Source organism: Sporosarcina sp. ACRSM, from assembly GCF_022346545.1.
Lineage (GTDB): Bacteria > Bacillota > Bacilli > Bacillales_A > Planococcaceae > Sporosarcina.
The window spans coordinates 1-57671 of the sequence record NZ_JAKRNU010000017.1 but is presented as its reverse complement, the minus strand read 5'-3'; the positions used below and the strand labels follow the sequence as shown (position 1 = coordinate 57671).

The 57671-nt window shown below is 45.1% G+C and carries 59 protein-coding genes, 1 tRNA gene and 1 rRNA gene (1 of these 61 running past the window's edge); 51 read left to right on the top strand and 10 right to left on the bottom strand.

From position 1 onward, the window contains the following. From MHZ95_RS19755 to rsmI, 10 genes are all read left to right on the top strand, one after another. Positions 1-867 carry the 3' portion of an aminotransferase class I/II-fold pyridoxal phosphate-dependent enzyme gene (locus MHZ95_RS19755; protein WP_239392523.1) on the top strand. 570 nt of this gene lie to the left of the window's left edge, so 867 of the gene's 1437 nt are visible here — the last part of the coding sequence; its start codon lies off the left edge, out of view; the stop codon is at positions 865-867. A gap of 1 nt (position 868) precedes the next feature. Beyond that, positions 869-1501, top strand: coding sequence for a dTMP kinase (gene tmk, locus MHZ95_RS19750; RefSeq protein WP_239392522.1), 633 nt, complete (start codon positions 869-871; stop codon positions 1499-1501). A gap of 53 nt (positions 1502-1554) precedes the next feature. Continuing rightward, positions 1555-1884: a cyclic-di-AMP receptor gene (locus MHZ95_RS19745; RefSeq protein ID WP_239392521.1), complete on the top strand. Its 330-nt coding sequence runs from the start codon at positions 1555-1557 to the stop codon at positions 1882-1884. Positions 1885-1903: 19 nt separating this feature from the next. Further along, positions 1904-2344, top strand: a complete 441-nt coding sequence (locus tag MHZ95_RS19740) for a YaaR family protein (protein ID WP_239392520.1) — start codon at positions 1904-1906, stop codon at positions 2342-2344. 161 nt (positions 2345-2505) lie between these two features. Then, positions 2506-3513 carry a DNA polymerase III subunit delta' gene (gene holB, locus MHZ95_RS19735; RefSeq protein WP_239392519.1) on the top strand — a complete coding sequence of 336 codons (1008 nt, stop codon included), beginning with the start codon at positions 2506-2508 and terminating at the stop codon, positions 3511-3513. Then, positions 3506-4333, top strand: coding sequence for a PSP1 domain-containing protein (locus MHZ95_RS19730; RefSeq protein WP_239392518.1), 828 nt, complete (start codon positions 3506-3508; stop codon positions 4331-4333). Before holB ends, MHZ95_RS19730 begins: the two co-directional genes overlap by 8 nt. 13 nt (positions 4334-4346) lie before the next feature. Further along, positions 4347-4706, top strand: coding sequence for a DNA replication initiation control protein YabA (gene yabA, locus MHZ95_RS19725; protein ID WP_255726876.1), 360 nt, complete (start codon positions 4347-4349; stop codon positions 4704-4706). A 59-nt stretch (positions 4707-4765) separates the two neighbouring features. After that, a complete protein-coding gene (locus MHZ95_RS19720; RefSeq protein WP_239392517.1) occupies positions 4766-5515 on the top strand; it encodes a tRNA1(Val) (adenine(37)-N6)-methyltransferase in 750 nt (249 codons plus the stop codon). Continuing rightward, positions 5499-5786, top strand: a complete 288-nt coding sequence (locus MHZ95_RS19715) for a GIY-YIG nuclease family protein (RefSeq protein WP_239392516.1) — start codon at positions 5499-5501, stop codon at positions 5784-5786. The genes MHZ95_RS19720 and MHZ95_RS19715 overlap by 17 nt, the downstream gene beginning before the upstream one ends. After that, the gene (gene rsmI / locus MHZ95_RS19710) at positions 5764-6642 is read left to right on the top strand and encodes a 16S rRNA (cytidine(1402)-2'-O)-methyltransferase (RefSeq protein WP_239392515.1); all 879 of its coding nucleotides are present in this window, start codon (positions 5764-5766) and stop codon (positions 6640-6642) included. Before MHZ95_RS19715 ends, rsmI begins: the two co-directional genes overlap by 23 nt. Before the next feature lie 130 nt (positions 6643-6772). Here the strand turns inward: rsmI and MHZ95_RS19705 are convergent, their stop codons facing one another. Further along, complete coding sequence (locus MHZ95_RS19705; protein ID WP_239392514.1) at positions 6773-7051, bottom strand: transition state genes transcriptional regulator AbrB; 279 nt, start codon at positions 7049-7051, stop codon at positions 6773-6775. A gap of 426 nt (positions 7052-7477) precedes the next feature. On the opposite strand from MHZ95_RS19705, the gene metG reads away from it, so the two are divergent. The 18 genes from metG to spoVT all read left to right on the top strand — a co-directional run bounded on the left by metG (position 7478) and on the right by spoVT (position 26010). Beyond that, the gene (metG, locus tag MHZ95_RS19700; protein WP_239392513.1) at positions 7478-9436 is read left to right on the top strand and encodes a methionine--tRNA ligase; all 1959 of its coding nucleotides are present in this window, start codon (positions 7478-7480) and stop codon (positions 9434-9436) included. Between the two features lie 259 nt (positions 9437-9695). Next, positions 9696-10463 (top strand): TatD family hydrolase, encoded by a 768-nt coding sequence (locus MHZ95_RS19695; RefSeq protein ID WP_239392512.1) that lies wholly within the window; start codon positions 9696-9698, stop codon positions 10461-10463. Positions 10464-10600: 137 nt separating this feature from the next. Then, on the top strand, positions 10601-11821 hold the full coding sequence (locus MHZ95_RS19690; protein ID WP_239392511.1) for a resuscitation-promoting factor: 1221 nt from the start codon (positions 10601-10603) through the stop codon (positions 11819-11821). A 169-nt stretch (positions 11822-11990) separates the two neighbouring features. Next, complete coding sequence (gene rnmV / locus MHZ95_RS19685; protein WP_239392510.1) at positions 11991-12551, top strand: ribonuclease M5; 561 nt, start codon at positions 11991-11993, stop codon at positions 12549-12551. Beyond that, entirely contained in the window at positions 12544-13431 is an 888-nt protein-coding gene (gene rsmA, locus MHZ95_RS19680; protein ID WP_239392509.1) for a 16S rRNA (adenine(1518)-N(6)/adenine(1519)-N(6))-dimethyltransferase RsmA, read from the top strand. Before rnmV ends, rsmA begins: the two co-directional genes overlap by 8 nt. A 154-nt stretch (positions 13432-13585) precedes the next feature. Then, positions 13586-13852, top strand: a complete 267-nt coding sequence (gene veg, locus MHZ95_RS19675) for a biofilm formation stimulator Veg (protein WP_239392508.1) — start codon at positions 13586-13588, stop codon at positions 13850-13852. A gap of 141 nt (positions 13853-13993) precedes the next feature. After that, positions 13994-14179 (top strand): small, acid-soluble spore protein, alpha/beta type, encoded by a 186-nt coding sequence (locus tag MHZ95_RS19670; RefSeq protein ID WP_239392507.1) that lies wholly within the window; start codon positions 13994-13996, stop codon positions 14177-14179. A gap of 249 nt (positions 14180-14428) precedes the next feature. Continuing rightward, positions 14429-15295 carry a 4-(cytidine 5'-diphospho)-2-C-methyl-D-erythritol kinase gene (gene ispE, locus MHZ95_RS19665; protein ID WP_239392506.1) on the top strand — a complete coding sequence of 289 codons (867 nt, stop codon included), beginning with the start codon at positions 14429-14431 and terminating at the stop codon, positions 15293-15295. A gap of 56 nt (positions 15296-15351) precedes the next feature. Beyond that, complete coding sequence (gene purR / locus MHZ95_RS19660) at positions 15352-16179, top strand: pur operon repressor (RefSeq protein WP_239392505.1); 828 nt, start codon at positions 15352-15354, stop codon at positions 16177-16179. Between the two features lies 1 nt (position 16180). Next, the gene (locus MHZ95_RS19655; protein WP_239392504.1) at positions 16181-16558 is read left to right on the top strand and encodes a RidA family protein; all 378 of its coding nucleotides are present in this window, start codon (positions 16181-16183) and stop codon (positions 16556-16558) included. Positions 16559-16755: 197 nt separating this feature from the next. Beyond that, positions 16756-17040 carry a septation regulator SpoVG gene (spoVG, locus tag MHZ95_RS19650; protein ID WP_239392503.1) on the top strand — a complete coding sequence of 95 codons (285 nt, stop codon included), beginning with the start codon at positions 16756-16758 and terminating at the stop codon, positions 17038-17040. A 253-nt stretch (positions 17041-17293) separates the two neighbouring features. After that, positions 17294-18664, top strand: a complete 1371-nt coding sequence (gene glmU, locus MHZ95_RS19645) for a bifunctional UDP-N-acetylglucosamine diphosphorylase/glucosamine-1-phosphate N-acetyltransferase GlmU (protein ID WP_239392502.1) — start codon at positions 17294-17296, stop codon at positions 18662-18664. 14 nt (positions 18665-18678) lie between these two features. Further along, on the top strand, positions 18679-19638 hold the full coding sequence (locus MHZ95_RS19640) for a ribose-phosphate diphosphokinase (protein ID WP_239392501.1): 960 nt from the start codon (positions 18679-18681) through the stop codon (positions 19636-19638). Positions 19639-19718: 80 nt separating this feature from the next. Next, complete coding sequence (locus tag MHZ95_RS19635; RefSeq protein WP_239392500.1) at positions 19719-20354, top strand: 50S ribosomal protein L25/general stress protein Ctc; 636 nt, start codon at positions 19719-19721, stop codon at positions 20352-20354. 458 nt (positions 20355-20812) lie between these two features. Next, positions 20813-21376 (top strand): aminoacyl-tRNA hydrolase, encoded by a 564-nt coding sequence (gene pth / locus MHZ95_RS19630; protein ID WP_239392499.1) that lies wholly within the window; start codon positions 20813-20815, stop codon positions 21374-21376. Between the two features lie 54 nt (positions 21377-21430). Further along, positions 21431-21661: an anti-sigma-F factor Fin family protein gene (locus MHZ95_RS19625; RefSeq protein WP_239392498.1), complete on the top strand. Its 231-nt coding sequence runs from the start codon at positions 21431-21433 to the stop codon at positions 21659-21661. Between the two features lie 191 nt (positions 21662-21852). Beyond that, on the top strand, positions 21853-25383 hold the full coding sequence (gene mfd, locus MHZ95_RS19620; RefSeq protein WP_239392497.1) for a transcription-repair coupling factor: 3531 nt from the start codon (positions 21853-21855) through the stop codon (positions 25381-25383). Between the two features lie 90 nt (positions 25384-25473). Next, on the top strand, positions 25474-26010 hold the full coding sequence (spoVT, locus tag MHZ95_RS19615; protein WP_239392496.1) for a stage V sporulation protein T: 537 nt from the start codon (positions 25474-25476) through the stop codon (positions 26008-26010). Between the two features lie 51 nt (positions 26011-26061). Here spoVT and MHZ95_RS19610 read toward each other — a convergent pair whose 3' ends face one another. From MHZ95_RS19610 to garR, 7 genes are all read right to left on the bottom strand, one after another. After that, on the bottom strand, positions 26062-26529 hold the full coding sequence (locus MHZ95_RS19610; RefSeq protein ID WP_239392495.1) for a GNAT family N-acetyltransferase: 468 nt from the start codon (positions 26527-26529) through the stop codon (positions 26062-26064). 100 nt (positions 26530-26629) lie between these two features. Further along, entirely contained in the window at positions 26630-27304 is a 675-nt protein-coding gene (locus MHZ95_RS19605) for an ABC transporter ATP-binding protein (RefSeq protein ID WP_239392494.1), read from the bottom strand. Position 27305: 1 nt separating this feature from the next. Continuing rightward, positions 27306-28340: an ABC transporter permease gene (locus MHZ95_RS19600; RefSeq protein WP_239392493.1), complete on the bottom strand. Its 1035-nt coding sequence runs from the start codon at positions 28338-28340 to the stop codon at positions 27306-27308. A gap of 197 nt (positions 28341-28537) precedes the next feature. Then, positions 28538-29860 (bottom strand): gluconate:H+ symporter, encoded by a 1323-nt coding sequence (locus MHZ95_RS19595; protein WP_239392492.1) that lies wholly within the window; start codon positions 29858-29860, stop codon positions 28538-28540. A 338-nt stretch (positions 29861-30198) separates the two neighbouring features. Beyond that, positions 30199-31035: a class II fructose-bisphosphate aldolase gene (locus MHZ95_RS19590; protein ID WP_239392491.1), complete on the bottom strand. Its 837-nt coding sequence runs from the start codon at positions 31033-31035 to the stop codon at positions 30199-30201. A gap of 39 nt (positions 31036-31074) precedes the next feature. Further along, positions 31075-32520, bottom strand: coding sequence for a four-carbon acid sugar kinase family protein (locus MHZ95_RS19585; RefSeq protein ID WP_239392490.1), 1446 nt, complete (start codon positions 32518-32520; stop codon positions 31075-31077). Then, positions 32521-33417, bottom strand: a complete 897-nt coding sequence (garR, locus tag MHZ95_RS19580) for a 2-hydroxy-3-oxopropionate reductase (protein WP_239392489.1) — start codon at positions 33415-33417, stop codon at positions 32521-32523. A gap of 292 nt (positions 33418-33709) precedes the next feature. Between garR and MHZ95_RS19575 the strand changes: the two genes are divergently transcribed. Further along, positions 33710-34345, top strand: coding sequence for a GntR family transcriptional regulator (locus MHZ95_RS19575; RefSeq protein WP_239392488.1), 636 nt, complete (start codon positions 33710-33712; stop codon positions 34343-34345). A gap of 86 nt (positions 34346-34431) precedes the next feature. Here the strand turns inward: MHZ95_RS19575 and MHZ95_RS19570 are convergent, their stop codons facing one another. Then, entirely contained in the window at positions 34432-34599 is a 168-nt protein-coding gene (locus MHZ95_RS19570; RefSeq protein WP_239392487.1) for an aspartyl-phosphate phosphatase Spo0E family protein, read from the bottom strand. A 194-nt stretch (positions 34600-34793) separates the two neighbouring features. Here MHZ95_RS19570 and MHZ95_RS19565 point away from each other — a divergent pair, with 194 nt between their 5' ends. The 7 genes from MHZ95_RS19565 (at position 34794) to MHZ95_RS19535 (ending at position 40057) form a co-directional block, all read left to right on the top strand. Next, on the top strand, positions 34794-36383 hold the full coding sequence (locus MHZ95_RS19565) for a putative polysaccharide biosynthesis protein (RefSeq protein WP_239392486.1): 1590 nt from the start codon (positions 34794-34796) through the stop codon (positions 36381-36383). Between the two features lie 5 nt (positions 36384-36388). Beyond that, positions 36389-37849 carry a bifunctional methyltransferase/pyrophosphohydrolase YabN gene (yabN, locus tag MHZ95_RS19560; RefSeq protein ID WP_239392485.1) on the top strand — a complete coding sequence of 487 codons (1461 nt, stop codon included), beginning with the start codon at positions 36389-36391 and terminating at the stop codon, positions 37847-37849. Next, positions 37846-38136, top strand: coding sequence for an RNA-binding S4 domain-containing protein (locus tag MHZ95_RS19555; protein WP_239392484.1), 291 nt, complete (start codon positions 37846-37848; stop codon positions 38134-38136). Before yabN ends, MHZ95_RS19555 begins: the two co-directional genes overlap by 4 nt. Positions 38137-38223: 87 nt before the next feature. Beyond that, the gene (yabP, locus tag MHZ95_RS19550; protein WP_239392483.1) at positions 38224-38520 is read left to right on the top strand and encodes a sporulation protein YabP; all 297 of its coding nucleotides are present in this window, start codon (positions 38224-38226) and stop codon (positions 38518-38520) included. Further along, a complete protein-coding gene (gene yabQ, locus MHZ95_RS19545; RefSeq protein WP_239392482.1) occupies positions 38517-38984 on the top strand; it encodes a spore cortex biosynthesis protein YabQ in 468 nt (155 codons plus the stop codon). The genes yabP and yabQ overlap by 4 nt, the downstream gene beginning before the upstream one ends. Positions 38985-39085: 101 nt before the next feature. Beyond that, entirely contained in the window at positions 39086-39502 is a 417-nt protein-coding gene (locus tag MHZ95_RS19540) for a septum formation initiator family protein (RefSeq protein ID WP_239392481.1), read from the top strand. A 129-nt stretch (positions 39503-39631) separates the two neighbouring features. After that, positions 39632-40057, top strand: a complete 426-nt coding sequence (locus MHZ95_RS19535) for a S1 domain-containing RNA-binding protein (RefSeq protein ID WP_239392480.1) — start codon at positions 39632-39634, stop codon at positions 40055-40057. A gap of 209 nt (positions 40058-40266) precedes the next feature. Here the strand turns inward: MHZ95_RS19535 and MHZ95_RS19530 are convergent. Continuing rightward, positions 40267-40340, bottom strand: a tRNA-Met gene (locus MHZ95_RS19530). Positions 40341-40550: 210 nt separating this feature from the next. Here MHZ95_RS19530 and MHZ95_RS19525 point away from each other — a divergent pair. The 15 genes from MHZ95_RS19525 to MHZ95_RS19455 all read left to right on the top strand — a co-directional run. Next, positions 40551-42968: a SpoIIE family protein phosphatase gene (locus MHZ95_RS19525; RefSeq protein WP_239392479.1), complete on the top strand. Its 2418-nt coding sequence runs from the start codon at positions 40551-40553 to the stop codon at positions 42966-42968. 108 nt (positions 42969-43076) lie between these two features. After that, positions 43077-44480, top strand: a complete 1404-nt coding sequence (gene tilS, locus MHZ95_RS19520) for a tRNA lysidine(34) synthetase TilS (RefSeq protein ID WP_239392478.1) — start codon at positions 43077-43079, stop codon at positions 44478-44480. Positions 44481-44509: 29 nt separating this feature from the next. After that, positions 44510-45052 carry a hypoxanthine phosphoribosyltransferase gene (hpt, locus tag MHZ95_RS19515; RefSeq protein ID WP_239392477.1) on the top strand — a complete coding sequence of 181 codons (543 nt, stop codon included), beginning with the start codon at positions 44510-44512 and terminating at the stop codon, positions 45050-45052. A 305-nt stretch (positions 45053-45357) separates the two neighbouring features. Further along, complete coding sequence (ftsH, locus tag MHZ95_RS19510; protein ID WP_239392476.1) at positions 45358-47382, top strand: ATP-dependent zinc metalloprotease FtsH; 2025 nt, start codon at positions 45358-45360, stop codon at positions 47380-47382. Positions 47383-47565: 183 nt separating this feature from the next. Continuing rightward, entirely contained in the window at positions 47566-48330 is a 765-nt protein-coding gene (locus tag MHZ95_RS19505; protein ID WP_239392475.1) for a type III pantothenate kinase, read from the top strand. A gap of 18 nt (positions 48331-48348) precedes the next feature. After that, a complete protein-coding gene (hslO, locus tag MHZ95_RS19500) occupies positions 48349-49236 on the top strand; it encodes an Hsp33 family molecular chaperone HslO (protein ID WP_239392474.1) in 888 nt (295 codons plus the stop codon). Continuing rightward, a complete protein-coding gene (locus MHZ95_RS19495) occupies positions 49214-50146 on the top strand; it encodes a peptidyl-prolyl cis-trans isomerase (RefSeq protein ID WP_239392473.1) in 933 nt (310 codons plus the stop codon). The genes hslO and MHZ95_RS19495 overlap by 23 nt, the downstream gene beginning before the upstream one ends. 172 nt (positions 50147-50318) lie before the next feature. Next, complete coding sequence (cysK, locus tag MHZ95_RS19490; protein ID WP_239392472.1) at positions 50319-51242, top strand: cysteine synthase A; 924 nt, start codon at positions 50319-50321, stop codon at positions 51240-51242. 145 nt (positions 51243-51387) lie between these two features. Continuing rightward, the gene (locus tag MHZ95_RS19485; protein WP_239392471.1) at positions 51388-52797 is read left to right on the top strand and encodes an anthranilate synthase component I family protein; all 1410 of its coding nucleotides are present in this window, start codon (positions 51388-51390) and stop codon (positions 52795-52797) included. Positions 52798-52813: 16 nt separating this feature from the next. Continuing rightward, positions 52814-53668, top strand: coding sequence for an aminodeoxychorismate lyase (gene pabC / locus MHZ95_RS19480; protein ID WP_239392470.1), 855 nt, complete (start codon positions 52814-52816; stop codon positions 53666-53668). Then, complete coding sequence (gene folP / locus MHZ95_RS19475; protein WP_239392469.1) at positions 53668-54519, top strand: dihydropteroate synthase; 852 nt, start codon at positions 53668-53670, stop codon at positions 54517-54519. Before pabC ends, folP begins: the two co-directional genes overlap by 1 nt. A 7-nt stretch (positions 54520-54526) precedes the next feature. Next, positions 54527-54895, top strand: a complete 369-nt coding sequence (gene folB, locus MHZ95_RS19470) for a dihydroneopterin aldolase (protein WP_239392524.1) — start codon at positions 54527-54529, stop codon at positions 54893-54895. Next, positions 54892-55410 (top strand): 2-amino-4-hydroxy-6-hydroxymethyldihydropteridine diphosphokinase, encoded by a 519-nt coding sequence (gene folK / locus MHZ95_RS19465; RefSeq protein WP_239392468.1) that lies wholly within the window; start codon positions 54892-54894, stop codon positions 55408-55410. The genes folB and folK overlap by 4 nt, the downstream gene beginning before the upstream one ends. 158 nt (positions 55411-55568) lie before the next feature. Further along, complete coding sequence (gene lysS / locus MHZ95_RS19460) at positions 55569-57059, top strand: lysine--tRNA ligase (RefSeq protein WP_239392467.1); 1491 nt, start codon at positions 55569-55571, stop codon at positions 57057-57059. Positions 57060-57612: 553 nt separating this feature from the next. Continuing rightward, positions 57613-57671: ribosomal RNA gene (locus MHZ95_RS19455) — 16S ribosomal RNA — on the top strand; the annotation flags it as partial.

Here is a 57671-nt window from a genome sequence, read left to right as displayed (position 1 = left end):
CTGGTGGATGAAGCGCATGGTGCACATTTTGTTGCCGGGGAACCGTTTCCGAAATCGGCTTTGGAACTTGGAGCGGATGTCGTCGTCCATTCAGCGCATAAGACTTTACCTGCGATGACAATGGCATCTTTCCTACACGTCAAATCGGAATTTGTCTCGAGTCAACTAATTGCTCATTATTTACAAATGCTACAGTCCAGTAGCCCTTCATATATATTGATGGCTTCACTTGATGATGCGCGTTCGTATATCGCTTCCTATACAGAGGAAGATAAAGCCGCATTCACGACGAAGCGTCTGGCATTTATCGAACAGTTGAAAACGATAACTCGATTGCAAACGGTGGAATCGGATGATCCGCTTAAGCTTCTATTAAGAATGGAAGGTTATTCGGGGTTTGAACTTCAAAGGTGTTTGGAAAAGCAAGGTGTGTACAGTGAGCTTGCAGATCCTTATCAAGTACTATTTGTGCTGCCGCTATTAAAATCGGAAACGGACTATCCGTTTGAAGAAACTTGTCGTCATATCCAGCAGGCGGTTGAAGAATTGGAAATACGGCATAACGCTAATGTTGTAACGGAAGTGTCTATATTCAATGAAGAGATTTCAAGCCCTGTGTATTCATTCGCAAAAGTTGCAGAAATGGAGTCTGAGTGGGTACCTTTTGAACAATCAGCCGGGCGTGTAATGGCAGGTTCGATTATTCCTTATCCGCCGGGCATCCCCTTTTTAATAAGTGGCGAACGGGTAGCGGAAGAAGATGTCCGTTATTTGGATGAATTGCAAAGAATGGGAGCCAAGTTCCAAGGTGCAGTCCGGGTTCATGAAAAACAAATGCTTGTCGTAAAGAAAGGAATGGAAGAATAACATGGTACAGAAAGGTCAATTCATCACATTTGAAGGTCCGGAAGGGGCGGGAAAGACGACGGTTATACAGGAAATCTATGATCGCCTGAAAGAGGATGGCCGAAATGTACTTCTGACGCGTGAACCGGGAGGCATCCGGATTGCAGAAAAAATCCGTACAATCATATTGGATAATGATCATAGGGAAATGGATGCAAGAACTGAAGCATTACTCTATGCTGCGGCGAGAAGACAGCATCTTGCCGAAAAAGTGATTCCTGCCCTTCAGGAAGGCTATACGGTTTTATGTGATCGGTTTGTGGACAGTTCGCTTGCTTATCAAGGCTATGCACGAGGGCTTGGTATCGATGAGGTATGGGCAATCAATGCCTTTGCAATCGGTGGGCTTATGCCAGATTTAACGGTATTTTTTGATCTTGATCCGGAAGTGGGGCTTGCCCGGATTGCGAAAAATGATCAGCGTGAAGAAAATCGGTTAGACAACGAAAGCCTCCAGTTTCATCGCAAAGTTTATGAAGGTTATCAAGAGCTAATCCGACGTTATCCTAATCGAATTCAATTGACGGATGCATCGTTACCGAAAGAGCTCGTGACGGAAAATGTTTGGAAAATCATAGGCACACAATTCATTTAATCGCTGGATTCATGATATAATGATTACAAAGCGGATGAAAAGGGGAGATTACCGTGAAATTGGTTGTGGCAGTTGTACAGGATCAGGACAGCAATCGATTATCGACAGCATTGACTAAAAATGACTTCCGGGCTACGAAATTGGCGAGTACGGGTGGATTTTTGAGATCGGGTAATACAACATTCCTTATTGGTACCGATGATAGCCTTGTACCTAAGGCACTTGAACTCATTCGGGAAAATTGCCGTTCACGGGATCAAATGGTCGCGCCTGTTTCACCGATGGGAGGCAATGCAGACTCCTATATTCCCTATCCGGTTGAGGTGGAAGTGGGTGGAGCAACTGTGTTTGTTCTTCCTATTGAACAATTTCACCATTTTTGATGGACCGAGGTGAGCCGAAATGAAAGTCAATAGCGACTATAGGGCCGGTCTGGATAAGCTGAGGAGCGATCCATTGCAGTCAACACAAAGCGGAGCGCGTTTCGGTCAAATGGTCATGAAACAAGAGCAACGTCTTCATGGCGAACAGATTACTCGACTAATGGGCGATATTTCAGCGGCAGGTGATCGAATTGCACGTTCCCGTAATTTACGGGATATGGCAAAGTTTAAAATGTTGGTTCGCCGTTTTTTGAAGGAAGCTGTTGAATCCGGTTTGGGCCTAAAGCAATCCCATACTTGGAACCAGTTCGGTGAAGGACGTCGTTTGAAGCTTGTGGAAACGATTGACGAAAAGCTTATAGAATTAGCGGAAGACTTGTTGGATGAAGAAAAGACGTCTGTCGATTTATTGGCTAAAATCGGTGAAATCAAAGGACTTCTTATTAATCTATACATGTAATCCCGTGTTTTCTGGTTTTTTAGAAACACGGGATTTTTTAGAAAATATAAAAGTATTATATTTATTTTGAATTCCTGATATTCAATTAAGTTTTTGCAAGTACAAATTAATATCCGCATAACCCATATCCCGAGTTGTGAATGAACAAGGAGGTGTTCAAGATGACAGATGAAACTGAACGTCGTTTTTTTGAAGAGCAACATGTAGTGATGAAGCGTATTTCCACTTCATTTCAAAATGGCCGAATTGGGCATGCTTATTTGTTCGATGGTGAGCGAGGAACCGGGAAAGAAGCGATTGCTCTCTATTTCGCTAAATTGCTTCTTTGTGATCGCCCTGAAAGTGGTGTTCCATGTGAAACATGTCATTCTTGTCGCCGTGTCACTTCCAGGAATCACCCTAATATTACAATGATTCGTCCAGATGGACAGGATATAAAGAAAGAACAAATGTCTGACCTGATTTTCACGATGACGAAAAAAGGGTATGAGGCCGGACGGAAAATCTACATTATAGCTGCAGCTGAGCGTATGAATGTCGCTGCGGCAAATACATTGCTGAAATTTCTTGAAGAACCTGAAGGCGAAGTGACAGCGATACTGCTTACTGAAGCGTATCACTCGATTTTGCCGACCATTCAGTCAAGATGTCAGCGGATTTCTTTTCATCCACCCTCCAGAGAGAGGATGATTGAAAAGTTAGTAGAGAAAGGGGTTACCACTTCGATGGCAGCGACGGTCACGATGGTTACTGCTGACCCTGATGAGGCCTTTCATTTAGCAAATGACGATCAGTTTGCACACATGCGAAAAACAGTGTTAAAATTAGTTGAAGCATCAGATTTACATGTCCAAGAAGCGCTGCTATTCATCCAATCGGATTGGGCCTCCTTATTTAAGGAGAAAGAAGAAACGGAAAGAGGGCTTGACTTGCTTCTCTATGCTTATCGGGATATTGTTGCCTATAAAGCGGGCTTGCAATCTGTTCCTACATTTCCGGACCAGCAAGAATTTTCAAGAAGTCTTTCCATGAAGATGACCTATAGCAAGTTGTCAGCCCATATGGATGCAATTTTACAGGCGAAAAAGCAGCTGCATGGCAATATGAACCGTACACTGTTAATGGAACAATTGGTGCTTAGCATGCAGGAGGGGTTACTCGTTGTATAAAGTTGTCGGAGTCCGCTTTAAAAAAGCGGGTAAAATATATTATTTCGATCCGCTCGATTTTCATCTTGTCGAGGGAGATTATGTCATTGTCGAGACTGCCAGAGGGATTGAGTATGGCAAAGTGGCAGGGCAAATAAGGGAAGTCGATGAAAATGATGTCGTGCTTCCATTGAAGAAAATCATTCGACCGGCACAGCAAGAAGATCAGGAAAAAGTGGAAGAAAACCGTATCGAAGCCGAAAGGGCTTTCAGTACGGGGGTAGATAAGATTTTGGAGCATAAGTTGGAGATGAAGCTGGTCGATGTTGAATATACATTCGATCGAAACAAAATAGTCTTTTATTTTACAGCAGAAGGTCGTGTCGATTTCCGCAATCTTGTCAAAGACCTTGCGTCCATCTTCCGGACAAGAATTGAGTTGCGCCAAATTGGTGTACGGGATGAGGCCAAAATGCTGGGTGGTATAGGACCTTGCGGACGAATGCTTTGTTGTTCGACATTTCTCGGCGATTTTGAACCGGTGTCGATTAAGATGGCGAAGGATCAGAACTTGTCACTGAATCCATCCAAAATATCGGGCCTTTGTGGACGCCTTATGTGCTGTCTGAAATATGAAAATGATGACTATGAAGAAGCGAAAGCGCTTATGCCAGATGTCGGAACGCGTGTTCATACGCCGGACGGGGTTGGAAAGGTTGTTGGTCTGAATTTGCTTGAGCGTCTCCTTCAAGTAAATCTGACTGAGCAGGATCATGTATTGGAATATTCGTTAGAAGAATTGCTGAATCAACAAAACAATATGGCTCAATTGATGAAATGATGAGGTGGAATAGTTGAAAGAAAGGAACTTTCTGGACAGAATTATGGAATTCGAGCAGCAACTTGAATCTACACATAAGCAATTCCGCGAATTGATTGGATTCGTCGCGCAAATGACGGAAGAGAACCATTCGCTTCAACTCGAAAACCATCATTTGCGTAAGCGGCTTGAAGAAATCGATGAACAAGCAAAATCTTCGAATAAGAAACAACCGAAGAAAAAAACGGGAAAAGTGGATGTCGGGGAAGGTGTTGATAACCTTGCGCGTCTTTATAACGAAGGGTTTCACGTCTGCAACGTCCATTATGGTAGCAGCAGAAAGGGAGAAGATTGTCTTTTTTGCCTCTCCTTTTTAAATAAACAAAACGTATGAAGTGAGCCGATCCTATAAATCTATAGGTATCGGTTTTTCTTTTTTGAGGAGCGAAGTAGATGGAAAACATATTACAAGACGATGAGCGACTTGATTATTTATTGGCGGAAGGTTTACGGATTATTCAAAGCCCATCTGTATTTTCTTTTTCCTTGGATGCCGTTTTGTTAGCAAAGTTTGCTTATGTTCCGATCCGCAAAGGAAAGATTGTCGACTTATGCGCGGGCAATGGGGCTATCCCCTTGTTTTTAAGTGCACGGACGAATGCAGACATTACTGCGGTCGAATTGCAGGGACGTTTGGCCAATATGGCGGAAAGAAGTATCCGTTACAATGGATTGGAAAACAGAATTCACGTCGTAAACGATGACGTCATTAACATTGCATCCCGATTAGGTTATGAAAGATACGATACGGTGACATGTAATCCACCTTATTTTCCAGCATACGAGGCGAGTGAAAAGAATTTGTCAGAGCATGTTGCCATTGCGAGACATGAACTCAGGCTAACTCTTGAACAAGCGATCCAATCGGCGAGTGAATTATTGAAGCAAGGTGGAAAAGCGGCATTTGTCCATCGTCCGGGACGTTTGCTCGATATTGTGACGGCGATGCGTGCCAACCGATTGGAGCCTAAGCGGATTCGTTTTGTTTATCCGAAAGCGGGAAAAGAAGCGAATACACTGCTGATCGAGGGGATTAAAGACGGAAAACCAGATCTGAAAATACTGCCCCCACTCTATGTGTATGGCGCGGATGGAGCTTATACGGAAGAAGTGAGGCAGCTGTTATATGGACAAGAAAACTGAGCATTTCTTTTACGTGTTGGAGTGCAAAGATGGTTCCTATTACGCAGGCTATACAAACGATTTAGAGAAGCGTATCCAAGTCCATAATGAAGGAAAAGGGGCAAAATATACACGCGCGAGAAAACCTGTCCATTGTATTTACTACGAAAGTTTTGAAACGAAGCGGGAAGCGATGCAGGCAGAATATCGATTTAAGCAATTGACAAGAGAATCGAAAGAACGGTATATCGGAAAGGGGAAAAAAGGGCATGAAGTCACAAAAAAGTGCTGAAGCGGGAGGCGGAAAGTTATTTCTTGTCGGGACGCCGATCGGCAATCTTGAAGATATGACGTTCCGAGCCATAAGAATATTAAAGGAAGCGGATATGATAGCGGCGGAAGATACGCGAAACACCATCAGGCTTTGCAACCATTTCGATATTCAGACACCGCTAATGAGTTATCATGAGCATAATCTCGAAGTCGGCGGGGAAAAGATTTTGAAAATGTTGGAGGATGGTAAGTCAGTTGCTCTTGTCAGTGACGCCGGAATGCCTTGCATTTCGGACCCAGGGGCGGATATTGTAGCGAAAGCGGTTGCTGCAAATTATGACGTTGTTCCGGTTCCTGGGGCGAATGCAGCCATTAGCGCACTAGTTGCATCGGGATTAGTCCCTCAACCCTTTTTGTTCTTCGGATTTTTGTCTCGGCATAAAAAAGAGCGGAGTAGTCAATTGGAAGCTTTAAAAAACCGGGAAGAAACGGTCATCTTATACGAAGCGCCCCATCGGTTAAAAGAGACATTGCTTGCGTTGGATGCAAGTTTTGGCGGGGAGCGTTCAGTTGTTCTTGCACGGGAAGTAACAAAACGTTTTGAAGAATTTCTCCGCGGCACATTGGCAGAAGCCGTTCATTGGGTAGAAACACATGAAGTGCGAGGGGAGTTCTGTATTGTAATTGAAGGAGGCGATGGTGCTGTAGAGGAAGAACAGCCGGCATGGTGGAACGATTTGAGTATCCGTGAGCATGTCGCCTTATTAATAGAAAGAAAAGAAATTCGTTCGAAAGAGGCAATTCGGGAAGTGGCAACGGAAAGAGGATTGAGCCGACGTGATGTCTATCAAGCGTACCACGTCGAAGAAGAATAAAAAGCGAAGCGCATGCTAAGAAGGTTAAGTCCAACGAAGCGGCGCTTTTTTGGTAGATGAATACGAAAAGGAACGGGGGTGGACAAAAAAACCAGAACGGCTCGCCATTCTGGATAATTGTAGTGCAATATCATCTTTTTAAATTTTCTTGAATTTCATTGATCAATTGTTCTGCACCTGCAGGGCTTAAGATCAACTTGCCGCCGATTAGGCTTAAATTGTCGTCAGACACATCGCCTGTAATTGAACAAGTCATATTCGGCATGTACTTTTTCAAGATAATTTTGTCATCATCAACATAGATCTCCAAGGCATCTTTCTGTTCGATACCTAATGTACGGCGCAATTCGATGGGAATGACTACACGTCCAAGTTCGTCAACTTTCCTAACAATACCGGTTGATTTCATTATAAGTACTCCTTCCAATACTTGAAATTTCGTCAAAATTCGACATAATTCTATTGTCTGCTTTTTATCATACCAAGTCTTCCATTTTACGTCAATAAGTCTCTCTCAAAATTATGTGAAAAATAATAGTTTTTTTACTAGATATGGAAAGAAGATAGCCGATAGGATGATAGAAGTTAAGTAAATACAGTCTTTAAGGCGGTTTTGAGGTTATGTCCTTCGAGTGACGAATGTTTTCCTTGGCGAAATATTGAGCTCTTCAAGGAATGTCGCCAAAGCGGATTTTGGCTTATAGAAACGCCAAAAAGAGGGTATGGCTAGACAATTAGAGGCACTGTTAAAGAGGAATGATGGTGAAATTCATTGTATCGGAAGGGGGCTTTCGATAGAATAGGAAGTATATTTATTTACACTGGAGGAGTTTTCGTGGCTGAACAGAAGAATACATTTTATATTACAACCCCGATTTACTATCCGAGCGGAAAATTCCACATCGGTACTGCGTATACGACGGTTGCTTCGGACGCGATGGCACGTTATAAGCGTTTGCGTGGCTACGATGTCCGATTTTTGACAGGAATGGATGAGCACGGACAAAAAATTCAAGAGAAAGCGGAAGAAGCTGGGTTGCCACCGCAACAATATGTCGATGGCATCGCAGAAATTTCCAAAAAAGTATGGGGAATCATGGACATTTCCTATGATGATTTCATCCGTACAACAGAAGAGCGTCATAAACAAGCGGTCGACAAGATCTTCCAAACATTCCTTGATAATGGTGACATTTACAAGGGGGAGTACGAAGGTTGGTATTGTGTTCCTTGTGAAACGTATTACACGGAAGGACAGCTGGACAACGGCAATTGTCCAGATTGCGGACGCCCAGTGCAAAAAGTGAAAGAGGAATCTTACTTCTTTAATATGAAGAAATACGCGGACAGATTGCTGCAATTTTACGAAGACAATCCGACATTCATCGAACCGGAATCCCGTAAAAATGAGATGATCAATAACTTCATCAAACCAGGTCTTGAAGACTTATCCGTTTCGCGTATGTCGTTCGACTGGGGGATCAAAGTACCTGGCGATCCAAAGCATGTCATCTATGTATGGGTTGATGCTTTGACAAACTATATTACAGCGCTTGGCTATCAGTCCGATGACGATTCATTATTCAAGAAATATTGGCCGGCAGATGTTCATGTCGTCGGAAAAGATATTGTCCGTTTCCATACGATTTACTGGCCGATCTTCCTTATGGCGCTGGACTTGCCGCTGCCGAAAAAAGTGTTTGCGCACGGCTTCATCATGATGAAGGACGGTAAAATGTCGAAATCGAAAGGCAATGTGGTCTATCCGGAAATGCTGGTCGAGCGTTACGGACTGGATGCGACACGTTACTTCCTACTTCGCGAATTGCCATTTGGTCAAGACGGCGTATTCTCGCCGGAGTCATTCGTTGAACGTACGAACTATGACTTGGCGAATGATTTAGGGAATTTATTGAATCGGACTGTGTCGATGATTAATAAATATTTTGACGGCGAAATACCGACAGAAGGACTGGAACCGACAGCCTATGATGAAAGTTTGACGTCATTCATGACAGAAACTGTAGAAAAATATGAAGCCGCCATGGAAAATATGCAATTCAGTGTTGTTCTTGCTGAATTATGGGCGCTCGTATCCCGCACGAATAAATATATTGACGAAACATCCCCTTGGGTATTGGCGAAAGAAGAGGCAGACCGTGGAAAGTTAGCTTCGGTCATGGCACATCTTGCATCGTCGCTTCGCCATATTGCGGTGCTACTACAACCATTCATGACGGAAGCACCTAAAAAGATTGTCGCCCAACTCGGATTAGATGAAAAATGGTTGGCATGGGATACGCTTGGAAACCTTGAAGCGATTCCTGCAGGCACGAAAGTTGTTGAAAAAGGTGTGCCGATCTTCCCGCGTCTCGATCCGGACATAGAAGTCGTCTATATCCGCGACCAAATGGCGGTTACGGCACCTGCACAGACAGAGCCGGCTGAACAGGAAGAAGTCGAAGAGGTCAACGAGATTACAATTGATGATTTTATGAAAGTCGATTTACGCGTTGCGACTGTGACGGCATGTGAAAAAATGCCAAAAGCGGACAAATTGTTGAAATTGCAATTGGATCTTGGTTACGAGCAACGACAAGTTGTGTCCGGTATTGCAGAACATTACGAACCGGAGTCGTTAGTTGGCGAGAAAGTGATTGTTGTAGCGAACTTGAAACCTGTCAAATTACGCGGAGAACTATCACAAGGTATGATTTTAGCAGGAAAGTCAGAAGGTATTTTAAAACTGGCAACTGTTGATCCATCATTGGAAAACGGCGCACAGGTTAAATAATCGTATAGGTCAAATAATTATTAAACGGAAACGGCGTATTTGTGTACGCGCCGTTTCTTTTTCTTTTTTTGAAAGTAAAAATTACAAACCTTGTTAGGCAAATAAACCGGATAATATAGAGCTCGATGACAAGTATAAGGCACTTTATATTTTTCTTTTTGTTATAGAAATTACGGAGTTGTTACGAAGTTGTAAACAACTTGTAACAAATGATACAATTCGTTCGAATAGAATAAAACCATTGTGAGGCGATCAAAACATGTTCATAGACACACATGTCCATTTAAATGCGGACCAATATGAAGAAGACGTAGAAGCGGTTATCCAACGTGCGCTTGATGCAAAACTTGAAAAAATGGTTGTGGTCGGTTTCGACCGAAAAACCATTACTAAAGCGATGGAGCTTGCCGAACAATATCCATTTGTCTACGCAGTAGTCGGCTGGCACCCGGTCGATGCAATCGATTGCACAGAGGAGGATTTGGCGTGGATTGAGTCGCTTGCTGCACACCCGAAAGTCGTCGGTATCGGAGAGACGGGACTGGATTATTATTGGGATAAATCCCCCAAAGAAGTCCAACAAGAATTATTCAGGAAGCAGATCCGTCTTGCACAGAAAGTGAAGCTCCCGGTCATCATTCATAACCGCGATGCAACGGCGGATGTCGTCCGTATTTTGAAAGAAGAGGAGGCGGAGATAACAGGTGGGATCATGCATTGTTTTGGCGGAAGTGTTGAAACGGCAAAAGAATGCATACAGATGAACTTCATGATTTCTTTAGGCGGACCGGTGACGTTTAAAAACGCGAAAACACCAAAAGAGGTGGCAACTGAAATTCCGCTCGATCACCTACTCATCGAAACGGATGCACCTTATCTTGCTCCGCACCCGAACAGGGGCAAGCGAAATGAACCTGCGTGGGTCGTACTCGTTGCTGAGGAAATTGCACGATTGAAGGAAATGCCGGTTGAAGAAGTGGCACGTCAAACAACCGCGAACGCATTAAAAATATTTAAGATTGAATGAATAGATTAAGAGGATGTTCCCTATACTTTGAAAATGGCTGACTGTCTCTAGTAATGTCATAGAGCAATTCTGGATAGGTTGACACTTGGAAAAGGAACCTTTATAATCAGCCGAGTGATGAAGGAGGAGTTTTTTTCATGTCAAATAGATCCATGGAAAACCTGTTCTTTAAGTCATTGAGGAGTAAACAAGTTGTGGTGACAGTCCTATCTATCACCCTATTTGTTGCTATCATTTCCCTTGTCCTATTTGAAGGGACGAAACAATCGGTCACATTGGAAGTGAACGGTGAAAAACGAACAATCAATACACATGCACATACAGTTGGTGAACTTCTTTCCGCTCAGGAAATCGAAGTTGCCGAATTCGATGTAGTAACACCCTCAGTGAATACACCGATCGAAGAAGGTTTGTCGGTTAGGTGGGAACAGGCAAAAGAAATTGCAATACAGGTCGGACCGGAAAATACAACAATCTGGACGACTGAAGATAAAGTAAAAGATGTTCTGGCACAAGCCGACATCGACGTTACTGAGCATGACCAGGTCAGCCCAGCATTGGATGAGGAAGTCGGGGCAGACAATCAAATTGCCGTCGAAAAGGCATTTGAAGTGACATTGGAAGTTGGCGGAGAAGAGAAGACAGTATGGTCCACTTCGACTACGGTCGCTGACTTTTTAAAGAGAGAGAACATTCATTTGAATGAAGACGACCGATTGAACAGAAAGGCGGATGGCTATTTGAAGCCCGGCTCTTTTGTGCAGGTCGTACGAGTGGAAAAGGTCACCGATGTAGTGGAAGAACCGGCGAACTTTGCCGTGGAAACGCGCAATGATCCGAAATTACTGAAAGGACGCGAAAAAGTCGTTCAAGAAGGTAAAAAAGGAACCGTATCCCGGAAGTTCGAAGTGGTGAAGGAAAACGGTAAAGAAGTTTCCCGTACGTTATTGGCGGAAACGACGATAACCGAACCGCAGAAGAAAATTGTGGCGGTCGGTACAAAGAAAATGGTTGCAAGTGCATCATCCGGTGTCGGTGTCTCCCGCAGTAATGCGGAACCTTCTGGAGGTAAGGAATTTTACGTAACGGCTACGGCCTATACGGCTTATTGCAATGGCTGTTCGGGTATTACGCATACAGGCATAAACCTGCGTGCGAACCCGAATGTGAAGGTCATCGCAGTTGACCCGAAAGTGATCCCACTCGGTTCAAAAGTGTGGGTGGAAGGCTATGGATACGCGGTCGCAGGTGATACAGGCGGCGCGATCAAAGGGAAGAAAATCGATCTACATGTCCCGACCAAGTCTGAGGCCTATAAATTTGGAAGACGCCAAGTGAAAATGAAAATCATCGACTAATAGATTGCAATCCGCAGGACTGTTACAAGTCCTGCGGATTATTGCGTTGCACTTCGTTTTTGCATGAGGAAACCGAGCCGTTTGGCAACCGCTTCCGTATGCCTTTCTGTACTTCTGCGTCCATGCAGAGTAAAATTGAAGTAAGAACAGAATGGGAAAGAGGATTTTGGTGAATATAAAAGAAATTATTGTTGTGGAGGGAAAGTCGGACACTATCGCTATAAGGCGTGCGACAGGCGCGGATACAATTGAGACGAATGGCTCAGCCATTGACGATGAAACGCTTGTACGCATTCAACATGCAGTGAAAACACGCGGTGTGATTGTTTTTACGGATCCCGATTATCCAGGAAGAAGAATTCGCTCCATTATCGAAGAACGTGTCCCAGGTGTGAAACATGCTTTTTTGGACAAAAAGCTGACCATTGCAAAAAACGGCAAAGGCGTCGGCATTGAACACGCTGCCGATGAGGATATTCGCGAAGCATTGCGCTCAGTCTATAGCCTGGATGACCAACCGACTGTGACGATTTCGCTCGCTGATTTAATGGAGGCTCGACTGATGGGTCATCCTGATGCCAAAAGGCGGCGAGAGAAACTCGGCGAATTATTGCAGATCGGTCATGTAAACGGCAAAGGTTTAAAAAAACGGTTGGAAATGTTCCGAATTGGACAGGATCGACTGGAAGAAGCATTGCAAGTTCTCGACAAGGAGGAAAAAGATGAATAAAGATATTGCGACTCCGGTCAGGACAAAAGAAATTCTTGATAAATACGGATTTTCATTTAAAAAAAGTTTAGGACAAAACTTCCTGATCGATCCAAATATATTGCGTAATATCGTTGCGCACGCAAATCTCACAAAGAAGACGGGTGTCATTGAGGTGGGCCCTGGCATCGGAGCATTGACAGAACATATTGCCAGAAGTGCAGGGAAAGTCGTCGCTTTTGAAATCGATGGTCGACTTCTACCTGTATTAGAAGATACATTATCCCCTTACGATAATGTGACAGTTGTTCATCAGGATATATTGGAAGCCGATCTCACACAAGTCATGGCGGATCATTTTACGGATTATGAAGATGTGGTCGTCGTAGCCAATTTACCTTATTACGTGACAACACCGATCATTATGAAGTTCTTGCTCGGAAAAGTTCCAATTTCCGGCATGGTCATCATGATGCAAAAAGAAGTGGCGGATCGTATTACAGCTGTTCCGGGGACAAAAGCTTACGGCTCTTTATCCATTGCCATCCAGTACTATATGGATGCGGAAGTGTCGATGATCGTGCCGAAGACGGTATTCATGCCGCAGCCGAATGTGGAATCAGCCGTTCTGCGCCTGACAAGGAAAGAAGTGGCACCAGCAGAGGTGATCGACGAAGACTTCCTTTTCCAAGTATCCAAAGGTTCTTTTATTCAACGGCGAAAAACAATTTTTAATAATTTACAAACGTCGTTGCCAGATGGGAAAGCGAAAAAAGAGCAGATTTTACAGGCGTTTGACAAAGCAGGCATTGAGCCGGGCAGACGTGGAGAGACGCTGAGTATACAAGAATTTGCAAAGCTGTCCAATGCCTTGTATGAGGAATTTGGCAAGGGAAGATAAAAAAGAAAAGGACAAATCAACTTTTCTACGAAAAAAATGACTAGTTCAATAATAAAAAGATTGACAAGATGCATGGTCCATTGTTAAAATAAACATTTTAATTGACAGAACTTTTTAAAAGTGTTATGCTTATACTTAGTGAGGTGTAAGCGACATGCCAAAAACATTAGCGGACATTAAGAAGTCATTGGATTCTCATCTTGGTAAACGGCTGCAAGTAAAAGCGAACGGTGGTCGAAAGAAGACAATCGAACGTGCTGGAGTACTGCGTGAAACGTATCGTGCTGTATTCGTAGTCGAACTTGACCAAGACGAAAATGCGTTTGAAAGGGTATCTTACAGCTACGCAGATATTTTAACCGAAGCGGTTGAAATAACGATTCTCGATGACGCAGATTCCTCTGCGTTTGTCATCAAATAATAACAGCATTTATGATTCAATTCATTTCATTTTTTTGAAAAAACACTTGTGTAGACACTTCGCATCGAAGTGATTTGCACAGGTGTTTTTTCTTGTCTTTCGCACATACTGTGTTTGTCAGCCAAAAAGGAGGAAAACCGAATGGCGAGAAAACGTGGTATTATGTCTGAGCACTTGAAGGAAGAAATTGCGAAAGAGCTTGGCTTTTACGATGTTGTTGAGCGAGAAGGTTGGGGGGGCATCAAAGCACGGGACGCTGGGAATATGGTGAAACGTGCTATTGAAATGGCCGAACGAGGAGTAGCACAAAATAACAAACCGCTATGAATTACCCTAAATCCAAGATAGGCTGACAAAGAAGAGCTCTATTCGCTTGTCCTTTTGACGACGAATAGAGCTCTTTTTGACATTGTCAATTGATTGGAGAGAACGGATAAAATATATCAGCACAGATCATTTATGATAACTGGAAACGTCAAAAATTCCCTACTTTAGAAATACATCTATTTCACGACGCAAACAATTCGCCCTATGGTAAAATAGGGAACAACGATAAGCTGGAATGGAGGTGGCTGGATGTTATATGAAAAGGCCCCCGCGAAAATTAATTTGACGTTGGATGTATTACATAAGCGACCGGATGGTTTTCATGAAGTGGAAATGGTCATGACGACGGTCGATCTGGCCGACCGGGTTTGGTTGCGTCCTGCAGAGAATGGAAACATCATCATTAAGGCATCTGAACGATTCGTGCCGAACGATCGGAAAAATTTGGCCTACCAGGCCGCAGAATTGCTTCAACAACGATATGACATTCAGAAAGGTGTAGAAATTACTCTTGAAAAGAGCATTCCCGTAGCCGCTGGATTAGCCGGTGGGAGCTCGGACGCGGCAGCCACATTGCGTGGATTGAATCGACTGTGGAATTTGGGGCTCAGTGCGGACAAGTTAGCGGAGCTTGGTGCAAGCATCGGTTCGGATGTTTCTTTTTGTGTCCATGGCGGTACAGCCCTCGCGACGGGGCGGGGAGAGAAGATCCAAAGTTTGCCGGCCCCGCCGAATTGCTGGGTCATCCTTGCGAAGCCGCCGATTTCTGTGTCGACAGCAGACATCTATGGCAACTTGCGCCTGTCAAAGATGGATCACCCCGATACAGCGAGCATGATGGATGCATTAAGGCAGGGGGATTATGAAAAAATGTGTGCTTCGGTTGGCAATATTCTCGAACCGGTGACGATGAGCATTCATCCGCAAGTGGCCGTTCTGAAGGAACAGATGAAAAAATTCGGTGCAGATGCGGTACTGATGAGTGGCAGTGGTCCAACGGTTTTCGGACTTGTAAAACATGAGTCAAGAGTGCCGCGCATTTATAACGGACTAAAGGGCTTCTGTTCAGAAGTGTATGCCGTTCGAATGATTGGAGAACGTCATTTTCTTGCTTAGAAACGTACGATTATGATAATGTACGATTAAAAGATTCGGATTTAGGAGTTGGTACCGTGAAGTGGAAAAGGAGCGAGCGATTAGTCGATATGACCCGCCATCTGTTAGAACATCCACATGAACTCATTCCGTTGACTTTCTTTTCAGAACGATACAAAGCGGCGAAGTCTTCCATAAGTGAAGATCTGACCATTGTGAAGGAAACGTTCGAAGAGAAAGGCACGGGAAAACTGGTGACGGTATCCGGGGCTGCAGGTGGTGCAAAGTTTGTACCCCAAACGACAGAAGCGGAAGTCCGTGACGTCATCGCCCTTTTAAAGGATGAGCTGGGCCATTCAGATCGATTATTGCCGGGGGGATATTTGTTCATGACAGATTTACTCGGCAATCCCCGTATTATGGACCGTGTCGGCAAAGTGTTTGCTTCTGCCTTCGCGGATAGGGAAATTGACGCGATTATGACTGTCGCGACAAAAGGGATTCCGATCGCCCATGCCATCGCCCGCCATTTGAATGTTCCTGTCGTCGTTGTCCGACGGGATAGCAAAGTGACGGAAGGGTCAACTGTGAGCATTAATTATGTTTCGGGGTCGACACGACGTATACAAACAATGGTATTATCAAAGAGAAGCATGCAGAGTGGACAAAAAGTGCTGATTACAGATGACTTTATGAAGGCCGGCGGAACGATGGTAGGGATGAAGAATTTGCTGGAAGAGTTCGGTTGTGAGCTTGCCGGTATAGCGGTCCTCGTCGAAGCCGTCCATCATGAAGAAGTCTTAGTCGATAATTATCTTTCTCTTGTGAAGCTTCATGGGGTTAATGAAAAAGATCGAACGATTGAATTGGACGAAGGAAACTATTTTACGAAGGGTGGAAATTGAGATGAATTATGTAGCAACAGAGAATGCACCAAAGGCAATCGGTCCTTATGCACAAGCGGTAATCGCTAACGGTTTGGTTTACACATCCGGGCAAATTCCATTGACGCCGGCAGGAGAGCTCGTTGAAGGAGCAATCGAAGAGCAGACGCATCAAGTATTCGCCAATCTAAAAGCTGTTCTTGCCGAAGCCGGTTCTTCATTGGATCAGGTAATTAAAGCAACTGTCTTTATTAAAGATATGAATGAATTTGGCATTGTAAACGAAATCTATGCACAACATTTCGGCTCACATACACCTGCACGTTCAACGGTTGAAGTGGCGAGACTGCCAAAAGACGTGAAAATTGAAATCGAAGTCATTGCTCTAACGGACAAGTGATTCAGACCCGCCTGGATAGCCAGGCGGTTTTTTTCCCATCCCGCCACATCTCAAATACGCTTACGTTTTGATTTATTTTCAAAAAAACAGCCGTTTTAGAAAAAGTTTTTGAAAAATTTTGTTTTCACGGGAGGAAAACGCTTACTTTTGTGGAATATAGACGTCATGCGTTGTAATGATAAAAGGAGTGGTAACGGATGGAAGTAACGGATGTAAGGTTGAGAAGAGTAGAAACGGACGGTAGAATGAGGGCGATTGCCTCCATTACGATTGATGATGAGTTTGTCGTTCACGATATCCGTGTCATTGACGGGAACGAAGGATTATTTGTCGCAATGCCAAGCAAGCGTACACCGGATGGGGAATTTCGGGATGTAGCACATCCGATCAATTCAAATGCACGGACAAAAATTCAGGATGCAGTGCTTGCCGCCTATCACGCTTCAGCCAAGGAGGAAGTGCTTGAAGGGGCAGGTGCATGAGTACGATCCGTATGGAGCATGTATTTTCATATGAAAGGGAAGGGGCTGCCTGTTTGTAAAAATAGGCGGCTTTTCACATAGAGAGTCCCCGTTGGAAAAAGTGGTAAAAAACGAGATTAATAATGATAAGAGATTACAAACCGGTTGTCAAGAGGTATGTAGTTGAAAAAAAGCCTGAATTCAGCTATAGTCAATATTGAAAACAGTAAAGAGGAATTGTTTTCGATTCCTTATCGATGATGGGGGCAAACAAATGACAAATACATACGCCATCGTCCTCGCCGCAGGACAGGGTACACGGATGAAATCCGATTTATATAAAGTGCTTCATCCCGTTTGTGGAAAACCGATGGTCGAGCATGTCATCGACCATATACACGGTCTAGGCGCTGACCGAATCGTGACGGTTGTCGGACATGGAGCGGAAGCGGTAGAAGAAAAGCTTGGCCAGAAGAGTGAATACGTACTGCAACAAGAGCAACTAGGCACCGCGCACGCCGTCCAGCAGGCGGAGGCGTTGATTGGGAGTCTGGAAGGCACCACGCTTGTCGTTTGCGGTGATACGCCACTCATCCGCTCGGAAACGATGGAGGCATTGATTGCCCATCACAATGCAACTGGGGCTAAAGCAACCATTCTGACTGCCCATGCGGATGATCCGACAGGATACGGAAGAATCATCCGGGGCGAAGATGGAGAAGTCCTTCGAAATGTTGAACAGAAGGACGCAACAGAAGAAGAAAAGAAAGTAACGGAAATCAATACAGGAACGTATTGTTTTGATAACAAGGCGCTATTTGAAACATTGAAAAAGGTGAAAAATGACAATGCCCAAGGGGAGTATTATCTTCCGGATGTTGTCGGCATTTTACAATCCGAACATGCAAGGGTATCGGCTTTTGTAACGGATGATTTCAGCGAGACGCTCGGTGTCAATGACCGCGTTGTACTGGCTGAAGCGGAAAGCGTGATGCGACGCCGTATTGCTGAAAAGCATATGCGCAATGGCGTCACGATCATCAATCCCGACAATACGTATATTAGCGCCGCTGCGGAAATCGGACGGGATACGCTCCTCCAACCGGGCACAATGATTGAAGGACATACCGTTATTGGTAAAAATTGCACAATCGGACCAAACAGTCAAATTGTTGATAGTGAAATCGGTGACGGGACATCCGTTCATTCATCGGTCGTTCTTGCGAGTAAAATTGGTGCAGCTACGACAATCGGTCCCTTTGCACATATCCGACCGGAATCCGCACTGGGCGACAAGGTGAGGATTGGCAACTTTGTTGAAGTGAAGAAATCGACAATCGGAGACGGCAGTAAAGCATCCCATTTGAGCTATATCGGTGATGCTGAGGTTGGGTCCGGCGTCAATTTCGGCTGCGGTACGATCGTCGTCAATTATGACGGGAAGCATAAACACATGACGACTGTTGAAGACGATGCATTTATCGGCTGCAACTCCAATCTCATCGCTCCGGTGAACATTGGAAAAGGTGCTTATATAGCTGCTGGTTCAACTATTTCAGAAAATGTCCCAGAAAGTTCACTTGCAATTGCGCGTGCACGACAGGAAAATAAAGAAGACTATGTAAAGAAACTAAAACTCAAATAAACAGGGGGACCATGATGGCTAATCATTATCCAAACGATAAACTGAAGATATTCTCTTTGAATTCCAACGAATCACTGGCAAAAGAAGTGGCGGAGGCAATCGGGCGGCCGCTCGGTCAATGTTCCGTAAAACGATTCAGTGATGGAGAAGTGCAAATCAATATCGAAGAAAGTATCCGAGGCTGTGATGTATTTGTCATCCAGTCGACATCGAACCCTGTCAATGAGAATTTGATGGAACTGTTGATCATGATCGACGCGCTAAAACGTGCTTCTGCACGGACTGTCAATGTTGTTATGCCTTATTACGGATATGCGCGACAAGACCGCAAAGCAAGATCACGTGAACCGATCACTGCGAAGCTTGTTGCCAATCTGTTAGAGACAGCTGGTGCAAATCGTGTTATCGCGATCGATCTACATGCGCCGCAAATTCAAGGATTCTTTGATGTTCCGATCGATCACCTCGTCGCCGAGCCGATCTTGACGGAATACTTCAAAGGAAAAGGCTTCAACCGGGAAGAACTTGTCATCGTTTCGCCGGACCACGGTGGGGTAACACGTGCTCGGAAAATGGCAGATCGTATGAAAGCCCCTATCGCAATCATCGATAAACGCCGCCCGCGTCCGAACGTTGCAGAAGTGATGAACATCGTCGGGAATGTAGAAGGGAAAACAGCCATTCTTATTGACGATATCATCGATACTGCAGGCACAATTACAATCGCAGCGAACGCTTTAATCGAAAGTGGAGCAAAAGAAGTGTATGCTTGTTGTACACACCCTGTGTTGTCCGGTCCTGCTATCGAACGGATCGACAACTCAAAAATTAAAGAATTGGTCGTTACAAATTCAATCGAACTTGCGAAAGCGCAAGCGTCTCCGAAGATTCAACAGCTTTCAATTGCCAAGCTTTTAGGTGATGCGATCGTTCGTGTATTCGAGGAGAAGTCCGTCAGTACGCTGTTTGATTGATTGGTGTGTGTTTCATGTCGTCTGTCATGGGGTATTTATGCTTTAGAATAACTTTTTCACAGGAAAGGTGACTAAACAATATGAGTACAACAATTCAGTCGGAACTAAGAGAAGCAACAAAACAATCAACATTAACAGAATTACGTAAAGAGGGAGTCGTTCCATCCGTCGTTTACGGCTTTAAAACAGAATCGATACCGATTGCTGTTAAAGAGCGTGACCTCTTAAACACATTGCGCGAAACAGGTCGCAATGGCGTTATGAGATTAAACGTAGATGGCAAAGATTTAAATGTCGTCTTGAGTGATTATCAATCTGATGCATTGAAAGGGACAATCGTCCATGCAGACTTTTTGGCCATCAATATGACCGAAGAGCTTGAAGTGAACGTACCCGTCCATCTCACAGGGAATTCCATAGGGGAAAAAGAGGGCGGCATTCTTCAGCAGCCGAATCGTGAAGTGACGATTAAAGTGAAACCTTCGGATATACCAGAGACTTTTGATATTGATATTTCGGACTTACAGATTGGTGAAACGATTACAGTAGCGGATATCCGTGAAAAGTCCCAATATGAAATCATAAGCGAAGATGACCATGCACTTGTTCTGATCTCAGCACCGCGCACGGATGCGGAGATAGAGGCACTTGAAGGGGATGCAGAAGCGACAGCGGCTGAACCTGAAGTGATTGGTGAAAAACAAGACGAAGCGTAAAGCACAAAAGCGTCGGGAGTCCGAATCCCAGACGTTTATAGAGCGCACGGATTTCCGTGCGCTTGTTTTCTGTTTTAACTTGATTCAGCAGAAGTCCCCCACGTCCATAAGTGGCGGGATGAATGCCAGAATGCATTTCAATCAGAGGGAGTCCAAACTTCCCGCTGATTCAAGTTAAGCCTCCGGCGGATGTCACAGATTTTGAAAGGAGTTAATTGCGAATCGAACGGCGAAGGGTTCGATTTGCCGTATTTCTGTGTTCTTTGCAGAAATTAAGGCATCAGCCATGAGAAAGCGCAATTCAAAATCTGGACGCAATTACGCCGAGGCGTAATTGATCTTCCTTAAACTTGTATGAAAGCAAGTGAAGGAAGGTAGTCTAAAATCAGATTAGTTGCGATAAGCATCAAGCTCCATTAAAAAATTGGACGCAATTGATGAAAAGGAAGAGGAAATCGATGAAAATGATCATTGGACTCGGGAATCCGGGGAAACAATATGAAAGAACACGTCATAATGTGGGCTTCCACGTTATTGATGCGCTTTATGACCGTTTATCGGCCCCTGCCATGCAGTCTAAATTCAATGGCATGTATACAGTCATCCATCGCCCGGAAGGCAAGGTGATGCTTGTGAAGCCTCTCACCTATATGAACCTATCCGGGGAGTGCGTCCGTCCGTTGATGGATTATTATGATGTGGCTGTTGAGGATATCGTTGTTCTCTATGACGATCTCGATATTGCACCGGGGACGATCCGTTTACGCCAAAAAGGAAGTGCGGGAGGACATAACGGGATGAAGTCGTTGATTGCACATATTGGAACCGACCAATTCAATCGAATCCGGATCGGTATTGGGCGTCCAACAGGCGGTATGAAAGTAGCCGATTATGTATTGGCGCCATTTGCTCAAGAAGAGATCCCATCTATTGAAGAGATGGTTCAGAAGAGTGCCTCCGCTTGTGAAGCATGGTTGAACCGACCATTTCTTGAAGTGATGAACGACTATAATGGCGTCTAACGAATAATGGGGACGTCTCTCGCCTATACTTTGAGAAAAAGGGGCGGGATGAAGATGGCAATCCATTATAGATGCAGGCATTGTAAAACTGAAATCGGGACACTCCCATTCGAATCGGCGAAAGACACGATTCTGGAGCTTCAAAAGTTGGATGAAGGGGAAGAAGAGCGGTTTCTCACAGTGGAACAGGACGGAAATTTGACAGTTCGTTGCATATGTGAACAGTGTGAACAATCGCTTCTACGTTTTCCGGACTATTATACGCTCAGCAAATGGCTTCAATAGGTTGTACGCTTTGGCGCTAGATGGCGTTCAAAGCTTTTTCTGCATATGAACTTGCTTCAGCGGAAGTCCCTCGCAGGGGCTTTCGTAGCTGAGGCTTCGCTTTCCGTACAAAAATATTCGCTGAATGAAGAGAAATGATACAGAGTCGCGACGACTCTTAAAATGAACGCTGGAAAGGATGTGCCACACTAATGGAAGCGCTTATAGATTTGTTTTTACAAGAAAAAGAGATTGGCAAATTGAAAGAAGAGTTACAGGCGGGAAAGGATTGTCAGCTAATTGCGGGGTTGTCCGGAGGGGCTAAGTCGATATTTTTTAAAGCGCTTCAACAAACTCTGGAAAAGCCCATACTCATCATCTCCCCCAATTTATTGCAAGCGCAGCGTACGTATGAAGACCTTGTGAAGATGCTTGGCGAGTCGTTCGTTCATCTATATCCTGCGGAGGAATTGATTGCGGCGGACTTCTCCGTTTCGAGTTATGAGCTTCGTGCACAACGGATCGATACATTAGATCATATGGCGAGGGTTGGTAAAGGGATTTACATCACGCCGATTGCGGGGATGAAAAAATGGTTGCCGACAAAAGAACAGTGGTTGTCTAGTGCATTGTTCACTAAAGTTGGGGAAACGATTGACATTGACGAGTGGCTCGTTCAACTTGTCGCCATGGGGTATACGCGGCAAGACATGGTGACTGCGCCAGGTGAATTTGCGGTACGTGGCGGTATTTTGGACTTGTATCCGTTATATATGGATGATCCGGTCCGAATCGAATTATTCGATACCGATGTCGATTCAATCCGGACATTTTCGGCGGATGACCAGCGCTCGACAGGCAAGTTGGAGGACATTACAATCCTTCCGGCAGCTGAGTTCGTTTGGTCGGCCCAATCGTTAAGGGACATCGCAGAAAAACTGGAGCACTCGCTTGGAAACAGTTTGAAGAAAATGAAAGACGTCAATGCGAAAGAACAAATGACATTACATATAACGGGCGATATCGGGTTAATGAGAGATGGCATCGTACCCGAGAATATGTTGAAATATGCTTCTTTCGCGTCGGAAGCGGCATCCTTGGAAAGTTATTTCCCGAGTGATGGCATCGTTCTATTCGATGAAATCGGCAGGATTGTAGAAGTCGTATCCTCTTTGGAATCAGAAGAAAAGGAATGGATCATCACATTGCTAGAAGACGGGAAGATTGTGCACGATGCCAAAATTTCCTTCTCTTTCGATGAAGTGAACGCAATGTTGGAGCAACGAAGAGTCTATCTATCTCTGTTTATCCGTTCCATACCGGGAATTACCATTAAGAAAAAGGTGACATTCTCCTGTAAGCCGATGCAGCAGTTTCATGGGCAGATGAATTTACTGAAAAATGAGATGGAGAGATGGCAACAAGGCCGGTACAATGTGTTTATCATTGCGGATGGAGCAGAGCGGATGCAGCAAGTACAGGCGATCCTGCAAGATTATGATATCACTGCGAAACTCGATGGAACATCTGCTAAAGAAGGGTCGATCGCCATTCTCGACGGTGATTTGTCGGCAGGATTTGAATTGCCTTTACAACAAGCTGCCGTCGTAACGGATGCGGAATTGTTTCAAGGCAAAGCGAAACGTAAAGCACGTCCACAAAAGATGACCAATGCTGAACGAATTAAAAGCTATTCGGAGATTAAACCGGGCGATTATATCGTTCACGTCCATCATGGAATCGGGAAGTATTACGGGGTCGTTACACTTGAGGTCGGCGGTATCCATAAAGATTACTTAGATATCCGCTATCGCGGGGAAGATAAGTTGTTTGTCCCTGCAGATCAAATTGATTTGATACAGAAATATGTTGCTTCCGGTGAAAAAGAGCCCAAATTACACAAGCTTGGCGGGACGGACTGGAAGAAGACGAAAAGTAAAGTATCGGCAGCCGTCCAAGACATAGCAGATGATTTGATCAAGCTCTATGCGAAGCGGGAATCGGAAAAAGGCTATGCATTTGCACCGGATGACGATTTACAACGATCCTTTGAAAATGCATTTCCTTATGATGAAACGGACGATCAGCTCCGTTCCATTAAAGAAATAAAACAGGACATGGAAAAAGAGCGTCCAATGGATCGGCTGCTATGTGGAGATGTTGGATACGGAAAAACAGAAGTGGCCATCCGAGCCGCGTTCAAAGCGGTAGCAGACGGCAAGCAAGTTGCATTTCTCGTACCGACAACCATCTTGGCACAACAGCATTACGAAACGATGAAAGAGCGCTTTTCAGGCTTTCCGGTTGAAGTTTCACTGCTGAACCGTTTCCGGACGAAAAAACAACAGACGGAAACATTGAAAGGCTTGAAAGCCGGTTCAATTGACGTTGTCGTAGGAACCCATCGCCTGTTATCCAAAGATGTTGTATATCAAGATCTTGGCTTGCTTATTGTAGATGAAGAGCAACGATTTGGCGTTACGCATAAAGAAAAAATTAAACAGTTGAAAACGAATGTCGACGTCCTGACATTAACGGCAACGCCGATACCGCGTACGCTTCATATGTCGATGCTCGGTGTACGGGACTTATCCGTCATCGAAACGCCGCCATCTAACCGTTTTCCAGTCCAGACGTATGTGATGGAGCATAATTTTGCCCTTGTTCGGGAGGCGATTGAACGGGAAATGGCTCGCGGTGGGCAAGTGTTTTATTTATACAACCGGGTAGAGGATATGGCGCGAAAAGTGGATGAGATTAAACAACTTGTACCGGATGCACGTGTCGGTTTCGCTCACGGACAAATGGGAGAGGCTGCACTTGAATCGATTATTCTGAGTTTTCTAGAAGGTGAATACGATGTGCTTGTCACAACGACCATCATCGAGACAGGCATCGATATTCCGAATGTCAACACGCTAATCGTTCATGATGCTGACCGTATGGGCTTGTCGCAACTGTACCAGCTTCGTGGCCGGGTTGGTCGTTCCAACCGTGTTGCGTATGCGTACTTCCTTTACCAGCGTGACAAAGTGCTGACAGAGGTCGCAGAAAGCCGTCTACAAGCGATTAAAGAATTTACCGAGTTAGGGTCTGGCTTTAAAATTGCGATGCGTGACTTGTCGATTCGTGGGGCAGGAAACTTACTCGGTTCCCAGCAGCACGGCTTCATTGACTCGGTCGGTTTTGACCTGTATTCGCAAATGTTGCAAGATGCCATTGAAGAGAAACAGACAGGTATTGCGAAAGCGGATATCCCCGATGTCGAAATTTCTTTACCGGTCAATGCTTATCTTCCAGACGAGTATATCCGTGATGGTTTCCAAAAGATCCAAATGTACAAACGGGTGAAGGCGATCGACAGCGTAGAGGATTATACAGAGCTTGTCGATGAAATGACGGACCGCTTCGGCGATTTACCGTTAGAAGCCGATCTATTGCTCCGTATCGCACGTATAAAAGCCTGGGGACGCAAGGCAGGCGTCGAGTCGATTAAAAAACAGCAACACCAAATCGAAGTGCGGATGTCACCGGAAGGAACTGCCGAAACTGATGGTGCTAAACTTGTCGAAGACTCCATGCAATTCGGGCGTGCAGTCGGATTTTCCATGGAGAATAGTCAGTTGGTGTTAACCGTTGACGAACGCCATACAGGGCAGAAGACCGAATTCGATATTTTAGAGGAGATCATGCAACTTCTCCAATCGTCTAAAAAGGAAACCGCTGTTATTGATTCCGTCTAAAGGACGTCTTGCATAAAATGTCCATGTATGATGCATACTAAAACAGAAATGAAGTCGATTTTTAATTTTGTGGAAAGTGAGGCATCATGCATGAAAGCAACAGGAATCGTCCGCAGAATCGACGATCTGGGAAGGGTAGTTATTCCGAAGGAAATCCGGCGGACATTACGTATCCGCGAAGGAGATCCACTTGAAATTTTTACCGACCGGGACGGCGAAGTAATCTTGAAAAAATACTCACCCATTTCGGAACTAGGGCAATTTGCCAAGGAGTATGCAGAAACGTTATATGAAACACTCGGTACTCCTGCACTGATTAGTGATCGAGATGAAATGCTTGCTGTGTCCGGTTTATCAAAGAAAGATTATTTGAACCGTCAGCTATCTCCGGACGCTGAGGAACTCTTGGCAGGCAGAAAAATCGTCACAGAAAAACTGGAAAAAGCGGTGGAATGGGTGCCCGGACAAGTTGAGCAAGTCAAATCGTATTGCGTAGCACCGATTGTGGCAGCCGGTGATACGATCGGCGCTGTCTACCTTTTATCGAAAGTGCATTTTATCGGCGAACCGGAACAGAAGGCCGCTGAAACAGCTGCACACTTTTTAGCAAAACAGATGGAACAATAGAAAACAGCCCGCATGCACCGGATTTTTAATCGGTTCGTGAGGGCTGTTTCTTTATAACTTTTTCATCATGGACACAACTGGTAAGGAAAGCCCATTTGGTTTGGAAATCGTTTCTTCGTCATAGATGTGGTAGCCGATTGAACGGTATAAATAAATGTTTTTAGGCACAGTCGCGCGAACTTTGCAACGTATGACGTTCCTTCCTTGTTCAAGGGCATAGGACTCCAGTGATTGCAAAAGCTTCTTAGCCAGCCCTCGTCCTTGCTTTTCGGGCAATACAGATAACCGGTAAAAGTAGACGCCATTTTCATCCAGTCGAAAACGAACCATTCCGACAGGTTCTTCATTCATCGTACAAATGAGGGCTTGTTCCCCATCTTCCAAAGCGAGTGTTATCGATTGTACCGTTTCTTCTAATGCACTGGAAGGGGGAGTTTCGACTTTGTATGCACTAAATGCTTGAATCATTAAGTTGTGAATCACGGGTGCGTCCGCTGCTTTGGCCGATATTATTTTCATTGAACCCCTCCTTGTTTTAAGTAAATATACAATTTTAGGGATTAATATTCAATCAGTTCTTATACATTGAACGAATTAGATCGGTTCATGTGGGAGATTTTTATAAAATCAATCCATCTTTCATCGTAATAATACGATCCGCGTATGGGAGCATTTCTTCGTCATGCGTCACCATTAGCGTTGTGATTTGGAGCGTTTTCGTCAATTTGCGCATCAATGTCATGACGTCTTTTGATCTTTTCGAGTCAAGGCTCGCCGTCGGTTCATCTGCAAATAATATTTTGGGCCTGTGAATAATGGCACGTGCGATGGCCACACGTTGTTTTTCGCCGCCTGAGAGTGAAGAGGGGAAAGCGTTTTTTCGATGGTTCATGTCGACCCATTGGAGAGTCTTTTCAATTTCCTCTTTTTGTGCACGTTTGCTTAATTTTGTTTCCGAGACGTCTAACATTAGCAGCAATTGTTCTTCTACTGTTAGAAAAGGGACAAGATGGGAGGACTGAAAGACAAAACCGAACTCACTTGCCCGGATTTTCCGGATTTGCTCCGGGTTCATATCCGTCATGCGTTTTCTTTGGAAAAGGATTTGACCGTCAGTGGCACTTTGGAGTCCGGCGGCAATAGTCAGGAGCGTACTTTTTCCGGATCCTGATGCGCCTATCAAAGCCGTGATTTCCCCCTCTTGAAGGGAGAGATTGATCCCTTTTAATACTTGTTCATCCACTTCGCCGTTCGTAAATGTTTTTGTCACTTCATTGATTGTGAAAATGGTCATGTTACACCTCTCCTTGTTGGATAGCTTGTAGGGGTTCCACTTTTTTAATTTGAAGGCCGGAAAGTGTTGCACCGATAAATCCGATCATCATGAAAAGAATAGATAATTGGATAGTTGTTTTCACTGTTAAACTGAAAGGCATACTTTCAGGCGCAATCATTGTAAAGACCTGGCTTAACAATACGGAGAAGGCGAGTGCAATACACGTGATGACAATCATTTGGTACCACATCATGTTAAACAATTTGCTTGTTTTTACGCCGATTGCTTTCAAAATCCCGTACAATCCGATTTTTTGTACATTCATCATGTAGAAGAAAATGGCGAACAACATGCCGCTAATGACGACTAAAAACCAAATAATCATATTGAGGGACATTTGTTCTGCATTATAACTTGGTATCGTGTTGAGAAACTCCTTGTTTGAAAAAGCTTGTAGGGATGAGATGACTCCGACCTTGTCATCTCCTGGTATGAAGATCAATTGCATTTCATGGACACGATACATTTCTTTGTAATTGTCCATGTTAATGAAAGCAACGGGCGCGTGGCTATATTTTTGTTGATCGACAAAGCCTTTCACTATAAATTCTCCACTGAATTGATTGTTTGTCAAAATATCTCCAACTTTGATACCGACATCTTCCAAAGAACGGTCTAAGATGATTTCTCCACGTCCGACCGACGCAAACAACTCGGAATCGGTAGAGGTGACAAAAGCGACACTATGCTGTTTGTCGCCCGTGTCATTAACAAAACCCATTTGAATGGAAAGGGCAACTGCATCTTTCTGTTCAGTCAATAAGTTCGCCTGTATGTCCTCATCGATTCTTGAAAGATTGTATGTTTCATTTGCATTGGCATTCATAAAAAATTGTCCATCTGGCAAGTTTTTTATGAGGGCTGCATTATCTTGAGAAAGCCCGTTTGATAATCCAGAAATAATAAATGTTAAAAAACTGACTAGAAAAATGATGGAACCTAAAATCATAAACTTTCCTTTGTTCTTCTTCATTTCTTTCCATGCAATATTCATTGGCACGCCTCCGTTTTTTCTTGATAACTCAAGTGTATTCCCGTTAAATGAACGGAGGATAAATGGAAAGTGAACGGAAGATGAACGGAACTTTACAAATTTCAAAGAGTGGATGTACTGACACACGTTTGTTACCTCAATACAAAAAAATGCCTTCTTTCTATCGTCTATGCGATAGAAGAAGGCACTTTTGGTTATTAAGAGACAAACATATTGATCAGTAAAACACCTGCTAGCCCTACGATGGACAGAATTGTCACCATGATGGACCAAGTTTTGATCGTTTTCCCGATGGAAAGATTAAAGTACTCTTTGTAAATCCAGAAACCTGCGTCATTAACATGGGAGAACGTGATACTTCCTGCACCGGCAGCTAACACCATCAGTTCCGGGCTAACACCGGTGATCCCGACAAGCGGCGCTGCAATCCCTGCTGCTGTCATCCCTGCTACAGTAGCTGAACCGACAGCAACTCGTAAAATAGCGGCAATCAACCATGTGAGAAGGAGTGGAGAAAGTGTCGATCCTGCCATGATATCGGCAATGTATTGGTCAATATGACTATCGATCAATACTTGTTTGAATGCACCACCACCTGCAATAATGAGGAGAATCATGGCAATTCCGCTGACAGCTTCAGCAACGGATTGCATGACCTCTTTCATCTTCTTGCCTCGATTCAAGCCAAATGTAAAGAAGGCAAGAATGACGGAAAGGAGCAATGCGACATTTGGATTACCGATAAAGTCAAAGAACGGCATAACGGCAGATTCTGGAACTGCAATCTCGACAATGACTTGTGAGGCAATCAAAATGACTGGCATTAAAGAGGTAAGTAGACTTGTTATAAAGCCTGGCATTTCTTCTTCTTTAAATTCTTTCGGATTGAATAGTTCTTTCGGAATTTCCACTTCTAAATCTTCTTTTTTGAACAACTTCGTAAACACCGGACCGCCGATAATGATAGCAGGAATGGCAATAATGACTCCATAGATCAACGTTTTACCGATGTTTGCTTCAAATACACTCGCAACCGCAGTCGGTCCAGGGTGCGGTGGAACAAAGCCATGCATCGTAATGAGTGCGGCGATAACAGGCATTCCGATGTAAAGAATTGGTACGCCGGCTGCAGTCGCAATCGTAAATACCAAAGGAATTAAGACAACGACCCCAGTTTCGAAAAACAGGGCAATCCCTACGACAGAAGCGGTTAAGACTGCCGCAAGTTGAACTCTCTTTTTCCCGAAAGATTGAATAAGAGTCGTTGCAATCCGTTGTGCCCCACCTGAATCGGTCATTAACTTACCGAGGATTGCTCCAAAAATGATGATCATCGTCAGACTTCCAAGTGTCCCACCTAAACCATTTTGAACAGATGTAATCGCGTCAATGGGCGACATTCCTTCTAATATCCCAACTACTAAGGCAACAAGAACTAAAGAGATAAATGCATTTAATTTAAATACAATCATCAATAGAAGTAATATTGCAACTCCTATACAGATGGATACTATCGGCATCGTATTTTGTCCTTCTTTCGTTGTTTGTTTTTGCTCTATAGATTATTAGTTTTACCTTCATTCAGCAAATGCTTTTGTACTGAAAGCGAAGCGTCAGCTACAGAAGACTCCCACCTCTATAGGTGGAGAGATGACTGCCGGTTTTGTTTCCTGTTCAGAGGGTGTCCAAACGCCCGCTGAAAGAAGATAAAGCCTCCGGCGGATGTCACAGATTTTGAAAGGAGTTAATTGAGCTTTGCTCAATTCAAAATCTGGACGCAATTACGCCGAGGCGTAATTGATTGCGCCAGTAGGGGACTTGAAGAGAAGGTAACCCTACTGACACGTTAAGGCTCATTTTACTTGTTTGCAAATAACCGAACAAATTTCGTCATGACGGGCTCCATAGCTTGTTGCGTTTCGGCCATCACCGTCGATAGGTGGACCATTGTTTTATCATCAAAGTAGTTTTGTAAATAGGAAACGGCCGCCATGGATACTTCTGTATTCACATTGATTTTGCAGATTCCAAGTTGTACCGCTTGTTTGATGATATCATCAGGTGTACCTGAACCTCCATGAAGGACAAGGGGAACAGTGACAGCCTGGTGAATTTTTTCTAACAGCGCCAAGTCAATTTTAGGTTCTCCTTTGTACATCCCGTGAACCGTTCCGATAGCGGCCGCCAAAAAGTCGACACCGGTCGCATTGACAAAGTCTTTTGCAGATTGTGGGTCCGTCAATGTACCGTCGCCTTCTTCTTCGTCTGAGAAATCCCCTTTGGCTAACGAACCGATCTCCGCTTCGACAGATACACCGGCCATATGGGCAATTTCTGTAATCTCTTTTGTCAGGCGGATGTTTTCCTCTAAATCATAGTTGGAACCGTCGAACATCACGGATGTAAACCCGCAACGGATGGCACGGATAATTGATTCTTTTTCATAGGCATGGTCTAGGTGAAGTGCAATCGGAACAGAAGATTTTGTCGCCAGCGCTTGAACGAAAGCAGCAAACCCTTCAACGTCAACTGTCGGGAAATAGCGTTCCCCCAATGCGATAATGACCGGCTGATTTTCCTGCTCCGCAACACGTACGGCTGCTTGAACCGTTTCTAAATTGTATACATTGAAGGCGGCAACGGCGTATTTTTCCTGCTGTGCACGCTGTAAAATTTCTTTGGTGTTTACTAACATGTGAAATGGCCTCCATCTCTTCCTTGAAGAATCATCGGATTAGTCATTTAAAATATCAACGGTCTCTTTTAAAGTCGTCACGGCGCCTACATTGCCTGGGAAGATGACATACGTCATGCTTGGGAACTTGCTTTCTTCTCCAGTGATCCATACAGGGATGCCCGGCTTAATTTGACCAGCGACTGTTGCCCTTTTAACTTGCAGGCCTTTTGTTCCAATATCGCTGGACGTAATGCCGCCTTTTGCGATGATGTATTTAGGTCTTACGCTTAAGCGTTGGACAATGCTAGTGACCGCATCTGCGATTTTAACAGAGAGTTTCAGTTCTTCCTCCTGTTTCCCATCTCCGAGATCGAGTCTTTCCCGTCTCGTGTACACCGCCACGGTTTTACCAGAGCGAATAAAGTTCTCGGTCGCTTCAATCACGCGGTCGACTTCTGTTTGGAAATTTTCAGGTTGCAAGACGAGATGGCTATCGAACTCGATGAATTCGATCGTATCCTTTGTTTTTAATACTTCCAGTTGTTCCGTCGTCTTTTTGACGTGCGAACCGACGAGGATCAAACCACCGTGATCCGTCTCTTGTCGAATCAATTCCTCTTTCGTCAATAGCGCTTTGTCGCTGACGCCGCCGATCACTTTTGTCAAGGCTGCCGCACTTCTGAACATGAATTGTTTTCCGTCGTTCATCGCATGAATTAGGGCGATGACAAAAACTTCTACATCTACATAATCGACTGCATTCACAACGACTTTATTGAAATCGTTCACTTGCAGCAATTGGCTTGTAATGCTATCGACATCAAATGCTCGTAAACTTTCAAGTGTAATGTACGTCGTGTTTTCCGCTTGGAATGCACCGTTTGTTTTTTCTTCGACATATTCGCCTAAGTGGGAGCTTGAGTAACCAAATGTTCTATCATTCGCAAATTCTGTCTCGCCAGCCGGTACCAAAATGTCGTCATATTGCACATAGTGAATATTGTCTACTGTGAAACGACCGCCTTCTTTGAAAAACGGCAAGATGACTTCACCGTCATATTGGAGATTCGAATTCGCTTCAATTGTATTTTTTAACACTTCTGTTTCAAGGGGGTAATGACCGCGCAATGTAGAATCGCCACGGCTGATGACAATAAACTCCTTATTCAGCTTTTTAGCGACTTCGACAATGTTTTTGGCGATTTCCGTATGTGTTTCTTCCGTTTCGGCAACGGTCAAACCTCTGGAGTTCGTCAGGATGAAAAACATGGAATTCTCTTCTTGAAAACCTTGCGCCAAACTTTCCACTGACCAATCCGTATAGACGGAAATACCATGAACTGTTTGCACACCTGTTGGGTCGTCATCAAGCACAATAATTTTTTTGTTTAAATCCCTCAATCTGTTTTGAAGCATCTGTTTGACGGCTTGTCCGTCGATTTCCCGGATCTTTCCGAACACGTCTTGAACATTTCTCTTTTCCTTACTTTCGACTGTGGCCATTCATTCAGCCCTCCCGACTGTCACATTTGCAAGTTTCTCATAATATTGAACGATTCCGCCGTGATCGTCCGCAGCCTTGCCATCCACTTTTAACGCATGGAAAATTTCCAACAAGTGGCTGGATAATGGCATCGGAACACCGATATTGTGTGCAGTTTCCATCACGTTGGAAATATCTTTTAAGTTAATATCAATTCTTCCGCCTGCAACGAAATTGCGATCGAGAATCAAAGGAACTTTGGCATCTAGAACGGCACTGCCGGCTAATCCGCCTCTGATCGCTTGGTACATTTTTTCGACATCGATGCCTGCTTTGGCAGCCAATACTAAAGCTTCTGACATCGCGGCAATATTTAAGTTCACAATAACTTGGTTCGCTAATTTTGCTGTTGTGCCGCTTCCGTTGCCTCCGACTAATGTGATTTCGGAGCCCATTGCACTTAGAACATCTTTCACTTGCTCAAATACTTCTTCCTTGCCACCAACCATGATTGCAAGCGTACCGTCTATCGCTTTCGGCTCTCCACCACTAACTGGGGCATCGAGCATGTCCACTCCTTGTTTTTCCGCTTGAGCGGCAATCTCTTGCGAAACGACAGGCGAAATTGAGCTCATATCAATGATGACGGCCCCCTTATTGGCCCCGTTCAGCACTCCATTTTCACTTAAGACGACTTGTTGAACATGATGAGAAGCAGGAAGCATGGTAATGATGACATCGCTATTCGCACCGACTTCTTTGGCAGAATCCGCCGCTGTAGCACCAGCATCTACTAAAGTTTGTACCGCTTCTTTATTTAAATCGTTCACTGTAAGTTCGTAGCCTTTGGACAGTAAATTTAATGCCATCGGTTTCCCCATAATCCCTAACCCGATAAAACCAATTTTTTTCGACATATTCATTCCTCCTAGTGATTTGAGTGTTCCCTGCTTTATGTTGTGCAATACGTTGAATTCATGTACAACTGTAACCGTTTACAGCTATCTTAACGCCTTTATTGTATACTTTTTATTATGCTTTGTACACAAATTAAACTATTTTGTGTGCGATAAAATAGGCTGAAAGAGGACGCCTGCTGTCCTCATCTTCAGTAAAAAGACAATTGCTGAAAGATGATAAACTTTCCTTCATCTACTATTTTTGATAACGTTAAGAATCATAGGGTATAGAAAATTAGGAGAGAACGACATGACTCGAAAAAATACACAGTCCCGCCCTGCATACCTTCAAGCATATGAGGTGATTCGGGATCGAATCCTTAACGGAGAAATACCAGGCGGTACGAAAATCGTGGAAGAAAAATTGGCGACGGAATTAGGGTTTAGCCGTACGCCTATTCGAGATTCTTTGCGGCAACTGGCACATGAAGGGCTTATTGTGAATAAGAAAGTCGTGCAACCGTCAGAAAAAGACTTGATCGATCTATTTGAAGTGAGGAGCCTGTTAGAAGGAGCCTCGGTTAAATCAGCGGCGACCTATTTGGCGGAGGAAGATTTACAAGCGCTTTCCGAGTGCATCCGAATGGGGAGAGAGGGGTCCTTTGAAGAAATCATGGATGCCAATGAACGCTTTCATGAAATTATCGTACAGGCGAGTGGGAATGCCTTAATGATTGAAACGATCGATCGGATGAAGTCCATCATCTATCTATTTCGTAAAACCGTTGTGCTCAACAAACGACCAAGGTTAATCGATGAGCATGAAGAGATCTATGAAGCGATCAAGGCGAGAGACACTGAGAAGGCACAACAACTCATGGAAGCTCATTTGCAGGCGGATCTAGATTTTTGCCTACGTATCTTGAGAAGCTCAAGTCAACGCTAAAGGCTTGTGGAATAAGTGTACCCTCGACAAATCGGAAACCGCCAATTTGTCGAGGGTACTTTTATGAAATATCATGATGTCATTAGTTATAAAGAATTAATTCTTTGGTACTTATTTAATAATGTATCTAACTCTTGACTGACTGCTACCACTTCAGGATGAGTAAAACCAAAAAGTTTCGCTTTTACATACATACGTTTTCTTTTATGGTTAATTTGAAATAAAAGAATATGCTTTTTAGAGATAGCTCTCATATTCCTTACCCCCTTAGGTTATTCATATTGGAATGATTTCAATTATGTTCATTTGTCAAATCAAATAGTCGATACTTACTATAGGGATTTCCCCTACTCTGAAGGAAATAAACCTGTTTTTAGTCGGAAAATAGGTCAATGAGTCGTTCATGGTATAATCGGGGCAAGATGTACGAAAAGAAAGAGGCATGGATATGGCGCAACAAGGGGATATGAAAACGTTCATGAAAGGTGCGTCGATCCTGACGATATCGGCAATTATCGTGAAATTGCTCAGTGCGGTTTATCGGGTGCCGTTTCAAAATTTAGTGGGAGATAAAGGGTTCTACATTTACCAACAAGTGTATCCATTCGTCGGCATTTTTATCGTTTGGACGTCGTATGGTTTTGCGGTGGCCGTGTCCAAATTGTTGGCGGGCCGTACAAAGGCTGGAGAGGCGAAAGCCATGATGCGTGTGGCATTCTTGTATCTACTCATCCTCTCCTTGCTGTTTTTTGTCGTTTTGACTGTTTTCGCTCCATTCTTTGCCCGTCTCATGGGGGATCCTTCCTTAGCCCCGTTATTGCGGGCGGGAGCGTATATTGTCTTGGTGATGCCTGCGTTAGCCGTGTTGAAAGGCTCGTTTCAATCGGAAGGGCAGATGACCCCGGTAGCTGTTTCGGGTGTCGGTGAACAGGCTTTCCGCGTTGCGGTCATTCTAATTGGGACATGGCTTGCGGTACGGACAGGAGCTTCTCTCTATACCGCGGGCGAAGTGGCGATATGGGGAACTGTTGTCGGAGAAGTGGCGGGAGTGGCGATTCTTGCGCTCTATTCCCGAAATGCGTTCAAAGGACCTTTCGCAAAGGTGGATACGTGGCGCATCGTGAAAGAGTTGACCGTTGTCAGTGTCAGCGTTAGTGCAAGTTCCCTCATCCTCCTGTTATTTCAGATCGTTGATTCGTTTACCATCTACAATATCCTTCTATCATCCGGTTTTGTGGCTGACAGAGCGATGGAGATGAAAGGTGTTTACGATCGCGGACAGCCCCTAGTGCAAATGGGCATTCTCATTGCATCGACACTGGCGCTCGCAATCGTTCCTTTGATTGCCCGTCATACGACAAAGCAGGGGGGGCGGGGGGCGGGACCATTTGTTCGGTTGACATTCAGGATCGCTGTTCTATTTGGCGGGGCTGCTGCAGTGGGTCTCGCCCTTATCCTCCCTTTTGTCAATGAAATGCTGTTTGAAACGCGTAAGGGGTCGCTGGCACTGATCATCTTCTTGTTCCAAGTATTTTGGCTTTCGCTCATTTTACCTTTAACCGCCATCCTTCAAGGGATAGGGAAAGTGAAGATTCCAACGCTGTTCCTACTGGGAGGGCTTGGGGTGAAAATTGTCGCTAATCTTCTTCTTGTCCCTCTTTGGAACGTCACGGGGGCAGCGATTGCAGGCAATATCGGTTTTGCGGCGATTTCGTTAGGTCTTGTGCTTTATTTTAAACGAGTGTGGCCGATCCAGCTGGCTCCACGTCGCTTTTACGGCTGGGTGCTGGTGGCTGCAGCACTTATGGCTGCAGTCCTCTTACCGTGGACGCTGGTGGCGGACGGGACGCTATTCGATCAATTGCCATCTCGCATCGGAGCGACGCTCATCGCCTTCACATCTGTAATCGCAGGAGCAGTTGTTTTCCTGTTCATCATCCTAAAATCACGTATAATGACGGAGAAAGAGTGGTATCTCCTGCCATTCGGCAAACGTTTAGCGATCTTGCAATTACGACTCCATAATAGAAAAAGGTGAAGAAGATGCATCAGTTAACAGTGATCGGTCTCGGGGCAGGTGAACTTGCCCAACTTTCCCTTGGGACCTATCGGAAATTAAAAGAAGCGGACCATCTTGTCGCGCGAACAGATCAGCACCCGGCTATCGCGGAATTAAGGGCGGAGGGTGTCGCGTTAACCAGCTTCGATGAAATTTACGAAAACAATGATTCATTTCAAATGGTCTATGAAAAGATTGTGGATGAGCTGTTGAAGATGTGTGCGGAACGTCCGGTTACCTATGTCGTACCGGGGCATCCTCTCGTAGCGGAACGGACAGTCCAACTGCTGATCGAGAAAGAGCGGGAAGGCATCGTCAAATTGGCTATTGCAGGAGGAAACAGCTTCCTGGATCCAATATTTGCGGCGTTGCGCATTGATCCGATTGAAGGTTTTCAGCTGTTGGATGGTACGGATTTACAACGTGATGCTGTGCAGATGAGGCAACATGTGTTGATTGCCCAAGTGTATGACGCCTTTGTCGCATCCGAAGTGAAGTTATCACTGATGGAGAAGTACGCATATGACCATCCGGTGACAATTGTCACAGCAGCAGGTTCGACAGATGAAAAACTGACAACAGTTCCATTGTTTGAATTGGACCGGGTGACTGAAATCGACAATTTGACAACGGTCTATGTTCCTCCAGCCGTTTCACGGGAGGAACGGTTGAAAGATTGGTCGACCTTCAGGGAAATCATCGCAGCTTTACGAGCGCCTGATGGCTGTCCTTGGGATCGCGAACAAACCCATGAGACATTGAAACGCCATCTGATCGAGGAAGCGCATGAATTGCTTGAGGCGATTGATCAAGGGGACGATGAAGCCATTGTTGAAGAACTTGGAGACGTGCTGTTACAAGTGTTCTTACATGCACAAATCGGTGAAGATGAAGGCTATTTCGTGCTCGAAGACGTGCTGCAAGCTGTCGCTTCGAAAATGATCCGCCGTCATCCGCATGTATTCGGAAATGACAATGTGGAGAGCTCGGAAGAAGTGCTTCAAAATTGGCAGGAAATTAAAAATAGTGAAAAGCCGCAAACGGCATCCCTTTTGGATGGACAAGACCGTCATACGTCATCGCTTCTGACCTCTTTCAATTACCAGAAAGCGGCGGCAAGGGTCGGGTTTGATTGGCCGGCAATCGACGGAGCAATTGAAAAATTCGAAGAAGAATGGCAGGAATTCCAGCATGAAGTCCAGCAGGGAACGAAGGAACGCCAAATGGATGAATTGGGAGATGTGCTGTTCACGATCGTCAACATCTCGCGCTTCTTGAAACTTTCTCCGGAGGAAGCGATGGTCCATGCCAACCAGAAATTCAAATCCCGTTTTACATTTGTGGAAGCTTGCGTAAAGAAAGGTCGCGGCCATTTTTCTGAGTATACACTCGACGAACTTGAAGCGTTTTGGCAACAAGCAAAGGAAAGGGGAGAGCATGGATGAGACTTGATAAATTTTTGAAAGTATCCCGCCTCATTAAACGGCGGACACTTGCTAAACAAGTGGCTGATCAAGGCCGCATTACGATCAACGGGAAAGTTGCAAAAGCATCTTCCGTTGTGAAGGAAGGCGATGAGTTGGCGATTCGTTTCGGTCAGAAAATCGTCACTGTCACTATCGATCAGCTGAAAGATACGACGAAAAAAGAAGATGCAGCATCGATGTACACCATTTTGAAAGAAGAGAAGCTTGAAAAAGTGGAACCGGAATTTATCGATGATGAAGACTGAGAAGCATGACGGGGATTTCCCTGTCATGTTTTTTTATGTCCAGGCATATGATGGCTGTGAACGTACAAGCAGAGGAGGAAGCAAAGTATGCAAATTCAAACAGACAGTCCTACGTACGCGATACCGTCCGGCGATCATGTCGTCACAATGCGTAACAGAAAAAGGATGGACCTCACATCAGTCAAATCGATCGACCGCTTCGATCAGGAAGAGTTTCTTGTTCGGACATCACAGGGGCTGTTGCAAATACGCGGAGAGGAACTGCGCATCGTCCATCTGGATGTCGATAAAGGGCTTCTCACATTGGAAGGGACGGTTACAACTCTCCAATATGATGAAGAAGAAACAGGTTCACGGAATTTCCTCCATAAATTGTTTGGATGAGTCTATCTGTTCAGTTTCTTAGCTTGCTTGCAATGATTGGGACAGGCATTGCAGCGGGAGCGTTCATGGACATGATCGGGACGGGGACTGCCTATGCTGGAAAAAAGTCATTCATTCGCAAATATGCCGTAGCCATTGAAGTGATCGGATGGGTGCTCGTAGGCTGTGCAACATTCTATGTTCTTTACCTCGTAAGAGATGGAGCTTGGCGGATGTACGATCCGGTTGCTCAAGTGAGTGGATTGTTGTTATACGCAAGTTTTTTTTATCGGCCGTTCCGTCTGTTCGGAAGAATTGTACTCTTGTTAGTTGTCAAGCCGCTTTGGTTCATGATACGTCTGATTGTTTCCGTTGTCCGGCAAATTATCCGTTTGCTCATGAAAATTCTTTCAGTACTTGTGCTGCCCTTTGTCAAGCTCTTCCGTCTCATTTCTATGAAACGCTTTAAAAGAAAAGAGAAGTGAGCTATAATCGATATACTAACCGCTTGTCCCCATATCGTTCGGGCAAGTTCGAATGGGATCAAGACTTCCGGTGGATTCGATTAGGAGAGGAAGTGCAGGACATGGAACAGAAGAAGAGGAAATCGTCCGCAACTATCGCGTCGATCGAAACCGAATATGTCCGCTCCCTGCAAAAGAAAGCAAGCAGGAAGCACGCGCGAAAAATCCGGTTATATCGTAGATTGACTGTCTTTGCGATAGTGGCGGCGATCATTCTTGTCGGCATGACGCAGATGTACATGAAGCAAAAACAGGTACTGGAAGCAAAGGAACTTGAAAAGATGGAAATGATTTCTCAACTTGAAGAGGTGCAACAAGAACAGGAAACATTGAAAAGACAGCTCGTCAAATTGGATGATGATGACTATATTGCGAAGTTAGCGCGTAAAGACTACTTCTTGTCTGAAAACAACGAGATTATTTTCTCCATTCCAGAAAATAAGAAGAAAACGGATAAAAAAGACAACGGAAAAGAGTAGTCTTATTGACACTCTTTTTTTGTTGGCTATAATGGGAGTAAGAATCTTGCATTTTGCAGGGCTCGTCAAAGCGGTTGCAAAGCGACCGACGAGGAGTCCGCTTAAATTTTAAGGAGGAGCATTTTTTTTATGTCAATTGAAGTAGGCAGCAAGTTAGAGGGGAAAGTAACAGGAATCACAAACTTCGGAGCATTTGTTGAGCTACCGAACGGTTCGACAGGTTTAGTCCATATTAGTGAAGTGGCGGACAATTATGTCAAAGATATCAATGATCATTTGAAAGTCGGCGACATGATTGAAGTGAAAGTGATGAATGTCGGTACTGATGGAAAAATCGGATTATCGATTAGAAAAGCAAAACCGGAATCAGAGCGTCCGGAACGTCCTCAACGCCCTCAACGTCCTCGTCATGGAGGTGGTCGTCCATCGAACGATCGCCCGGAGAATTTTGAGCAGAAGATGGCGAAATTCATGAAAGATAGCGAAGAGCGACTTTCTACTTTGAAGAGAGCGACAGAATCGAAACGCGGTGGACGCGGCGCAAGAAGAGGGTAATTTGCTAGCTGTTTCAATTCATGAAAAAATGTACAGTAGATAAAATAGCGGCGGACATTAGGTGACTTACCTAGCGTCCGCCGCTTTTCGTCATATTTGTTTTCAATTGTCGCATTTTTTGAAGTCGATAGCACTGTATTCTAAGAAACAACAAAAAAGCGGTCTTGTCCATAAGGTGTTTACCTCTTAGACAAGATCGCTTGAAAGGATGGCGGCAGAGGGGATCGAACCCCCGACCTTACGGGTATGAACCGTACGCTCTAGCCAGCTGAGCTACGCCGCCAGTATAGGTTCCGGAGGTGTTCAATGGGACATCTCGGAACAACAGTTTCTATCATACATGCGAATAACCTTCATGTCAACACTTCTTGGAAAAAAGAAAAACAGTCCGTAAGGCGTCGAAATATTTTGTTTACTCATTGTCAGGAACAGACAATTTCTTTCCATCTGCTTATGTATACTGGGTGCATAGTAGACATAGGGGGAATGGGAAATGAAACTGATAGACAATGTAGCACGACCTGTTGGCGAGCCGATTCGACTATATTTCGAAACACTCAGCAAGCGTAGGCTGCACATCTTCATTGCAGGTCTATTCTTAGTAGGTTCCTTCTTCTTGGCGCAAGCTGTCTTGTTTGATACAGCGGTCCCGTTTTTCTTGCCGGTATGGGCGTTGGCGCGTGCCCGTTATCGGAAATACTTGATGTGGGTGTTTATTGGCGGTATGTGTGGTAGTGCGTTTCTTGGCTTGGGACAAGCCGTCATCCATTTACTACAGTTAGCGCTATTCAACGCAGTCACCAAGTACGCATTCATGCGAAAATCGATGCCATTGACGGTGGCAGGCTCGATTATCGTCGTCCAAATGCTTTGGCAGTTTTTGATGCATATGGGGCAACCGCCTGTGCATACCCAATTATCGATCGGGTTTGAGGCGGTGTTGGCTGCATTCATGACATTCTTCCTCTTTATCGCTTTCCCGGCTGCCGACCGCATCTATTTTGGTAAATGGACGCCTGAACGGCTTGGCGCGGCGTGTATTATTGGGGCGATGGCTACAACGGGGATGGGAGCCATTATGATTGGACATGTTTCAGTTGCGGGTGCTTTGATCCATCTCGCGATTTTGCTCGCAGCTCTTGTAGGGGGCTTGCCGTTTTCAACGACTGTTGCCATGATCATCGCTGCCATTGTAGGTATTGCGGAGTTATCCTTCACGGGAATGATGGCAGTTTACGGCATGACAGGATTTTTTGCCGGAGCCCTTAGCCGCTTCAAAAAAATCGGCATTGCACTTGGAGGCGTTTCCGTATCGTTATTTTTCCTGCTTTACGATTTGACATTGCCGTTGGATAATACACACTTCATTACACTAGGCGTTGCTACGCTCATCTTTTTCCTTATCCCATCGAAAAAGTTGGAGCCGATTCGTCAAGTTTTTCATCCGGAAAGCACGGAAGTGTCAGAAAAGCGTCATAAGTGGTTATCGGATCGGTTGGACGAGCAGTTATCCGATTTCCGCCAGTTTTCGGAGTTCATGTCCACGCTTGTCGGAGGCCGTTTCCCGGCTACTGAAAAGTCGGATCCATCTGCGCTGCAAGATGTCCCTAAAACATGTCAGTCCTGTTTTCGGTATGCAAAATGTTGGGAAGGCGGCAATGATGACATGGCCCAGTTGCTTCAAGATTGGGAAACGACGTATTCTATGACGACAAAGGCGCCGCGCCATCGGGTGGAAGAAAAGATCAACTATAAATGTATCCGCTTTAACGGGCTCATTACAGAATTGGAAGAGCAATCCGCCAGTCGCTTATTGACCGGGCAGCTGCAGCACGGAAGGAAGATGCTGGCGCTTCAACTGCGGGATATGAGTACGCATTTGGACAAAATCATGCATGAAATCAAAGAGGATCTGTCTGTCTACAAGCCTGCTGAAGAAGAATTGGCGAACCGGCTGGACAAGTTGGGAATTGAATACTTCCAAATCGATATTTTGGCTGGGGAACGTGGGTCCCGGCGCGTCGTTTGCTGTATTCCGGAGAAGCGCTCGGATTTTGAAACCGATACGACGGTTGCGGAACGGCTCATCTTGCCGGTTCTTGAAGAAATGTATGAAGAGCCTTTTCAAGTCGCCAAATCTCTCGTAAGACAAGAACCGTTCCCGCATCTTCAATTGACCTTCACTTCTGCCGTTCGTTTTTCGCTCGACTACGGCATTGTAGCGGCGGCGGGAGGGGGGACTTTCCACGCGGGCGACGCCTATGAAGTGTTTCCACTCCATGATGGCTTGACGGCCGTCTTGTTATCGGACGGAATGGGGAAAGATTTGAATGCGTATCGGGAAAGCCGAAAAGTGATCCGGCTGATGCGTGAATGCTTAAACCGTAAAATGGATCCGGAAACCGCTATGCACACGCTTCACTACATGATGTCCTTAAATGGATTGGATGATATGTATGCCACGCTTGATTTGGCTTTAGTGGATCTACAAGATGGCCGCCTTTGGTCATGGAAAGCCGGTTCGATGAGCACGTATATCAAACGGGGGGAAGATTTCTTAAGAATGGATAGCAAATCGGTGCCTGTCGGATTTCTACCTTCATTCTCTGTCGAGGCGAAAAATGAACAGCTGAAGTCAGGAGATATTATCGTAATGATGACCGATGGGGTGTTCAATGGAGATGTAGCCCTTGAAGTGCAAGAAAAGACATTGTATAGCACGCTTGAACGATATGGGAACCATAATTGTGATAAAATTGCAGAACGGATCATGAACAATATGGAAATGAAATATCAGGCTGTATCCGACGATCGAACTGTATTGGTTATGAAAGTCGAGCACGTGCTTCCTTCTTGGTCAAGTTTCAGGCCTTCATCACAATCGCGTAAATTCGGGAAAATGACGGGGTGAAATGTTGAACGCCGACAATAACTTGAACTTGGGGCATCCTATCGCTAAACTTTTTATAATAAAGTTGTCATAACGAAAACCGAATATGTTGAAGAGGGGGCCGCAAAGGTGAAAAATTTGCATGCTACCGTTTTGCGGTTTATCAAGGAACAATCACTCGTAATGGCAAGAGACCGGGTTCTTGTCGCTTGTTCCGGTGGCGTCGATTCAGTAGCGCTTTTATACTTCATGGCTACACACCAACGCGAACTGGGCATAGAAGTCGGCGCCGTTCATATAGATCATATGTTACGTGGAGAAGAATCGGTCGAAGATGGGCTGTTTGTAGAACAACTGTGTAAAACGTTAGGTGTGCCGTTTTTTGGCAGGAATGTCCCGGTTCCTCAGCTGCTGAAGGAAGAAGGAGGGAATGTGCAAGATGTCTGCCGGACCGGGCGATATGCTTTGTTTACGGAGTTGATGCAGGGAGAATCCTACAACACTTTGGCAACCGCTCATCATGCAGAGGACCAACTTGAAACGATATTGATGCAAGTGGCGAAGGGGAGGAAGCCTGTCGGGATGCCGGTGAAACGGGAGATGGGCGGGGGTATGCTGATCCGCCCATTCCTGTCGGTGATGAAAGAAAGCTTATATGCGTATACTGTCGAACATCAGTTGCAATATCGGGAAGATCCGAGCAATGAAAGCGACGCCTATATGCGCAACCGTATCCGTCATCACTTGCTCCCGTTCGTATTGGAGGAAAACCCCGCTGCTGCCAAAAATGCAGTGAAAATATCCGGCTGGTTACAAGAAGATGAAGACCTGCTTAGCGAGTTGGCCGTGGAGCAATATGAACGGATTGTGGACTTTTCGGAAGAAGGGATTGTTTCTTTAGAAAAAGAACTGTTTTCCCGCATACACCCTGCTTTACAAAGGCGCGTAATTACACTAGTATTAAGGTATATTTATGATGGGGAAAGTCTACCCGTTCCCTACAATTCCACTTTGATTAATGAACTGCTATTTCATGTTTCTGAGCAGAGTGGAAATGTGTCGATCAGTCTTCCGCGCGGTTATCAATTGTTGAGAGAGTACGATCAGTTGACGTTTGTCCGGGATCCCAAGCAATCGGACGAAGTATTGCGGAAGCGGCTGCCGAAACGGGTTTGGACGGATATAGGGAATGGTCTGTCCCTTTTTTGGACGGACGTAGAGGATGCCACTGAAGCATTGCGTATGGATGCGGATGACATATTCTATGTTGATTTGCCCGATTCAGCTTTTCCTTTATCCGTTAGGAGGAGGGAAGAGGGGGACCGGATTCTGTTACCTGGTATGAGCCATGCGAAACGTTTATCCAGGCTGTTTATTGATGAAAAAGTACCGATGACAGAGCGTGACCGTTTACCGGTGATCGTAACGGCACAAGATAGAGTTTGTGCGATACCGGGATTGCGGTATGGTGTGGCGTTTACACGAAATAGAACAGAGCGGAGTAATTACATAGTTAGTTTGCGGAAGTTCTAATCGATTTGTTGGAAAGAGGAGGAATTTCGATGTTGGAAAAAGATATCGAAGAAGTATTAATCACGGAAGAAGAAATCCAAGGGAAAATCGAAGAGCTGGGAGCGGTATTGACAGAAGAATACCAAGATAAGTTCCCATTGGCTATTGGTGTATTGAAAGGTGCCCTTCCTTTCATGAGCGATCTTATTAAGCGGATTGATACGTACATTGAACTCGATTTCATGGATGTGTCGAGTTATGGGAATGCGACGGTTTCTTCGGGAGAAGTGAAAATCATCAAGGACTTGAATACAAGTGTCGAAGGACGCGACGTATTGATTCTCGAGGATATTATCGATAGCGGAAAAACATTGAGCTACCTCGTTGATTTGTTGAAGTATAGGAAAGCGAACTCCATTAAAATCGTCACGCTGTTGGATAAGCCTACTGGTCGGAAAGTAGACTTGAAGGCGGACTATGTTTGTTTTGACGTGCCCGACGCATTTGTGGTCGGATACGGATTGGATTATGCAGAAAAATACAGAAACCTACCTTACATCGGTGTGTTGAAAAAGGAAATCTACTCTTTCTAAAAGCTTCCCAATTTTGTTCCGGATACGGACGATCAATCACGCCTCGGCGTGATTGCGTCTAGATTTTGAATTGAGCAAGGCTCAATTAATTCCTTTCAAAATCTGTGACATCCGCCGGAGGCTTTATCTTCGTTCAGAGGGCGTTTGAACACCCGCTGAACAGGAAACAAAATCGCAAACACTCACCACCTATCGAGGTGGGAGTCTTCTGCTGAATGAAGATAAAGCATTTTCGTTGTAGGATGAATCTTACATATGGTAAGATTTACACTAGTTTTCTGTTTAATGAGATGAGGAGGCTTGGGATGAATCGGATACTTCGATACTTTCTATTATACGGGCTGATTTTCCTTGCAATCATGGGGATTTTCAGTTCACTTAATAATACGGATCAAAGGACTAAAGACATTGACTTCACAGAGTTCGTCACCTTGCTTTCGGATGGTAAGGTAAAAGAATTCACACTTCAGCTTGATCAGCTCGTTTACGTGGTCAGAGGTGAAATGGAACCCGCAAAAGGGGATGAAACCGGCGAAATGTTCATTACGAACATGGCGCAAGACAATGAACAAATGATGAATACAGTGACCGCGGCAGCCGAAACGACAAATACGAAGTATAAATTCCTACCGGCACCTTCGACGAGCGCATGGGTATCCTTCTTCACAGGACTCGTACCTTTCATCATCATCTTCATTCTTTTCTTCTTCCTATTGAACCAAGCACAGGGTGGCGGCGGTGGCCGTGTCATGAACTTTGGTAAGAGTAAGGCGAAGCTTCATACGGATGAAAAGAAGAAAGTCCGTTTTACGGATGTCGCAGGAGCAGACGAAGAGAAAGCGGAACTTGTGGAAGTTGTTGACTTCCTGAAAGATTCTCGTAAATTCGCAGAAGTCGGCGCGCGTATTCCGAAGGGGATCTTGTTAGTGGGACCTCCTGGTACGGGTAAAACATTATTGGCACGTGCAGTTGCAGGGGAAGCGGGCGTTCCGTTCTTCTCCATCTCAGGGTCCGACTTCGTTGAAATGTTTGTCGGTGTTGGGGCATCCCGTGTACGTGACCTATTTGAAAATGCAAAAAAGAATGCACCATGTATTATTTTTATTGATGAAATCGATGCAGTCGGCCGTCAACGTGGCGCTGGCCTCGGTGGTGGGCACGATGAGCGTGAACAAACATTGAACCAACTCCTCGTTGAGATGGATGGTTTTGGCGAAAATGAAGGGATCATCATCGTAGCGGCTACAAACCGACCAGATATCCTTGACCCGGCACTTCTACGTCCTGGCCGTTTTGACCGTCAAATTACGGTTGGCCGTCCGGATGTAAAAGGACGGGAAGCGGTTCTGAAAGTGCATGCGCGCAACAAGCCGCTGGATGATACAGTTAACTTGAAGGCACTTGCACAACGCACGCCAGGTTTCTCCGGTGCAGATCTTGAAAACTTATTGAATGAAGCGGCATTGGTCGCAGCGAGAAGCAACAAAGCGAAAATCGATATGTCTGATATCGACGAAGCGACAGACCGTGTCATTGCTGGACCAGCAAAAACGAGCCGGGTCATTTCTGAGAAGGAACGGAATATCGTTGCTTTCCACGAAGCGGGTCACGTCGTTGTTGGGCTCATGCTGGATGACGCTGAAATCGTTCATAAGGTAACGATTGTTCCGCGCGGTCAGGCAGGCGGTTATGCCGTTATGCTACCGAAAGAAGACCGTTATTTCATGACAAAACCGGAACTTCTCGACAAGATTGCCGGCCTTCTTGGAGGGCGCGTTGCGGAGGAGATCGTACTCGGAGAGGTATCTACGGGTGCACATAATGACTTCCAGCGTGCAACAGGCATCGCGCGTTCGATGGTAACGGAATATGGAATGAGCGACAAGCTTGGACCGATGCAATTTGGTCAATCTCAAGGTGGTAACGTCTTCCTTGGCAGAGATTTCAATTCCGAACAAAACTATTCCGAGCAGATCGCGTATGAAATTGACCAAGAAATGCAAACGATTATTAAAGACCAATATGATCGTACGAAACAAATTCTTACAGACAATCGCAAGTTGCTTGATCTGATTGCAACGACGCTTCTCGACGTGGAAACGCTGGATGCGGAACAGATCAACCACTTGAAAGACCACGGTACGTTACCGGATCGTCCGTATGACCGTAACGGAGCCGCTAATGCGGATAACGATGCGGCAAACGAAGGAAATGACGCGGTCATTTCCGATGCAACAGGTGCTCCGACAGATCCTTCCATCGGTGATTTGCCGAAAGAGAAGACACCGGATCAGCCATTGAAACCGATCGACGAAGACCGTCGCGGCTAATAATATAAAAACTGACTGTTTCTTTTGAAACAGTCAGTTTTTATTTCCTGGGCACAAACGAATTTGTTGAAAAATGAATCTTTTCTCGAAGGATTACTTGTGAGCGGTTACTTCTGCTTTTGCTCCCTTGTAAGTGTATGGTATGATGTGTGGGAAAACGTCGAAGTTAGCGAGGAAACCATTATGATTTTAGTGTTGGATACAGGGAATACGAATATCGTCCTAGGTGTCTATGAACAAGGACAATTGAAGCATCATTGGCGTATGGAGACCTATCGGCATAAAACAGAAGATGAGTATGCGATGCAAGTGAAAGCCCTATTTTCGCATGTTGACCTTTCCTTTGCTGATATAAAAGGCATCATAATTTCGTCAGTTGTTCCGCCGGTCATGTTTCCGCTGGAACAAATGTGTAAAAAGTACTTCCATCAAAAACCGCTCATCGTCGGGCCGGGCATAAAAACTGGTTTGAATATCAAGTACGAAAACCCGCGTGAAGTGGGAGCTGACCGGATTGTTAACGCAGTCGCAGCTATCCATGAGTACGGGGATCCACTCATAATTGTGGACTTCGGGACGGCAACGACTTATTGCTATGTCAACGAGAAGGCAGAGTATATGGGTGGTGCCATTGCACCCGGCATCGGGATTTCGATGGAGGCGTTGTTTGACCGTGCATCCAAGCTGCCGCGTATTGAACTGACGAAGCCGGATCATGTTGTCGGCAAAAATACGATAGCAGCTATGCAAGCCGGCATTGTCTATGGATATGTCGGGCAAGTTGAAGGAATCGTTGCGCGGATGAAAGCGCAAAGTAAAGTGGAGCCGAAAGTGATTGCGACAGGTGGCTTGGCGGAGCTAATTGCCAGCGAGACGTCAATCATTGATGTTGTCGATAACTTTCTCACATTGAAAGGGCTTCACTTGATCTACGAACGAAACATGTAAAAGGAGAAGAGAAAATAAATGAAAGATTACTTAGTAAAAGCACTTGCATATGACGGGACAATTCGGGCGTATGCGGTCCGATCAACAGAGACGGTCGGTGAAGTGCAACAACGTCATGCGATGTGGCCGACAGCTACTGCAGCACTTGGTCGCGCGATGACAGCGGCAGTCATGATGGGTGCGATGGTCAAAGGTGAAGATAAATTAACGATCAAAATCGAGGGGAAAGGTCCCATTGGTTCGATGATCATCGATGCTAATGCACACGGGGAAGTGCGCGGTTATGTCACCAATCCACAGACGCATTTCGATTTGAATGCCCAAGGGAAGCTCGATGTGAGCCGGGCGGTCGGCACAGATGGCATGCTGACGGTTGTGAAAGACTTGGGATTGCGTGATTTCTTCACGGGGCAAGTTCCGATTATTTCCGGGGAAATTGCCGAGGATTTCACACAGTATTTTGCTGTATCGGAGCAAGTTCCTTCTGCTGTTGGGTTGGGCGTCTTAGTCAATCCGGATAACACGGTTAAAGCGGCTGGCGGTTTCATCATCCAAGTCATGCCGGGCGCGACTGACGAAACCATCAGTCAACTGGAAGAACGGATTGCGACGGTCGAGCCCATTTCGAAATTGATCGATCGTGGACTTACGCCCGAAGAGATTCTCGGTGAAGTGTTAGGTGCAGATAACGTGGATATTCTGGATCGGATGGACGTTTCATTCAATTGCAATTGCTCGAAAGAACGATTCGGCAATGCCATCATCGGACTTGGTGAACAACAGATCCAAGAGATGATTGAAGAGGATGGAAAAGCGGAAGCACACTGTCATTTCTGCTTGGAAACATATGTTTATCCGAAAGAGGAACTGGAAGGTTTCATCGATGAAATACGGTCGGGTTCATGAGCCGAAAACAGCCGGTCCACAAAAGCGTAAACTAAAGACCAAGCCACTGCTCATCATGATCGGTATTCTTTTTGCAATGAACGTTTTTTGGTTTATCGGTTGGCTTATTCCAGACAAATCAAAAAAACCGATGCTGCCGGATGAGGAAGTGGCTTCGGTTGCGGGCAAGCCGATTACGAGGGAACAGTGGATGACGGCGATGGAAGAGAAAGTGGGCCGTGAAACGTTGTTGAACCTCGTTAATGATCAGGTGATGGAGGCGGCTGCTAAGAGCTACGACATTACTGTCACCGACAAAGAAATCGATCTTGAAATCGCGTTGATCCGCTCTGTCGACGGGCATGCTTATACAGGGATGGATCTGGAAGATATGCGGCAGAAAATCCGTTCGACGCTAATCCTTGAAAAGGTGCTGACGAAAGATATTGTCATCGAGGATGATGCAATCGAGGATTATTATGAAGAAAACACTTCCTTGTTCCATACATTGACAACCTATCGCACAGCGATCATCGTGGTTCCGACAAAAGAAGAGGCGGAACAGACATTGGATGAGCTGTCGAAAGGGTCGAGTTTTGAAGTACTTGCCAAAGAACGGTCCACCGAACTTGCATCGGCAAGCCTTGGAGGTGATATCGGTTACCTTAACGCATCGACCGATGTGATCGACAAGGCCATTGTAAAAACCGCGACGGGCATGAAAGAAGAGGCTGTCAGTGACCCTATCCTGCTGAAAGATGGATCATACGCCATTATCCATGTCAGCGAAGTGATGGAAGGTCAATCTTTCGACTACAAAGATGTCAAAGACCATATTCAACGTGGATTGGCGATGGAACAACTCCCTCGATCGGTCAGTCCGGAAACGTTCTGGAAAGAATTTGATGCGGAATGGTTTTATAGCAAATAAGAATGCTGTTTGGAGACCCGTGTAACTAGGTGCATCCAAACAGCTTTTTATCTTCGTTAAGCAAATAAAAAACGACAAGTCCGAAGATTCTATTATTGACAGTTGCATATATTGGTAGTATGATGAAAGTAATAAAGTGTATCGAAATAGTAGGGATTAGGAGAGGATCATGATGACGTTAGTAGGAAATTCGATTGTAGATTTAGTCGGAAAAACACCTTTAGTAAAAGTGAACCGCTTGACAGGTCCGGATGATGCAGAAGTCTATTTGAAATTGGAATACTTCAACCCGGGCTCCAGTGTTAAAGACCGTATTGCGGTGGCAATGATTGAAGCGGCTGAAAAAGCCGGAGACTTGAAAGAAGGAAGCACGATTATTGAGCCGACGAGTGGGAATACAGGAATCGGTCTTGCAATGGTTGCGGCAGCGAAAGGTTACAAAGCAGTTCTTGTCATGCCGGATACGATGAGTACGGAACGTCGTAACTTGCTGCGTGCATACGGGGCTGAACTTGTTTTAACACCGGGAGCCGAAGGGATGAAAGGTGCAATCACGAAAGCGGAAGAACTTGCAAAAGAAAATGGCTGGTTCGTTCCGCAACAATTCAACAACGAAGCAAATCCGGAAGTTCACCGTTTGACGACAGGTCCTGAAATCGCCGATGCACTGGATCGTGTAGATGCATTCATTTCTGGAATCGGAACAGGCGGTACAATTACGGGCGCAGGAAGCGTGTTGAAGGAACGTTTCCCGGATGTACAGATCATTGCAGTCGAACCAACAGATTCTCCTGTACTTTCTGGTGGAAAACCGGGTCCGCATAAAATCCAAGGAATTGGTGCTGGTTTTGTACCGAAAGTGTTGGATACGGATATTTACAATGAAATCATTCAAGTGTCGAACGACGAAGCGTATGAAACAGCTAGACGTGCAGCGCGTGAAGAAGGAATCTTGGGTGGCGTTTCTTCAGGTGCGGCAATCTATGCGGCACTACAAGTTGCTAAAAGACTTGGAAAAGGGAAAAAAGTCGTTGCAGTTCTTCCTTCAAATGGAGAACGCTACTTGAGTACACCACTTTACCAATTCGACGAATAATAATGGGAAGAGAGAAAGGGCTGAGAGGCCCTTTCTTTTTTGTTTGAAAATCGCTTTTGAGTGTCGTTATTTGTTCTGGCGTAAAGGTGTACGCTCGCGGTAAGATGAGTGTATCCATTTTATTCATTATCGGGAGGCAACAATTATGCAAAAACAGATGCCGAATTATACGGCTTCAGCGATGACGAAAGAGCAATTCTTTTATGCATATAAAGAATTGGCGCAGTTGCATCGCCGTCATCTACTTCTTGAAAGTGGGCGCGGTGGCTCGTTATGTATGGCGGGTATTGATCCGCTTGTGACATTACAAACACTGGAAGGTGATAAACTGCAACTGACTTGGCGGGATGGCACCGTGGAAGTAAGGGAAGGGGAGCCGCTTGAACTGATTGCTGAATTCGTTCAGTCTTATGAGTTGGAATCCATTCCAGGATTGCCAGATTTTCAAGGAGGGGTAACAGGTTTCATCAGCTATGATTATGTGCGCCGCTACGAACCGATCCCTGAAGTTGCAGTCAATGACTTGGATACGCCTGATCTATTCTTTTATTTATTCGATCGATGGGCGGTTTTAGATATTCAAACAGAGACTGCTTATTTCATGACACTTCCGAACCGGGGCTTGGAACCTGCGATGCTGGAGGCGGAGTGGCTGGCAGCTGCTGAACAAGGGATGAGCAAACAAGTTTTTGAAGCTGGTAGCGCGGAGGAAGTCTCTGTGGAACAAGAGGATCTTGCTGTATCGGTTACAGGGCCACAATTCGAGCAGATGGTCCGCGATGTGCAAAGCTATATTTCCAACGGGGACGTCGTGCAAGTGAATCTGACGGTCAGACAGTCGAAGCCGCTCGCTGTACAACCGCTTGCGATGTATGAAGCGCTCCGTTCCTTTAATCCATCACCGTATATGGCATCGATCGGTTCTCCGGATTTTGCGGTCGTTTCGGGATCGCCTGAACTGCTTTTGAAAAAACGTGGCGACGAATTAAGCACGCGTCCAATAGGCGGAACGCGGCGTCGGGGGAAAGACGAACAGGAAGATGCCGCGTTATATGCAGAACTGTTGTCGAATGAAAAAGAGAAAGGCGAACATATTATGCTCGTCGATTTGGAAAAAGAAGATTTTGAACGTATTTGTAGACCGGGAACGGTAGAGACAAATGAATTCATGGTCGTGGAAAAATATTCGCATGTTATGCACCTCGTTTCGAATGTCCGAGGAATGGCGGCGGATGGTTTATCGAATGCGGAGATCGTCAAAGGTGTATTTCCCGGCGGTTCGATAACGGGCTCACCTAAACTGCGTACGATGGAAATTATTGAAGAGTTGGAGCCGACACGGAGAGGACTCTATACGGGATCGATCGGGTGGTTCGGATTCAATGGCGATCTAGAGCTGAATATTGTCATCCGGACAGCTTATATCAAAGATGGAATTGCCCATATCCAAGCAGGAGCGGGTCTTGTAGCGGATTCGGTACCGAAAGCGGAATACGTTGAATCGCTGAATAAGGCAAAAGCGCTCTGGCAAGCGAAAGCGATGGCGGAAAACTGAGAATGGAGGTGCTGGCATGTGGTGCTGGATGAATGGCGAATATATGCGCGCGGGAGATTTGAGGATCTCACCTTTCGACCACGGCTATTTGTATGGTGCAGGTTTTTTCGAAACGTTTCGGACATATGAAGGAAGTGCATGGTTGTTCAGCCAACATATGGACAGGCTACGTACAGCGTTGGAAGAGTATCGCATTGCAATGCCTTATGCAGATACTGACATTCTTGAGGTGGTGCATCAGCTGGATGTGTTTAGCGGTGGCCAAGACGGCTATTTCAGACTGAACGTCTCTGCCGGAGTCCATGATATCGGGCTTGCGCCTTCCGTTTATGGCTCACCGACTGTCATCGTATTTCGAAAAGAACTTCCACCGACCGTCCGGGGAACGGAAAAGAAGGCTGTTTGGCTTGAAACGCCTCGCAATCGCCCGGAAAGCGCTGTGCGCCACAAATCCCATAACTTCTTGAATAATGTTCGGGGGCGGTTGGAACTCCCTTCATTGAAAAAGTTAGAAGGGATTTTTCTCACAGAAGCGGGTTTTGTTGCGGAAGGAGTCACGTCCAATGTGTTTTGGGTCAAAGATGGAATGTTATTCACACCTGGGATTGAAACGGGTATTCTTCCGGGGACTACCCGTGCTTTCGTGATTGAGCTTGCTCGATCATTGGGGATAGAAGTGAAGGAAGGGGTGTATAGCCAAGAGGATGTAGAAAGAGCGGATGAATTATTTGTCACAAACGCGGTGCAAGAAATCGTACCCGTATCGGCAATCGGAGACAAATCGTTCCCAGGAGCTTTCGGGGTTTATTACCAAAAGCTCCACGGAAGTTATATGCAGTCAATAAATGAAATGAAAGAAGGTGGCCAGTGATGGAATTGGCTAAAGCACGGGACCATTACCGGTTTGGAAACACGACTTTGGATTTTGCAAAAGAAACGATCATTATGGGGATTTTGAATGTGACACCAGATTCGTTTTCAGACGGTGGAAAATACGCTGCAATCGACGCTGCACTCAAACATGCGGAAACAATGCTTCGCGATGGTGCAAAAATCATCGATGTGGGTGGTGAATCGACTCGGCCAGGGCATATACAAATTTCGGTGGAAGAGGAGATTGAACGCACGGCTCCCGTCATCGAAGCATTGGCAAAAGAATTCGGTTGTGTAATGTCCATCGATACATATAAAGCACAAGTGGCAGAGGCCGCGGTTCAAGCAGGGGCACATATTATCAATGATATTTGGGGAGCGAAGTACGATCCAGCCATTGCGGAAGTGGCAGCCAAATATGAGGTGCCGATCATTTTGATGCATAATCGTCAAGATGTGGATTATGGCACGGACTTCATGGATGAAGTCGTTGACGATCTGGAAGAAAGTATCGCTATTGCGGTGCGGGCGGGCGTTACGCAGGAAAATATCTGGCTTGATCCGGGAATCGGTTTTGCGCGTAATACAAAGCAGAACATTTGGACGATGCAAGAACTGCGTCGAATTTCGAATATGGGCTATCCTGTTCTTTTAGGCACGTCACGCAAATCTTTTATTGGCAATATCATGGACTTGCCTGTCGAGGAACGATTGGAAGGGACTGGGGCAACAGTCTGTTTTGGGATTGAGCACGGCTGCCATCTTATGCGTGTACATGATGTGAAAGAAATTGCGCGAATGGCAAAAATGATGGATGTGTTAACAGGGAAAACGGTATTTGAAGGGTAGGATTGATTTGGATTATATTCATTTGAATGAAATGGAGTTTTATGGCTATCATGGCGTATTGCCCGAAGAGACGAAATTAGGTCAGCGCTTTCGTGTGACGGTTTCACTTGCGGCGAATTTATCGGAAGCCGGGAAAACTGATGAGTTAGATAAGACGGTCAATTATGCGGAAGTCTATAGTGTGTGCCAATCCGTTGTGGAAGGTAAACCTCTTAAATTAATTGAGACCGTTGCAGAAACAATTGCGGAAGAGATTAAAAGAACATTTGCCGATAAAGTATTTGGTGTTCGTGTCGTGTTGGTCAAGCCGGACCCTCCAATACCCGGCCATTATGCCTCGGTGGCGGTTGAAATTACGAGGGGGCGCTTCGTGTGAATTTGTCGTATATCTCGATTGGTTCGAATATCGGAGACCGATTCCAACATCTTCAGGAGGCGACGCGGGCTCTCCATACATATGAAGGAGTGGAAGTGTTAGCCGTCTCCTCCGTCTATGAAACAGCGCCCGTCGGCTATACTGACCAAGCAGATTTTCTTAATCTAGTTGTGAAGATAGAAACGGATTTAAGTGCACATGAATTGCTGGAAGTGTGTCAAAAAACTGAACAAGAACTTGGGCGCGAACGCACAATTAGATGGGGACCCCGCACGGTAGACCTTGACATTTTACTGTACAATAACGACAATATTGCAGTGGAGAAGTTGACTATACCGCATCCGCGCATGTATGAACGGGCATTCGTTCTCATCCCCCTCCTTGAAATCGAGCCATCTATCGCTCATCCGATTACAGGAAGGTTAGTTTCAGAGGAAGCTGCTGTCCAAGATAGTGGCGTGGTGTTATGGAAAAGGATTGACGGAGTCGAACATTTCTTGCAAATGAAGGAATGACACTGTATTACAAATGATTCGGGCTGTCATATCATGTGGCGTCTTTTTTTATTACATAATAGGTCCTTGGATAAGTTATACGTGTCCAGTCGGCGCAAATTGTGTACAATAGGTGCATGCTGTCTAATGCATCGGACAAAAATGAAGGAGTGAAAGAAATGTCCCATTTGGATGAACTAAACGATCAGCTTCTGGTGAGACGCCAGAAGATGGAAGATATACGGGAAAGTGGATTGGATCCATTCGGTTCAAGATTTGAACGGACACATCTGTCAAATGAGATACGGGAACAATATGAGGAGCTATCGAAAGAAGAGCTTGATGAAACACCACACGAAGTGAAAATTGCGGGCCGGATCATGACGAAGCGCGGTAAAGGAAAAGCGGGATTCGCTCATTTACAAGACCTTGGCGGCCAAATCCAAATTTACGTGAGACAAGATGCCATCGGTGAAGAGGCATACAAACTCTTCAATAGTACGGATCTAGGTGATATCGTCGGGATTTCAGGAACGGTATTTAAAACTAAAGTCGGTGAATTATCCGTAAAAGCGACTGAATTCACGTTCTTGACGAAAGCATTGCGTCCTCTGCCGGAGAAATTCCACGGGTTGAAAGATATTGAACAACGCTATCGTCAACGTTATTTGGACTTGATTGCAACCGAGGGAAGCAAAGAGACATTCATCCTAAGAAGTAAGATCATACAATCGATGCGCCGTTATTTAGATGGACAAGGTTTCTTGGAAGTCGAAACGCCGATGCTTCATTCAATTGCGGGAGGAGCTTCAGCACGTCCTTTTATCACGCACCATAATACGCTCGATATGGAACTGTATATGCGTATTGCTATCGAACTCCATTTAAAACGCCTCATTGTAGGAGGGCTCGAGAAAGTCTATGAAATCGGTCGTGTATTCCGGAATGAAGGGATTTCAACGCGCCATAACCCTGAATTTACAATGATTGAGCTATACGAAGCGTATGCAGATTATAAAGACATTATGGAACTAACGGAAAATCTAATCGCGCATATTGCGCAAGAAGTCCTCGGTACAACGCAAGTGACGTATGGAGAAGATGTAATTGATCTTGCTCCAGGATGGACGCGACTTCATATGGCGGATGCAGTAAAAGAATATACAGGCGTTGACTTCTGGAAAGAGATGACGAAAGAAGAAGCGCATGCACTCGCGAAAGAACATGGAGTAGAAGTGACGCCTCCAATGGAAGTTGGACATGTATTGAATGAGTTCTTCGAACAAAAAGTGGAAGAACAACTTGTACAACCGACATTCATCTTCGGCCATCCGGTTGAAATCTCTCCGCTTGCGAAGAAAAATGCAGAAGATGGTCGCTTCACAGATCGCTTTGAATTATTTATCGTTCGCCGTGAACATGCAAATGCCTTTACAGAACTGAACGATCCAATCGATCAACGCCAACGCTTCGAAGCGCAATTAGTTGAAAAAGAACAAGGAAACGATGAAGCGCATGAAATGGATGAAGACTTCATTGAAGCACTTGAATATGGTTTACCACCAACAGGAGGACTCGGAATCGGGGTCGATCGCCTTGTCATGCTATTGACGAATGCACAATCGATTCGCGACATCCTACTCTTCCCGCAAATGCGTTCAAAAGAATAAATGATTCGCCCCCATGCAAAGCTGTTTCAATACGCTTTGCATGGGGGCTTTTGTTTTCATTGGTTTCGGGAGAAGCGACCCGCTTCTATAAAGGACGGTATGAATAATTCAATATAAGAGGGTTTAAACTCTAGGCGCAATTTAGCCAAGGTATAATCAATTAAAATAAAATGACATGTATTTTGAAATTAGTGTTGCAATCGGAAAGACATGCTGGTATAGTAAAGAACGTTGCGCTTCCGGTATACGGAAACAACGAAAAAAGTTTAAAAAAGTTATTGACTTCTATCTGACGAAGAGTTATGATAGTAAGCGTCGCACTTCTGGTGTACAAAATAACGACAAAAGAAATTAAAAAAAGTTGTTGACATCGAATCGGCAAAGTGATAAGATATAAGAGTTGCTGCTGAAACGCAGTAACGATATGAACCTTGAAAACTGAACAGCAAAACGTTAACAAATACAGTTTGTTGAACCAACTCTGTTGAGGATACAAACACAAACGAATCTTCGGATTCAAAGTCAGCAAGAAATGAGCTATTCATTTTCTTCTTTTATGGAGAGTTTGATCCTGGCTCAGGACGAACGCTGGCGGCGTGCCTAATACATGCA

What these genes read in the sequence shown, in the direction of transcription:
- glmU (WP_239392502.1), top strand. Translation starts at nt 17,294, where the DNA reads ATGACAAATACATACGCCATCGTCCTCGCCGCAGGACAGGGTACACGG.
- spoVG (WP_239392503.1), top strand. Translation starts at nt 16,756, where the DNA reads ATGGAAGTAACGGATGTAAGGTTGAGAAGAGTAGAAACGGACGGTAGA.
- lysS (WP_239392467.1), top strand. Translation starts at nt 55,569, where the DNA reads ATGTCCCATTTGGATGAACTAAACGATCAGCTTCTGGTGAGACGCCAG.
- pth (WP_239392499.1), top strand. Translation starts at nt 20,813, where the DNA reads ATGAAAATGATCATTGGACTCGGGAATCCGGGGAAACAATATGAAAGA.
- MHZ95_RS19555 (WP_239392484.1), top strand. Translation starts at nt 37,846, where the DNA reads ATGAGACTTGATAAATTTTTGAAAGTATCCCGCCTCATTAAACGGCGG.
- MHZ95_RS19655 (WP_239392504.1), top strand. Translation starts at nt 16,181, where the DNA reads ATGAATTATGTAGCAACAGAGAATGCACCAAAGGCAATCGGTCCTTAT.
- veg (WP_239392508.1), top strand. Translation starts at nt 13,586, where the DNA reads ATGCCAAAAACATTAGCGGACATTAAGAAGTCATTGGATTCTCATCTT.
- MHZ95_RS19695 (WP_239392512.1), top strand. Translation starts at nt 9,696, where the DNA reads ATGTTCATAGACACACATGTCCATTTAAATGCGGACCAATATGAAGAA.
- MHZ95_RS19715 (WP_239392516.1), top strand. Translation starts at nt 5,499, where the DNA reads ATGGACAAGAAAACTGAGCATTTCTTTTACGTGTTGGAGTGCAAAGAT.
- MHZ95_RS19590 (WP_239392491.1), bottom strand. Translation starts at nt 31,035, where the DNA reads ATGTTAGTAAACACCAAAGAAATTTTACAGCGTGCACAGCAGGAAAAA.
- MHZ95_RS19635 (WP_239392500.1), top strand. Translation starts at nt 19,719, where the DNA reads ATGAGTACAACAATTCAGTCGGAACTAAGAGAAGCAACAAAACAATCA.
- MHZ95_RS19740 (WP_239392520.1), top strand. Translation starts at nt 1,904, where the DNA reads ATGAAAGTCAATAGCGACTATAGGGCCGGTCTGGATAAGCTGAGGAGC.
- hpt (WP_239392477.1), top strand. Translation starts at nt 44,510, where the DNA reads ATGTTGGAAAAAGATATCGAAGAAGTATTAATCACGGAAGAAGAAATC.
- pabC (WP_239392470.1), top strand. Translation starts at nt 52,814, where the DNA reads ATGTGGTGCTGGATGAATGGCGAATATATGCGCGCGGGAGATTTGAGG.
- rsmA (WP_239392509.1), top strand. Translation starts at nt 12,544, where the DNA reads ATGAATAAAGATATTGCGACTCCGGTCAGGACAAAAGAAATTCTTGAT.
- MHZ95_RS19605 (WP_239392494.1), bottom strand. Translation starts at nt 27,304, where the DNA reads ATGACCATTTTCACAATCAATGAAGTGACAAAAACATTTACGAACGGC.
- MHZ95_RS19565 (WP_239392486.1), top strand. Translation starts at nt 34,794, where the DNA reads ATGGCGCAACAAGGGGATATGAAAACGTTCATGAAAGGTGCGTCGATC.
- MHZ95_RS19705 (WP_239392514.1), bottom strand. Translation starts at nt 7,051, where the DNA reads ATGAAATCAACCGGTATTGTTAGGAAAGTTGACGAACTTGGACGTGTA.
- MHZ95_RS19595 (WP_239392492.1), bottom strand. Translation starts at nt 29,860, where the DNA reads ATGCCGATAGTATCCATCTGTATAGGAGTTGCAATATTACTTCTATTG.
- tmk (WP_239392522.1), top strand. Translation starts at nt 869, where the DNA reads ATGGTACAGAAAGGTCAATTCATCACATTTGAAGGTCCGGAAGGGGCG.
- MHZ95_RS19540 (WP_239392481.1), top strand. Translation starts at nt 39,086, where the DNA reads ATGGAACAGAAGAAGAGGAAATCGTCCGCAACTATCGCGTCGATCGAA.
- MHZ95_RS19625 (WP_239392498.1), top strand. Translation starts at nt 21,431, where the DNA reads ATGGCAATCCATTATAGATGCAGGCATTGTAAAACTGAAATCGGGACA.
- cysK (WP_239392472.1), top strand. Translation starts at nt 50,319, where the DNA reads ATGACGTTAGTAGGAAATTCGATTGTAGATTTAGTCGGAAAAACACCT.
- MHZ95_RS19600 (WP_239392493.1), bottom strand. Translation starts at nt 28,340, where the DNA reads ATGAATATTGCATGGAAAGAAATGAAGAAGAACAAAGGAAAGTTTATG.
- MHZ95_RS19570 (WP_239392487.1), bottom strand. Translation starts at nt 34,599, where the DNA reads ATGAGAGCTATCTCTAAAAAGCATATTCTTTTATTTCAAATTAACCAT.
- holB (WP_239392519.1), top strand. Translation starts at nt 2,506, where the DNA reads ATGACAGATGAAACTGAACGTCGTTTTTTTGAAGAGCAACATGTAGTG.
- MHZ95_RS19720 (WP_239392517.1), top strand. Translation starts at nt 4,766, where the DNA reads ATGGAAAACATATTACAAGACGATGAGCGACTTGATTATTTATTGGCG.
- hslO (WP_239392474.1), top strand. Translation starts at nt 48,349, where the DNA reads ATGAAAGATTACTTAGTAAAAGCACTTGCATATGACGGGACAATTCGG.
- MHZ95_RS19585 (WP_239392490.1), bottom strand. Translation starts at nt 32,520, where the DNA reads ATGGCCACAGTCGAAAGTAAGGAAAAGAGAAATGTTCAAGACGTGTTC.
- ftsH (WP_239392476.1), top strand. Translation starts at nt 45,358, where the DNA reads ATGAATCGGATACTTCGATACTTTCTATTATACGGGCTGATTTTCCTT.
- spoVT (WP_239392496.1), top strand. Translation starts at nt 25,474, where the DNA reads ATGAAAGCAACAGGAATCGTCCGCAGAATCGACGATCTGGGAAGGGTA.
- MHZ95_RS19495 (WP_239392473.1), top strand. Translation starts at nt 49,214, where the DNA reads ATGAAATACGGTCGGGTTCATGAGCCGAAAACAGCCGGTCCACAAAAG.
- MHZ95_RS19505 (WP_239392475.1), top strand. Translation starts at nt 47,566, where the DNA reads ATGATTTTAGTGTTGGATACAGGGAATACGAATATCGTCCTAGGTGTC.
- yabN (WP_239392485.1), top strand. Translation starts at nt 36,389, where the DNA reads ATGCATCAGTTAACAGTGATCGGTCTCGGGGCAGGTGAACTTGCCCAA.
- MHZ95_RS19485 (WP_239392471.1), top strand. Translation starts at nt 51,388, where the DNA reads ATGCAAAAACAGATGCCGAATTATACGGCTTCAGCGATGACGAAAGAG.
- MHZ95_RS19690 (WP_239392511.1), top strand. Translation starts at nt 10,601, where the DNA reads ATGTCAAATAGATCCATGGAAAACCTGTTCTTTAAGTCATTGAGGAGT.
- yabP (WP_239392483.1), top strand. Translation starts at nt 38,224, where the DNA reads ATGCAAATTCAAACAGACAGTCCTACGTACGCGATACCGTCCGGCGAT.
- MHZ95_RS19610 (WP_239392495.1), bottom strand. Translation starts at nt 26,529, where the DNA reads ATGAAAATAATATCGGCCAAAGCAGCGGACGCACCCGTGATTCACAAC.
- rsmI (WP_239392515.1), top strand. Translation starts at nt 5,764, where the DNA reads ATGAAGTCACAAAAAAGTGCTGAAGCGGGAGGCGGAAAGTTATTTCTT.
- folP (WP_239392469.1), top strand. Translation starts at nt 53,668, where the DNA reads ATGGAATTGGCTAAAGCACGGGACCATTACCGGTTTGGAAACACGACT.
- yabQ (WP_239392482.1), top strand. Translation starts at nt 38,517, where the DNA reads ATGAGTCTATCTGTTCAGTTTCTTAGCTTGCTTGCAATGATTGGGACA.
- MHZ95_RS19640 (WP_239392501.1), top strand. Translation starts at nt 18,679, where the DNA reads ATGGCTAATCATTATCCAAACGATAAACTGAAGATATTCTCTTTGAAT.
- garR (WP_239392489.1), bottom strand. Translation starts at nt 33,417, where the DNA reads ATGTCGAAAAAAATTGGTTTTATCGGGTTAGGGATTATGGGGAAACCG.
- mfd (WP_239392497.1), top strand. Translation starts at nt 21,853, where the DNA reads ATGGAAGCGCTTATAGATTTGTTTTTACAAGAAAAAGAGATTGGCAAA.
- MHZ95_RS19535 (WP_239392480.1), top strand. Translation starts at nt 39,632, where the DNA reads ATGTCAATTGAAGTAGGCAGCAAGTTAGAGGGGAAAGTAACAGGAATC.
- MHZ95_RS19575 (WP_239392488.1), top strand. Translation starts at nt 33,710, where the DNA reads ATGACTCGAAAAAATACACAGTCCCGCCCTGCATACCTTCAAGCATAT.
- MHZ95_RS19670 (WP_239392507.1), top strand. Translation starts at nt 13,994, where the DNA reads ATGGCGAGAAAACGTGGTATTATGTCTGAGCACTTGAAGGAAGAAATT.
- MHZ95_RS19525 (WP_239392479.1), top strand. Translation starts at nt 40,551, where the DNA reads ATGAAACTGATAGACAATGTAGCACGACCTGTTGGCGAGCCGATTCGA.
- ispE (WP_239392506.1), top strand. Translation starts at nt 14,429, where the DNA reads ATGTTATATGAAAAGGCCCCCGCGAAAATTAATTTGACGTTGGATGTA.